We start from the raw sequence: 55,414 nt of genomic DNA on the forward strand, positions 1-55,414 counted from the left end.
CAGTGGTTGGTGACAAAGTCGGTGACGAGGCGGTTGAACTCGTCGGCGTGCTCCAACTGGGGCCCAGTGGCCGCAGCGGTTGATCAGATGCGCCCGCGAGTCCGGGATGTTCGATGCGAGGAAGAGGGTCGACTCGAAGGAGATCACTCGGTCGTCGCGGCCGTGGATCAGAGGCGACGGTGCGGTGATGGTGGGCGTAGAGCGCCGCCCCATCGGCGAGCCGTGAGTTGCCCGGGCTGTTGCACACTGCGCCAGCCACCCGGAAGCTCTGGGGCCGCCGTTTACGTTGCCGCCCTCCGTGACCATGCGGACATGTGCGAAGCCGTGACGGAGGTAGTAGCGCTGGAGCAGTTTGTTCGTCGTCCATACGTCGAGCGGAGCCATGCGGCGCCGGAGCGGTAGGCCCGCTTATCCGCGCAGTCGAGGAGCTGTCCGCCGAGATCCTGGCCGACGTGGGTCCGTACGACGGTGAGCTGGTCAGACGGCTGTTGGGGGCATGCGCGGTTGGCCCCAGTCGGCATGGTTGGTACTCCGCTGCTGTACCGCTCAGGCGCCGGGGGACCTATGGCCCCTACGAGTTCTGCCTGTCTACCTTTCTGATCCGGAGAAGGTGCACGGCCCCGGCAATCCAGCTTGCGAACAGCAGCCCAGAGCCGGACTCAAGCATGGCGACGTAGCGGTCCCCATCCGTGATCAACTCGGCGAGGTAAATCCCCGCGTCGAAGCTTCCCAGCACGAAGAGAACGACCGAGGCACTACCAAGCGATCCCCGTGCCTTGCCGGTTTTTGCTCCCACCTGAACACTCTGCATGCCGCTCATGATGAGTGCGATCAGGCCGCATGGCTATATCCCTACACCGTCGCCCGTTTTCGTGACGACCGGATCGGCGTGCGTGGGTACACGCCTGTCCGGCGTTGTTGATGTCAGGGTTCGGCACGACGGCTATCAGTGCTGTCTCCCAATATTCGTGAGAAATCGGTAGGGGCCCGGGGGTAACCTCCCGCGGTGACCTCACCTGACCAGTCCCTCGTGGCTCCGGATTTCGCCGTACCGCACCCGCCTGCCACCGACCGCTTCCGCCTGGAGCCCCTCGGCCCTCAGCACAATGCGGCCGATCACGCCGCCTGGACCTCCAGCATTGCCCACATTCGAGCAAACCCCGACTTCGCCGACCGCTCCTGGCCGCCTCCGGGGGGCATGTCCCTGGAGGCCAACCTCGACGACCTGCGCCGGCACGCGGAGGACTTCGACCGGCGCGTCGGCTTCACCTACACCGTCCTGTCGGTCCCTGGGGGTGACGTCATCGGCTGTGTCTACATATACGGCTCACGGCAGGACCCTGGTGTCACTGACGTCCGCTCCTGGGTCCGGGCGGACCATGCTTCCCTCGATACCGAGCTCTACCGCGTCGTCAGCTACTGGCTGGCCCGCGAGTGGCCCTTCGAGCATGTGGCGTACGCGCCTCGCTGAGCCAGGCGATCCGTGCCACCACGTCCGGAAGGGAGCAAGCAGAAGGCCCGCGTGTAGCGCACGGTGCACATCTGGAGAGCGAACCCGAGCCGGCTGTGGTTTCCGCGCCGCTTCGCGATCAGCTTGCGGACCTCGTCGTCCAAGAAGAAGAACCGCTCCAGCTCAGGCCGGGTCGGCTCCTCGTTGAACTTGCCATACGAAGCCGCTTGTTCGTCGGTCAGGAACTCCACTGGCATGAGCACGAAGCTATCGGCGTCCGATGCTGATCACGGATCTTCCGCCGAACCTCGCCGCTGCGCCTATCGCCTGTGTTAGAGGTTGTCCCGTATGGGGTTGGGGTTATCCCCTGAGGGCCATGTTGTGGAGGCGTGCAACGCCGAGCATGGCCTGACAAGGCTCAGCCACTGGACGGCAGGCAGGTCATCGCGCGTCCGAGGCCCCGATGAAGCTGGGATCGCTGCGCACCGACCGCGTTCGGATGAGTGAGCGCCGGGACAGCAGCCATCCCATCAGCGCGGCGGCGAGGCCGGCCAGGCCGGCCGCCGCGAAGCCGCCTGCCGGCCCGGACGTGTCGATCGCCCCGCCGACGATCGGGACGCCGAGGGCGAAGCCCGCGCCCAGCGCCGAGGACTGCAAGCCTGTCGCCTCACCGCGCACGCTCGCGGGTGCGAGCCGGCTCACGGCGTCGGACAACGCGGAAAGAGTCGGTGCGGCAAGCAGCCCCGCGCCGCAGCCTGCCACACACAACCAGCGCCAGTCGTGGGCCAGTCCGGCGGGAATGGTTACCAGCCCGAGCAGGCCGAGCAGCAGCCAGGTGGGCAGCGGTCGCGGGAGCGCGCCGTACAGAAGCCCGCCGGCGATGGAGGCCGCGCCGTACACGGCCACCACGACGGCGGCCCAGGAGACCTGGCCGGCTTCCTTGAGAGTGGCCACGATGGCCAGGTCGGTACCGTTGAGCACGATCGTGGCGCCGAACGCCATCACCAGCACCGCGATCATTCTCGGGCCCAGCCACTCCCGGCGCCGGGGGCGGTTGGCTGGGGCGGCCGGCGCCTCGTCCTCGGCCCGCAGCGGGGGGTTGAGCAGGGCGATCCCCGCTCCGCCCGCCACGATCGCAGCGCCGACGCCCCAGGCCACCACGCCGGAGGGCAGTTGTGCCGCGCAGAGGATCACGATCGGCGGGCCCACCATGTAGGACAGCTCGCCCTGTACCGCTTCCAGCGCGAAGGCGGCCCGGCGCTGTCCCGCCTTCGTCATCGCGGCGATCGCCTGCCTGGTCACCATCGGGGCCGGCACCATCAGCAGACCTGCTACGAAGGCGGCGGCCAGCAGGGTCGTGTACGGCAGTACCGCGACGCTCAGCCAACACGCGACCTGAACCACGACGGTGATCAGCAGGACGATACGCGCGCCCCGCCGGTCGATCATGCGGCCCAGCAGCGGACCGCCCAGCGCCAGACCGGTGGTCATGGCTGCCGCGGCTCCTCCCGCTGCCGCGTAGCTCATGTCCAGGCCCAGAACGACGTACATCGTCAGCGCCATCCCGGAGGCCGTGATCGCGGTGCGGGCGAGCAGCGAGACGCCCAGCAGCGATGCCATCCCGGGCACGGCGAGCACCTGTCGGTATCGAGTCACCCACGTGACGCTAGGTCCTCCATCTGGCCATAGGAAGTAGCCAGTTGATTGGAGCCGATATAATGAAGTCTTATGGCCAGGGATCTGGAGATCGTGCTGCTGCGGTCGTTCGTCACTGCTGTGCGGGCGGGCAGCATCAGCCGCGCCGCAAGCGCGCTGGGACAGAGCCAGCCCGCGCTCAGCCAGCAGTTGCGCAAGCTTGAGAACACCGTCGGTAGCCCCCTGCTCCTCCGGTCCACGACCGGCGTCTCGCCGACCCGCGCGGGTGACGAACTCCTGCCATACGCGGAGCGCATCCTCTCGCTCTCCGCGCAGGCACTCACCGAAGCCGGCCGCGCACTGACCGGCCACTGCGGCGTCGGGTTGCTCGAAGACCTCGCCGCGTCCCAGCTTCCGCAGGCCCTCGCCGACCTCGCCCGGCTGCATCCAGGCGCGACGCTTGAGGTGCTCAGCCTCTCCGGCGACGCGAGGCGCGAGGCGTACGACGCGGGACGCGTCCAACTCGTGCTCGACGAGGCGGCGGACGTTCCCGGCCGGCCACGCTGGACGGTGCGCCGACCGCTGGTCTGGGCGGTCGGCCAAGGTGTGGACTTGGCTGCCGATCCGCTACCCGTGGTGCTGTTCTCGGGCCCGTGCACATGGCGTGCGTCGGTGCTGGAAGGGCTGGAAGGTGCCGACCGCCGCTGGCGGGTGGCGTTCGAGAGCAACAGTCTCGTCGGTGTGCTCGCCGCGGTGCGGGCCGGGCTCGGCGTTACGGCGGTGCTGCCCGGGAATCTCGAACCGGCCATGGCGTGCCACGACGCGGACGCCCTGCCCAGCCTGCCGGACATCGAACTCGGCCTGGCCAGGCACCCGCGGACCGAAGGCGATCCGCTGGTCGATGCCGTGGAGACCGCGCTACGACGCATGGTCTGAGCGGCGCCGCTCTCTGCCCGTCGAGTGCCGCTCGAATCTGACCGAACCACTCGGTGTCCAACCGCCGCCCGTCGGCGTTGTCCGGTCATGGATGGGGTGATGTCAGCAGGTGATCCGAAGTGGCTCGAGTCGCTCGTCAGGTTGAGCCCGGTGCAGTTCGACCGTCTCGTCGCGTTGGTGCGGCGGCGGGGTGGTGACATCCAGCGAGGCCGGCCGTGGCGATCGCCGCTGGAGGACTGGCCGATAACGGGACTCAATTCGTGTCAGGACCCCTGAGAGCCCGGCGGACTCGTTGCAACTGGTGCGGGCAGGTGCTCGCTTCAAGCGAGGACACCTCGTCGAACGCACCGAGCGGGCAGTGGCATAGCCTCAGACCCGATCGGGCTGGAGTCCTCACCATGAACAACGTTCCGCTGCGCTTGGAGCGCACCACCGAGCACGATGTCCACGACGACCTGCTTCTGCGATTGGGTGTCTACCAACACACGTGCGATTCCTACTACTTCGCCATCGATGAGTCCGCACTGGCAGGCCAAGACATCGCGGATGGCCTCCGGCGACTCCTCGATCAGTGGGGCGACCACCTGCGGCGGCTGCGGCCCACCGGCGGCACCGTCTTCCTGCCCTTCGACTTCTCGGACCAGTGCACAGCCTGGTTGCGTGTCTCCTCGCCGGATGGAATCCACGCCACCATTCAGGTGGGCTGGAGCAGCATCGAGGGGTGGAGTATCTACCCTTCGGACTTCGCCGCGAGAGCAGCGAGCGTCGATGACTTCGAGCCCGTCGTCAATGCCTCCGTGGAATGCGGTCTTGTCGATCTCATCACGACAGTCGCGGGGAACCGGGACTCACTTTCATCCACGTGAATTCGCTGATCCACAAATCGTGACGATTGCTCCCGCCCATTCACGCTGCGACGGTGCCAGGCTGAGTGCCGTACGGGCCATGAGCGCTGGCACCACGGTCATCAGCACCTGCAGCTGACGGCAGGCCAGGGCAGCCTTCACAAGGTGAGTCGAGACGAAGGGGAAGCAGCGCGCTGGCCATGCCGAGCTCCAGCAGTCAGCGTCTGACCAGGCAGAAGGGATGCCCAGCCGGATCGGTGAGGACCCGCGCCTTGGCCTCATTATGAGGTTGGTGATCCGGCTTGCCCGCGCCCAGCTCCAGTAGTTGGGTCTCGGCCTCGTCCAGGTCGTCCTCGATCTCAATGTTGAAGCAGATGTGAAGCTGCTGGGGAACGGTTTGGTCGGGCCAGCTCGGAGCCCGGTAGTCGTCGACCCGCTGAAAGCCGATGAAAAGTCCGTCCTCGCGGTTGAGCCCGGCGAAGTCGGCGTTCGACTTCGGGTGCAGTTCGAGGCCGGTGGCCTGCTGATAGAACGCCGCCAGAGCCAGCGGATCAGGACAATCGAGTGTTATCGCACCCAATTTCATCTGCAGAGGCATGGCATCTCCGGGCCGATCGGTAGATCTTCTCGCTGCACACCCTAGAGGTGCTCAAGGAGGATGTGCCTGGCGGAACCCCTAGACTCGGGCCATGAGTAGGACCGACCGCGCCAGCCGGGTTATCGCGGCGCCACCGGCGACTGTCTACGGCGCTCTCCTCGACAGGGAGTCCCTCGAGGCATGGCTGCCGCCGGAAGGCATGCGCGGGCGGGTCGAGCGATGGGATCCCCGGCTTGGTGGCGGATTCCGGATGGTCCTCACCTACCTCGACCCCGTCGATAGCCCCGGCAAGACTTCAGATGCGACGGATGTCGTCGACGTCGGGTTTGCAGAGCTGGTGCCGCCGGAGCGCGTGGTACAGAGGGCGGTGTTCGAGGCCGACGACCCCTCGTACGCGGGCACCATGACGATGACCTGGTACCTCGCTGCCGTCGGTGACGGAACCGAGGTGACCGTCATCGCCACGGAAGTGCCACCTGGCATCGAGCAAGCCGTCCACGAGGCCGGGATCGCCTCCTCGCTGGCGAATCTGGCGTCGTACGTCGAAGCGGTCGACTGACTCAGGTGGGGCTGCGACCCGGGCCCGGCCAGGTCGCCGCGAGAGCTGTCGAACACTCACACCCGTCATCGCGAGCATCCTGTCAGAGGGCGGGGGCGCCGAGTAATTACCAAGATCGGTGGATCTGGGAGGTTATTCAGGCGGCGTGAGCCTCGGGTCGCTCGACGAGCTGGCCGCGTTCGAAGCGGGCTCCGGCGCGGACGAGGGCGACGAGGTGGGGCGCGTTCACGGCCCGCCACCGCTGCTGGGCGGACTCTACGAGCTTGAAGACCATGGCCAGGGCGGCGGTGCGGGAGCCGGCGCCGCGGGTGACCTTGGTCCGCAGCCGGACGGTGGAGAAGGTCGACTCGATGGGGTTCGTGGTCCGTAGGTGGATCCAGTGCTCGGCCGAAAAGTCATAGAACGCCAGCAGCTGGTCCTGGTCATCGGTGACCTTCTTGACGGCCTTGGGGAACTTTGCGCCGTAGAGCTTGGCAAACGTCTTGACCGCCGCCTCGGCGTGGTCGCGGTCCTCAGCGTTGTAGATGTCCTGGATGGCCTTCTTCGCGCCGGGCTGCGCGGACTTCGGCATGGAGTCGAGGACGTTGACCGTTTTGTGCATGACCGACTACTTGCCCGTCGTTTTGGCGATGCTCGGCCCGGCCCAGAACCGCTTTGCGGACCCTGCTGCTTGGGACCGTCTCCACGCGGATCTCGGCATACAACTGCCGCCCGACTACCGGGTCCTGGTTGACGCCTACGCCCCGATCCAGCTCAATGGCCACCTGTACCTCCATCATCCGGCGACCGAGCGGTGGAACCTGGGCCAGGAGATCCGAGGAAGCATCCAAGCATGGTCCGAGGTGCCGTGGGACGAGCTCGATCTCGACGCGGACGAAGACCCGCGCCAGCTCTTCGGACTCGACGAGTTGAGCTTCGGCACCCGCAACGGGTTGTGGCCGATCGCGAGCACCGACAGAGGAGAGACCATCTTCCTCATCGCTGCCACCAGTGTCCCCGGGCTCCTGGTGAGCTACGACGAAACCTGGGCAGAGCACCGCATGACCTTCGCCGAATGGCTCTACCGCTATCTCATCGGTGAAGACATGACCGGTCCCAACAGCGCAGCCTTCTATCCAGGCCCTGTGTAAATGCGATACCTGCCGATGCCTGTCGACGAACACCCCGAGCCTTGGTACGGGCCAGACCGCGGCATGTGAGAAGCCAACCGCGCTGGCAGGAGTAGCGGCCCAGACGAGATGACCTAATAGAAGTCGTCTCACTTGGTGCAGACCTCATATGCCGCGCTCTGGGCCGTACGTCTCGCGGGTACGTTCTCCCGGTCGCGTGGGCAGGTACTCCAGCAGGACGGGTCCGGGGTAAGAGGCCGCGCTGTCCCAGCCGGCCATGTTCTCGCCAATCAGATACTGGTAAAGCCACTCGGCGAAGCTCATAGGGTGGCCGGCCGGCTCTCAGTCCAGACTTCCGACGTCGACCGGATCTCCTCCCCCAGCTCTCGCCATGCGCAAGCCGGATCAGATGAGAGGTAAAGGTGGCCGTTGAGTTGGACCGGTGCGTAGTACACCAGCCGTAGATCGTGATCTTCATGCTTGAGCGGCTTGTCGCCGGTAGTGGCTGGTCTGGGATCGGGCCTGGTGGCGGCGTCGCCAGACGGACCAGCCAAGCCGGTGGACAGGGTCAAAGACGCGTTGGATGACGAGCGTGATGAACAGTCGTTGGATCTCGTTGCAGGTAAGCGGGATCAGCTCGTCGGGTGAGGGATGACGGTCGTGTTCGTTCGCGCGGACGACGGCGAGGAAGGCGTGCGCGAGCATGGCCAGGGTGACCCAGCGGGACCAGGACGGGTAGCGGCGGACCTGGTGCTCGTCCAAGGCCGCCAAGCCCTTGCCGGACCGGAAGAACTCCTCGACCCGCCATCTTGATCCAGCGACGCGCACCAGGGTGGCCAGCGGCACTGTGGTCGGCGAGTAGCAGCGGTAGTACGCGAGTTCGCCGGTGCTGCGGTTGCGGCGGATCAGCAACTGCCGGCTCCCGGGCCGGGGGCCGGTGAGGTCGATGACAGCCCAGTCGTAGAAGCGGTGGCCCTTGGCTCCGACGCCTGCGGACAGCTTCTGCCAGGCCCTCCTGGGTACCTTCCTGGCCAGTGTGTCCGCGCGGAACTTCTCGGCTCCTGTGGTGACTTCGTGTGAGCAGGCCACCGCGAGGACGTAGCCGGTGCCGCGTTCCTCCAGCGCGGTGCGCAGCCTCGGGTTGCCGCCATAGACTTCGTCTCCCGCGACCCATGCGGCCCGGTGGCCGGCGTCCAGGAATCGGGTGACCATGCGAGCGGCCAGCTCCGGCTTGGTCGCGAACTCCGTCTTGTCACCAAGGCCGACGGCCCGGCAGCGGTCGGGGTCGGAGGTCCAGGAACGCGGAACGTACAGTTCCCGGTCTACCGCGGCGTGCCCGCGGTGGCCTGCGTAGACCAGGTAGACAGCGACCTGGGCGTTCTCGATCCTGCCCGCGGTGCCGGTGTACTGGCGCTGGACACCGACAGTGTCGGTGCCCTTCTTCACGTCGCCGGTCTCGTCAACCACCAGCACCGCCTCGTCGTCGTGCAAATGCTCCACCACGTAGTCACCCACGTCGTCGCGGACCTGGTCGGCGTCCCACTTGGCCCGCCCGAGCAGGTGCTGCATGCCGTCCGGGGTCCTGTCCCCGGCCCACTCCGCGATGGTCCAGCAGTTCTTGCGCGGCAGATCCGACAGCAGGCCGAGTACCAACTTCCGGGCCCGGCGCCGCGATTCGACCCGCGTGAACCGTCCCGCTATCTGGCTCATCAGGCCCTCGAACTCCTCCTGCCAGCGGGCAGGTCTACGCTGTGACCTGCGGCCACCGCATGATCTTCAGTCTTCACACACCGATGATCAACGGTGGCCGCACCCGTCTCAACAGCGCGTCAGGGTCGCCCAGCGTCTGCCTGCCGTCCTGTGTCTGGAGGACTTGTGCAACGCGGCGAAGTCTGGTGGGTCCAGTTCGACGAGCGGAGATTGGTCGTCCTCCTGTCGGGAGACGACACGTCCGGGATCCGGGTGATGCAGGTCGTCGCTCCGGCGGGCGTCGACATCAGCGGTCTGGGCATCGAAGTGATGGTGGGCGCCGGTGAAGGACTGCCGTTCGAAGGCGTGCTGCGGCTCGCGTTCCCGCGCCCAGGCTTCACCCCGTGCACATGGCTGACCACTGTGTCCCGGGACGACCTGATAGAGCGGGCGGCCATCCTGTCCTCCGCGAAGCTCAGCGAGATTGACGACGCCCTCCGACTCGCTGAACAAGCGCAGGAGCGGACCCCAGCGACAACCGCGAAGCTCAGCGAGATAAGGGACGCCCTCCGTCTCGGTGAACTCGGGTAGACGAGAAGGAGCCGACGCCCGCGACGGCGTGGCGATATCGGCCAGATGATCAACGCTGGCCACCTGCCGCCTCAGCGCCCCTCACCATCGAGATCACGATCTACGGCTGGAGCAGTAGGCGTCGACGATCGCCCTGTAGTCCATGGGGAGCTCTCTGCCGAGCTCCTGCTCCAGGCGAAGCCAGGGACTGTAAAACGTTCGGTGTAACTCCCAATCATGGAAGATGCATCGATGACCAGCGACAACATGACCGAGGCCGAACCCGCCGAGCCGTCTGAGGCAGCGCCAGCGAAGTCTGTGGACGATTGGCTGATTGACGAACTGGTGGGCCGGGCTCAGGCCGAGGGCCTTCAGCTGACCGGCGAGGGCGGGCTGCTCCAGCAGCTGACCAAGCGGCTCCTGGAGTCCGCTCTCGAGGGTGAGATCACCGACGACCTCGGCTATGACAAGCACGATCCGCTGGGAAGAACGGCGGCAACTCACGGAACGGCACGCGCCAAGACCGTGCTTACCGACGTCGGCCCGGTCGAGATAGCCGTGCCCCGCGACCGGGAAGGAAGCTTCGAACCGAGGATCGTCAAGAAGCGGCAGAAGCGTCTGTCCGGCGTGGACGAGATGGTCATCTCGCTCGCGGCGAAGGGCCTGACGACCGGTGAGGTCCAGGCGCACCTTGCCGAGGTCTATGGAGCCGAGGTGTCCCGGCAGACCATCTCCACCTTCACCGACAAGGCCCTCGACGGCATGGCTGAATGGCAGAACCGGCCCCTCGGCGCCGTTTATCCCATGATCTTCATTGACGCTATTCACGTGAGATCCGGGTTCTGTCGACGATCTTATGATGCGAGTGCTCCGGACTCATCGTGCGAGCAAGACTCGTTTGCGAAGGAGATCGAGGCCGGCCCGACCGAACATCTGGCGCGTCAGCATCTTCAGCCGGTTGACGTTGCCCTCGACGGCACCGGAACTGTAGGGCAGGGACAGGCCGTTGCGGACGGCATCGAGGTCGGGTGGAGGTTGCGGGCGAAGGACGCGAGCGGGGCCAGGGTGTCCTGCTCGGCGCCGGCGATCCAGTCCTCGAGACGGTCGCCGTGGCGTGCGGTCATCATGACGGCGAACTTCCTGACGTGGAGAGTGAGCCGGTCCAGCTCGGGATCGCGCTCTCGCAGCCGGTGCAGGTTGTTTGCGTGCTCGTCCCGCAGGTGTTCGGGGTGGGTCATGATCCAGGAGGTGACCTCACGGACCGACGGAGGCTTGGGCCCCACGGCGGGCGCGTGTCCACGCCCGGTCCGATAGCGTCGCAGGTGACGCTGGACCGCCAACTCGCCTCCGGGGTAACCGAGGTCTTGGATTTCTCGGTAGAGCTGGGCGGCGTTTCTGCCCCCTTCGTTCCAGCGTCGGTGCAGGTAGTCGACGTACGGGTCAACGATGTGTGCCCGCTGCAGGCTCTTGGCGACGACGTCATCGGCGGATCGGGCGTTGACCAGCTTGCGGACGGTGGCCTGGTGCAGCCCGAGTTTCCGCCCGATCGCCGCCTTCGACATCCCCTGTTCCCACAGTGCGTGGGTGGCGGCGTGCTGTTCACGCAGCCGCGTCACGATCCTTCAGTTCCGCCGACCGCTGACCACCTCCGACTGCTCCGCCAGCGCGTCGCGTGTGCCGGCAGGTTCGGAAGGCAGTTCGGCCAGACGGGAGCGTTGGGTGTTCACGCTCTTCTCGACCGCCTGGCCGAGGTTGGCCCACAAGCGGTCACGGCAGATGAACTTCACCTCGGGATGGCTGCGGAGCCAGGCCGCCAGGTCCTCGCCATCGCGGCCTTCATAGAGTTGAAGCGGCCGGTGCGTGGCCATGTCGATCAGCAAGGTGCCGTAGTGGCGGCCCTTGCGAAAGGCGAAATCGTCGACGCCCAGCACCTCCACGTCGCCGACATGCGGTTCGGGCAGGGCCCTGACCAGGCGCAGGAGGGTGTCCTTGCCCACGTGATGCCGATCACTGTCGTCAGACGGGCTCCCGCCCGGCCCGCCAGGGCCAGGCCGACTTGCATCAACACCCCTCGCAGCAACGGGGTGTAACGGCTATGTGGAGTCGTCAGTCCCGTGATCTGCTCGGCGAACGTCACGGCCGGGCATGCGGCGTTCTCGCAGCGGAAGCGGCGTATGGATAACTCGATCACGACACCGAGATCACCCACCGCGACGTCACGCAATCTTCGGATGTACCGGCCATGCACCCGCGTCGAACTCTGGCCGCACCGGCAGGCCGCGGTCGTCGCCCGCACCCGCGTCCTGAGCATGACCTTGTCCGGCTGCCTCTCGACCTCCTCGATCAACAATGCGGACAGGTACGGGAACAGCTCCAAGAGCACATCACGAGAGCACGCGTTGCATGATCGCGAACGACTGACGCGCCCCGCTGAAGCGTCCGCATCACAAGATCGTCGACAGAACCAAGATCCGTGACGGGGCGGTAGCCAACAGGCCAATTCACGTGGCCCTGGCGGTCACTGTCGAGGGCCGGCGGGACATCCTGGGGCTGTGGGCCGGCGACGGCGGCGAGGGCGCCAAGCACTGGCTGCACATCCTCACCGAGATCAAGAACCGCGGCGTGACCGACGTCCTCATGCTCGTATGCGACGGACTCAAGGGACTTCCTGACGCGGTCGAGTCAGTGAACGCCAGGATCCGTCGGGCAGTCAAGGCCCGCGGACACTTCCCCAACGAGCAAGTCGCCTTGAAGCGCGCCTACATGACGATCATGTCCCTCGACCCCACCGGCAAGGGCCAGGCCCGCTGGACCATGCGCTGGAGGACCGCACTCAACGCCTTCGACATCACCTTCGACGGCCGCCACTCCGCAGCCCGTCAGCAAACCCAACCACCCTGGTTGAACCGCTCGCTTGACAGACCGTGACACGCCGCGCCCGGCGTGCCTACCTATTGGCGTTTCCGCAGCTCAGCCCAAATTTTCTAGCACTGGACCCGACCTGCAACTGCGGAACCCGGATCAGACGGGCACCGATGGTCTAGATTGACGTTTCTTCACATGCAGGACATCAGGCGACAACTGATGATTTATAGGTCCGGCGCTACGGGCAGCCAACAGCTGCGTCTCCGGCGCCAGAACATGTCGGTGAACAATTCTTGGAGCCCGAGAGGGGGCCGTGGGTGCGGAGTTCTGTGCGGCAGGGGCGATTGGTCGACCCTTTTCCGTCGGCGCGCGAGCGTCTGGAGAACGGGGCAATCAGCCAGCCCGCGAACGACTGGGAGCAGCGGTACCGCCGTACCGTGATCACCAGCGATACCGTGGCCACCGCCTTGGTGGTGGCGGCGATCGGCAACTTCTTCGGGGTCCGGGACGCGGCCAACTGGCACGAGAAGTGGGGAATTCTCGCATTCGGCACCGAGCTGCTGGTGCTGGGAGCGCTTGCGGTGAGCCGGTCGTGGGCTCCGGCCGTGCTCGGCCAGGGCGCCGAGGAATTCCGCCGGCTCGGACGGTCACTGTTGACGGCGACCGTCGTACTGGCGCTCGGCGGGATCGCTCTCACCTCGCGCAACATCAAGCTCTGGATCTTCGTCGCGATCCCCGCGATCGCGCTCATCACCATGACCGCGCGGTATCTGCTCCGCCTCTGGCTGCACAAGCAGCGGAAGGAAGGGCGGTGCCTGAGACCGGTGCTCGCTGCCGGGAGCCCGGCCACCGTGCGCGACCTGATCACCCGTACCCGCAAGTTCCCGCACCTGGGCTGGCGGGTGGATGCGGTGTGCACGACGGACGGTCTCGGGCTCGACAGTGACCAATTGGACGGAGTGCCGGTCGTCGGCCCACTGGCGGACGTAGCCGACCACGTTCACCGCGACGGCTACCGTGTCGTCGCGGTCACCCCGGACCCGCACTGGTCACCGGACCGGCTGCAGCGGCTGGCTTGGAACCTCGAAGGCAGCGATGCCGAGATGGTCGTGGCCCCCGTGCTGATGGAGGTGGCCGGCCCGCGGCTGCACGTCGACGCGGTGCTCGGGATCCCGCTGCTGCGGGTCAGCATGCCGACCTTCACCGGGGGCCGCCGAGCGATCAAAGGGGTCGTCGATCGGATGGGCGCGGCGATCCTGCTGATGCTGTTCGCGCCGCTGATGGTGCTCGTCGGGCTGATCGTGCTGGTGGACAGTCGGGGCGGGGCGTTCTACCGCCAGCGCAGGGTCGGCAAGGACGGCCGCGAGTTCACCATTCTCAAGTTCCGCACCATGGTCGCCGGGGCTCACGCGGCACGTGCCGAGCTCGCCGACCGCAACGAGGGCGCAGGCCTGCTGTTCAAGCTCCGCCGGGATCCGCGGGTGACCCGGGTGGGATCCGTGCTGCGCCGCTACTCGATCGACGAGCTCCCGCAGCTTTTCAACGTGCTCACCGGATCGATGTCGCTCGTCGGCCCGCGGCCTCCGGTACCGGAGGAGTCCGCTGCGTACGACCCGGACATCCGTCGGCGGCTGCTGGTCAAGCCCGGGCTCACCGGCCTGTGGCAGATCAGCGGACGCAGCGACCTGCCGTGGGAGGAGGCGGTCCGCCTCGACCTGCGGTACGTGGAGGACTGGTCGCTCGCCCTGGACACAGTGATCTTGTGGAAGACGCTGCGTGCGGTGCTCCATGGGCAAGGGGCCTACTGATGCGCGGGGGCCGTCGTCCGGCCGGCGCGCGAACCGCAGGCCACAAAGGCCTGCCTAGCAGGAGGGACGCGTCATGAGAGTCAGCATTTTCGGGCTCGGTTACGTGGGCTGCGTGTCGGCCGCGTGCCTGGCCAGCATGGGCCACGAGGTCATCGGGGTCGACGTGAACCAGGTGAAGGTCGACCTGGTCAACGACGGCAAGGCCCCGGTGGTCGAGGAGCGGATCGGCGAGCTCATCGCCGAGGTCGTACGGACCGGAGCATTACGCGCTACTGGCGACGTCCGCGAGGCGATCATGGGCAGTGAGGTGTCGCTGGTCTGCGTGGGCACGCCGTCGGAGCCCAACGGCAGCCTGTGCACCACGTATCTGGAGCGGGTCACCGAGCAGATCGGCGCCGCGCTGGCCGAGCGGGGTGGGCGGCAGACTGTCGTGTTCCGCAGCACCATGCTCCCGGGCACCTGCCTGAACCTGCTGGTACCGATCCTGGAGAAGTACGCCGGCGGCACGGCCGGGGTGGACCTGGGGGTCGCGGTCAACCCGGAATTCCTGCGCGAGGGCACGAGCGTGCGGGACTTCTTCGACCCGCCCAAGACCGTCATCGGCGAGCTCGACTCGGCAAGCGGCGACGCGGTGATGGCGCTGTACGACGGGTTGCCCGGTGAGGTGTTCCGGGTGCCGGTCCCGACGGCCGAGGCGATCAAGTATGCGGACAACGCGTTCCACGGCCTCAAGATCGGCTTCGCGAACGAGCTGGGCGCTGTGTGCCAGGCGTTCGGGGTGGACTCGCACCAGGTGATGGACGTGTTCCTGGCCGACCGCAAGCTGAACGTCAGCCCCGCCTACCTGCGGCCCGGCTTCGCCTTCGGTGGCTCCTGCCTGCCCAAGGACCTGCGCAGCCTGGTCTACGCGGCGCAGCGGGCCGACATCTCGGTACCCATCCTTTCCCACGTGCTGCCCTCCAACTCCGAACACTTGCAGCGCGCGGTGGAGCTGGTCGAGCGCACCGGCAAGCGCCGGGTGGGTCTGTTCGGGCTGTCTTTCAAACCCGGTACCGACGACCTGCGCGAGAGCCCGCTCGTCGAGCTGGCGGAGAGGCTCTTCGGCAAGGGTTACGACCTGCGGATCTACGACGCCAACGTGAGCCTCTCCCGGCTGATCGGCGCGAACCGCGAATACATCGAGACCCGGCTGCCGCACCTCGCGCAGCTGCTCGCAAACTCCGTCGACGAGGTGCTCGAGCACGCCGAGGTGTGCCTGGTCGGGACCAGAGATCCGGCCGTGCTGGCGGCGCTGCCCCATGGCGACGGCCCGGTGATTGTCGACCTCATCCGCCTTCCCGATGCCGAGACGCGTCGGGCCGAACCGGGGTACATGGGCCTTGCTTGGTAACACGACCAGCGGCGACCGGCCAGACCGGCGCGCGCTGATCCTGGTGGAGAACCTGTCGGTGCCGTTCGACCGGCGGGTGTGGCAGGAGTGCACGACGCTGCGCGACGCGGGCTGGAAGGTGCACGTCATCTGTCCCCGGGGGGAGAAGCGGGACACGGAGCCGGAGGCGGAGATCGACGGGGTGCGGATCCACCGCTACCCGTTGCGCGCGGCCACCGGAGGACCGGCCGGCTACCTGCGGGAGTACGGATCGGCGTTGTGGCACACGGTCCGGCTGGCCCGCAAGGTCGGCCCGGTCGACGTGGTCCACGCCTGCAACCCGCCCGACCTGCTGTTCCTGCCGGCACTGTGGCTGAAGCGGCGCGGCGCGCGGTTCGTTTTCGACCAGCACGACCTGGTACCCGAGCTGTACCTCTCCCGGTTCGACCGCGGCAAAGACCTGCTCTACCGCGCCGTGTGCGCGCTGGAACGGCGGACCTACCGGGCCGCGGACGTCGTGCTCGCCACGAACGAGAGCTACCGGGACGTCGCGATGCGCCGTGGCGGTCGGCGGCCGGAGGACGTCTTCGTGGTGCGCAGCGCGCCCCAGATCGACCGGTTCCAACCGGTGCCGCCCGAGCCGGAGTTGAAGCACGGCAAGCCTCATCTGCTGTGCTACCTCGGCGTCATGGGCCCTCAGGACGGCGTCGACTACGCCTTGCGGGCTCTTGCGAAGCTGCGCGACGAGCTCGGGCGGACCGACTGGCATGCGGTGTTCGTCGGCTCCGGCGACGCCTTCGACGCGATGGTGGAGCTGTCCCGGCGGCTCGGGCTCTCCGAGCAGGTGCAGTTCACCGGGCGCATTCCGGACGCCGATCTGGTGCGCTACCTGTCCACTGCGGACGTGTGCCTTTCCCCCGACCCGCGCAATCCGCTCAACGACGTGTCGACCATGAACAAGGTCCTGGAGTACATGGCGATGGGCCGACCGATCGTCTCGTTCGACCTCCGGGAGGCGCGCGTCTCCGCCGGTGACGCCGCCGTCTACGCGCCCGCCAACGACGAGGCCGCATTCGCCAAGCTCATCGCGCTGCTCCTGGACGATCCGGAGGAGCGGGCCCTGATGGGCAAGATCGGTCAGGAGCGGATCAGCGGGCCGCTTTCCTGGCGGAACTCGCAAGCGTCGCTGCTCGCCGCCTACGCCGCCGCCTGCCATGACCGCACTCCGGTGTCGGCGGGCGACCCGGCCCGCACAGGGAAGAGGCCGCGCCGTTGAGCGAGGACACGATCCGCCTGGTCACGATCGGGCGGATTCTCCGTCGGCGGTGGCGGCTTCTCGCCATCCTCACCCTCGTGGGCGCGCTCGTCGGCTACGGCGCCTCTTTGCTGATCCCGCCGAGATACACGACGTCGGCATCGGTACTGCTGCCGGGGCAGTGGGAGGAGCGCCAGCTGCTGACTCAGGTGGACATCGCGACCAGTTCGGCGGTGGTCGACCGCGCGGCCGCCACACTCGGCTGGACCGGCGTCAGCGGCGGCGAGCTGCGGGATCGAGTGAGCGCCAAGGCCGCCGACGGGAACATCATCAAGATCTCGGGTACGGCCGACACCCCGGAGCGCGCGCAGCGACTCTCCGACCAAGTGGCCCAGGAATTCATCAGATTCGCCGCGCGGATCGCAGGCGGGAGCACCGACCCCGGAGCGGCGACGGGGCCCGAGGCGCTGCGGAAGCAGGTGGTGGAGACCGACCGCCGCATCACCGACCTGGCCAATACGGCCGATCCGGGGCAGACCGTGGAGAGCGTGCAGACCCGCACCGAGCTCGAGAAGCTGCGCACCGCGCTGCAGGACGCCATGAAGAAGCTGAACGAGGCCGACCCGGCCACCAACAAGGCCGGCATGGTCGTCATGGGGCCGGCGGCCCGGCCGACGGGCGAGGCACCGCCGACGAGGATGCAGCTCATCGTCGCCGGGGCGCTGCTGTTCTTCCTGCTCGCAGTCATCGGCCATCTCGCCGCCGCACGGACGAATCGGCGACTGCGCACCGAACCGGAGATCGCCGCGGCGCTGGGCTCGGCGCTCCTCGGCACCGTCGACGTACCTGGTGAACGGCCCGCGCACCGGCCAAAAGGCCGTGGCTCGCGGGCCTGGATCCGCCCGCTCCTTGGCGTCGACACGCGGTGGGACGTACCGACCCCGCGGATGTCCGGCGACGAGGCCGACAGGCGGATCCGCTACCGGCGCCTGTGCGCTCGCCTCCGGGACCAACTACCGGCCCCCCGACGGCTGCTGGTTGTCGTACCGGACGGCGACGACATCGCCCGCCAGGCCGCCGGGCAGCTCGTCGCCGAGGCCAAGAGCGATCCGCTGCTGCGGGTGGTGGAGGTCTCGGTGGACCGGCCGGTGGTGCCGGACCGCGACACCGAGTCCGGTGCCCTGGTCGTCCTCAGCGCGGGCAGCTGGACCGCGGAGGAGCTCGTCGGCATCGCCGAGGCATGTGCGGACAGCAGGCATGAGGTCGTCGGCATCGTCGTCGCCGACACGGTCCGGGCCCGTCCCACGCGGACTGCCGGCCGTTCTCCGGATGAGGCCACTCCGGCGCTCGCGGTTCGCGGCCACGCGACGGGAGGTTCAGTGTGACGACGCGCAAGACATCGGAGTCGTCGGCCGCCGCTCCGCTCCTCGACCTGCAGGCGCTGGTGGTGGCAGTGCGCAGGCGCCGCCGCCTCTGGTGCTCCCTGGCGCTGCTTGGACTGCTGATCGGCGCGACGGTGGCGGTCCTGCTGCCGCCGCCGCCGAGCGCGGTGACCAAGGTGCTGGTCGCGCATCAGGAGGACCAGCCGAACGACACCGGAACGCTGATTCGCACCGACGTCGAGCTGCTGGGGACCACGCGGATCGCCGACCAGGCCCTGCGGTCCCTCAAGTCCCCGGAAAAACCGGAAGACTTCATGCGGGACTACCGGGGTACCGGCTTGACCAACAACCTGCTGCAGATCGATGTGACAGGTGACACCGACGCAAAAGCAGTGGCCCGGGCCAAGGCACTGGCCGATGCGTTCGTCGCGGACCATGTGAAGCGGATGCGGGAGACCGCGGACGCCGAGGCCAAGGCCCTGCTCGACCAGCGTGATCGCATGCAGGACGAGCTCGCCGAGGTCAACAAGGCGATCGGCGGCCGATCGCCTGGGAGCGACCCGAAAGCGTCGGCGAGCATCGAGTCGCTCTTCGCCCGCCGGGCCGAGCTCACTTCGCGGATCGCCGATTTCGGCCAGCGCGCCGAGGAGGCGCGCATCGGCACGCCCCAGCCCATCGTCGGCACGCAGATCGTGGACGCCCCGCGCGCGGTGCGGCACTCCCTGCCCAGGGCCGCGGTCACCAACGCCGTGATGGGGCTCGTCCTCGGACTCGTCCTCGGACTCGCGCTGGCCGCGGTCGGCGCTGTCGTGGCGGACCGCCCCGTGCTGCGCCGGGAGATCGCGGCGAACCTCGGCGCCTCGATCATCGCGGAGCTGCCCCACCGGCCGGCCAGGCTGTGGCAGCGCCGACGGACCCGGGCGGCACGCGAACGGCTCACCGCGACGCTGGCCCGCACCGTACGCGGCTCCGCGGAACCGCTGTCGCTGCTGGAACTGGGCTGTGCGCGCAACACGAGCGTGATCGCCCTGAACCTCGCCGGGGCGCTGGCGGCGGAGGGCCCAGTGGCCATCGTCGATGGTCTGCCCCGGCCGCAGCTCGCAGGCCGCCGCCCGAAGCCAGGAGACCCGACCGTGGTCAGCGGCGAGCGTGCCGCGGACGTGCCGCATCAGGAGCGTCGACTCGGCGTCGGCTCGGTTTCGCCCGGCACGGCGTGGACCGACCTCCAGTACCTCGGCACCCAGACCGTGCTCGTCGTGCGTGCCGGGCACGGCAGTGCCGCATGGCTGCGCACCGTGGCGCGGCAGCTCGCGGACCAGCGCATTCCGGTGATCGGTGTGGTGCTGATCGACCCCGATCCGCGTGACCGGACCGACGGCACGTTGTGGAACGGGCTGCACACCGCGCTGCGCGGCCGGAACGAGCGGCCGGCCCCGCAGAGCGGGACGGGCCGGCGACGGAGGGAGCGGCTGCCGATGTGGGCTGCACGGGTCCCGGACAGCAACCAGGAGGCACGGTAGGACATGTGTGGCATCGCAGGAACTTACCGATGGCCGGACGGGAAGGTCGTGACCGACCGGCTCACCGATACCCTCGCCCACCGCGGTCCGGACGGGGCGGGCCGCTACAGCCACCCCCTCGGTGACGGCGAAGTGCACCTCGGGCACCGCCGGCTGGCCATCATCGACCTGTCCGAGACCGGCGCCCAGCCGATGGTCTCGGGCGGCCTCGCCCTGACGTACAACGGCGAGCTGTACAACGCGCCCGAGCTGCGTGCCGAACTGGCAGCCGCCGGGGTGCGCTTCCGCGGTACCTCCGACACCGAGGTGGTGCTGGAGGCCTGGCGGCGCTGGGGCACGGACTGCCTGCCCCGGCTGCGCGGCATGTTCGCGTTCGGGATCTTCGACGAGCGAACCGGTGAACTGGTGCTCGCCCGCGACCAGCTCGGCATCAAGCCGCTGTTCCTGCTCCGGCGCGGTGCGGGCCTGGTGTTCGCCTCCGAGCTCAAGGCGCTCGCCGCCGCGACCGGCGGGTCGCTGGAGGTGGACCATGCGGCGCTGGTGGCCTCGCTGCTGTACTACTGGGTGCCGGACTCACGGTGCGCGTTCCGCGAAGCGGAGAAGGTGCCGCCGGGGAGCTGGCTGCGGTGCCGGCCCGACGGCCGAGTGGAGCGCGGCCGGTTCTGGAACCTCCGGGACGTCGCCGCCGAGGGCCGGGAGCGGGCCCGGGCCGGCGAGCGGCCGGATGTCGCTGCCGTCGTCGAGGAGTCGACTCGGCGTCACCTGCTCTCCGACGTACCCGTGGCGACCTTCCTCTCCGGCGGCCTCGACTCCAGCTACCTGACCGCGCTGGCGGCCCGCGACCGACCCGGGATCTCCGCTTACACGATCGGGTTCCGCGCCGAGGACGCCAGGTTCGAGGCGATGCCGGACGACCTGCGCTATGCCCGGCGGGTGGCCGAGCGGTTCGGCGTCGACCTGCATGAGATCGAGATCGCTCCGAATGTGCTCGACCTGCTGCCGCAGATGACGTACCACCTGGACGAGCCGATCGGCGACCCCGCCGCGATCAACACGTTCCTGATCTGCTCGGCCGCCCGGGAGGCCGGGGTCAAGGTGATGCTCTCGGGGATGGGCGCCGACGAGCTGTTCGCCGGGTACCGCAAGCACCTGGCCAACCTGCTCGCGCTGCGCTACCAGCGCGTCCCGCGACCCCTGCGGCGCGGCCTGTACAGGGCCGTGGATCGGCTGCCGGTCGCCACGTCCCGCCGGGGGTACCGGTCGGTGCGCTTCGCGAAGCGGTTCCTCTCCTTCGCCGATCTGCCGGAGGAGACCGCGTTCCGGCGCAGCTACACCATGTACGACCAGGACGAGCTGCTCGCCTTGGTCAATCCGGACTTGGCCGGGACGGTCGAGGACGTGCTGACCGAGCATGCGGACATCTACGAGGACAACAACCTCGACGACTTCGTCAACCGCATGTGCCTGGGCGACGCCCGGATGTTCCTGCCGGGCCTGAACCTCACGTACACCGACCGGTCGAGCATGGCCGCGTCGACCGAGGTGCGAGTGCCGTACGTGGACGTCGAGGTGGTCAAGGCGGCGTTCGCCGTGCCCGGCGATCGCAAGATCGTCGGACGGCAGGGCAAGGCCGTCCTCAAGGAGGCGGCCACCTCGATCCTGCCCCGGGAGATCGTCTACCGGCCCAAGGGCCTGTTCAGCGCCCCGCTGCGCGCCTGGATGAGCCGGGATCTGGCACCGCTGGTGCGCGAGGTGGTCAACGACGGCGTGCTCGTCCGTTCCGGGTTCCTGCGCCGCGACGCACTGGCGCGCCTCGTCGCCGAGGACGCCGCCGGGCAGCGGGACTTCTCCAAACATCTGTGGCATGTCATGACCCTCGAGTACTGGTATCGCAGCGCGACCTCTGGCTCCGGCCAGAGCCAGGCAGCTTGACGGCGTAGAAACAAGAGGAGCTCGGGTGAAGCAGGTTGTGCAGAACTACAAGAGCGGCGAGCTGGCGGTGCTCGACGTGCCGGTGCCGGGGTGCAAGCCGGGCGGTGTGCTGGTCCGCAGCGCCTACTCGCTGATCTCCACCGGGACCGAGCTCATGAAGGTGTCCGAGGCCGGCATGTCGATGCTGGGCAAGGCCCGCTCCCGTCCGGACCAGGTGGCCAAGGTCATGCAGAGCGTGGCCACCAACGGGGTGCCCGCCACCTACCGCAAGGTGATGGGCAAGCTGGACTCCTACACGCCGCTGGGCTACTCGCTGTGCGGGGTGGTCGAGCAGGTCGGCGCCGGGATCGACGATGTGGCGGTCGGCGACCTCGTGGCCTGCGCCGGCAATGAGCACGCGTTGCATGCCGAGCTGAACTGGGTGCCGAAGAACCTCTACGCCCGCGTGCCGGACGGCCTCGCCCGGCGGCACGCGGCCTTCGGCACCGTCGGGTCGATCGCGTTGCAGGGCGTCCGCCGCGGCGAATCACAGCTCGGCGACGTGGCGCTGGTCATCGGCCTCGGGCTGATCGGGCAGCTGGTGGTGCAGCTCCTTGCCGCCTCGGGAGTCCGCGTCGTCGGGGTCGACCCCGACCCGGTGCGCTGCGAGCTCGCCGAGCGCCTGGGCGCTGCGGCCTGCGGCGATCCCGCGTCCGCGGCCGTGGAAGCCGCCGTCGCCGAGCTCACCGGCAGTCACGGCGTGGACCAGGTGTACCTGGCCGCCGGCGGCGGCAGCAGCAACCAGCCTGTCGAGCTGGCCGCCCGGCTCTGCCGGGACCGCGGCCGGGTCGTCGACATCGGCAAGTGCCGGCTGGACCTGCCGTGGAACGCGTACTACGAGAAGGAGCTCGACGTCCGGTTCTCCCGCAGTTACGGCCCCGGGCGCTACGACCCGGAGTACGAGCTCGAGGGGCGGGACTACCCGATCGGCTACGTGCGCTGGACCGAGCGTCGCAACCTGGCGTGCTTCCTCGATCTCGTCGCCCGCGGCCGCGTCGACGTGGAGCCCTTGGTCTCCCACATTGCCGACTTCGATGACGCGGTCGACACGTACCAGCGCCTGAAGGACGGCGACCTGAAGGCCGTGGCTGTGCTGTTCCGGTACCCCGAACACGCGGGGGAAGCGGTGGTCCCGGAGGTGGCAGTGCCCGCGGTGAAGAGACGCACCGGCGGAGTGTCCACCCCGGCCCGGGCCGCCAAGACGCCGGTACGGCTGGCGTTCGTCGGCGCGGGAAACTACGCGACGTCGATGCTGCTGCCGCACCTGGCACAGCGCGACGGCGTCGAGTTGTCGACAGTCGTCACCACGACGGCGCTGTCCGCGGCCAACGCGCAGCGGAAGTTCGGCTTCGCCGAGGCGACCACCGATCTCGACGCCGTGCTCGGAGACAAGTCCATCGACGCGGTGTTCGTGGTCACCCGGCACAGCTCGCACGCCGAACTGACCCGAAGGGCGCTGCTGGCCGGCAAGACGGTGTTCGTGGAGAAGCCCCTGGCCCTCACTGAGGACGAGCTGGCCGGCGTGCTCGCAGCGGTGGAGGAGTCCGGCAACGACCGGCTGCAGGTGGGCTTCAACCGCCGGTTCGCGCCGCTGCTGAATGAGGCCAGGAAGCGGTTCGGCGCCCGGACCGGTCCGGCGAGCCTCCGCTACCTGGTCAACGCGGGCCGGCTGCAGCACGGCAGCTGGTACCTCCAACAAGGCAACGAGGGCTCGCGGTTCGCCGGCGAGGGCGGGCACTTCATCGACACGGCGAGCTGGCTGCTCGCGGCCGACCCGGTCTCGGTGTACGCGGTCGCCACGTCCGGCAACGAGGATCTGCAGGTCGTGCTGCGCTACCCGGACGGGTCCACTGCCACCATCAGCTACGTCACCACCGGCGCGTCCAGCTTCCCCAAGGAGACGCTGGACCTTGTCGCGGACGGCAAGGTGCTGCGGCTCGACGACTTCGTCCGTGCCTCGGTGTACGGCCGCAAGCGGTGGGTCAGTTCGCGGCTGTCCAAGGCCCGGGACAAGGGCCAGTCCGCCGAACTGGCCGCGTTCATCAAGGCCGTGCGGACCGGCGGGCCGATGCCGGTGCCGCTGGAGTCGCTGGTCGCCACCACGGCGGCCACCCTCGCTGTGCCGCCCGGGCTGGCCGGCGGTGCGCCGGTGACGTTGGCGAGGGCGCGATGACCATGAGCGCGGGCTGGTACCTGCGGCGGCTGTCCCGGATGGGACCGCGGGAGGTCGGCGGCCGGGTGGGCGACGCCGTACGCAGGCGGCGATGGCGGTCGGCGCGGCCAAACTGCCCGAGCGTGACCGGCGCCCGGTTCACCGCGGTACTGCCCGCCGGGACGATCGCCGCACTGCCTCCGGACGCCACGAAACGCCTCATCGCCGAGGCGGACCGGCTGATGTACGGGTACGTCGAGTATTTCGGGGTGGTCCGCGACGACCTGGCCGACCCGGACTGGTGGTGCGACCCGAAGACCGGGCGCCGGGCTCCGTGGGGCTACGCCTTCGACGTGCCGTACCGGAACGAGGACGCGGTCGGGGACATCAAGCAGATCTGGGAGCTGTCCCGGCATCAGTACCTCACCGTGCTCGCCGCCGCCTACGCGATCACCGGGAACGAGCGGTACGCCGAGCGAGTGGCCGAGCACCTGCGGTCGTGGTGGGCGGCCAGCCCACCGCTGCGCGGCGTGCACTGGATCAGCGGCATCGAGTTGGGCATCCGGCTGCTGTCCTGGGTGTGGGTCCGCCGGCTGCTCGACGGCTGGCCGGGCGTGGCCGCGCTGTTCGAGGACAACCCGGTGGCGCTGAACCAGATCTGGCACCACCAGCGCTGGCTGGCCGCCTTCCCCAGCCGGGGGTCTTCGGCGAACAACCACGTCATCGCCGAGGCCGCCGGGCAGTTCGCCGCGGCCTGCGCGTTCGGCTGGTTCCCCTCCTCGGCACGTTGGCGGGCCGGCGCGCTGCGGTCGCTGGAGCGGCACCTGCGCAGCAACACCTTCGCCTCCGGCCTCAACCGCGAGCTGGCCACCGAATATCACGGACTCGTGCTGGAACTCGGCCTGGCCGCGGTGGCCGAGGCGGATGCCGCAGGCGTGCCGGTCCCCGCGTCCATCCGGCTGGTGCTGCTGCGGATGACCGACGCGCTCGCGGCCATCGTGGACAGCCGGCTACGGCCGCCGCGCCAGGGGGACGCGGACGACGGTCACGGTCTGGTCCTGGACGGCGCGGGCACCGACCGCTGGGCCTCGCTGCTGGCCACCGGGGACGCCGTGTTCGGCCGGCTCGCCTGGTGGCCGGCAGTGACCGGCACCGATGTGCGCACCCCGCTGCTGGCCGCGCTCATCCGGCCGTACTCGAACAAGGGAACCGCACCGACCGTGACCCGCCCGGCAAGCCGACCGGCCCACTTCGCCGATGCAGGCATGACCATCCTGCGCGGTCCGGAAGAGATCTGGTGCCGCTGCGACGGTGGTCCGCACGGCTTCCTGTCCATCGCCGCGCATGCCCACGCGGACGCGCTGTCCGTGGAGGTCCGGCACGACGGGGTCGACGTGCTCGCCGACCCGGGGACGTTCTGCTACCACGGGCAACCCGAGTGGCGGCAGCACTTCCGCTCGACCCTCGGCCACAACACCCTGCAGCTGGACGGCGGTGACCAGTCCGTCTCCGGCGGCCCGTTCCTGTGGACCCGGCATGCCCGCAGCCGCGTCCTGGCCGCGGACACATCCGACAAGGGGGCGGCCCGCTGGTGCGCCGAGCACGACGGCTACCAGGGCTCCGTGCACCGCCGCCGGGTGGAGCTGACGGCCACGAGCCAGGAGCTGAGGGTGGTCGACGACGTGCGCGGCCCACGCCGGGACGTGCAGCTGGCGTTCCACCTCGGCCCGGCGATCGCCGCGGACCTGGTGGGGAACCGGGCAGTGCTCACCTGGACCCGGGACGGCGAGGACCGCTCCGCGGTGCTCGACCTGCCCGCGCAGCTGCGCTGGCGGGGGCATCGTGGCGAGACCGACCCGCCGCTGGGCTGGTACTCCGCCGGATTCGGGCGCAAGGAACCCACCACCACGCTGGTCGGCACCGGCTTCGCCGACGGCACGCAGGGCTTCACCACCGTACTCAGGTTCAAAGGCTAGGGAGGAAGGACGCTTGGGGATCAAGAGGCGGCACTGGGCGTTGGCGGCGGCACCGCTGGCGCTGGCCCTGCTGGCGGCGACCGGCTGTGAGAGCACGTCGGGCGACAAAGCGGAGCCGAAGGCCGCACCATCCACGTCCGCGGCCCGGGTGTGTGCCGAACCCGCGGCCGGGCCGGAGAAGGCGCCGGCGGGCGCGGTGACGGTCGACCCCGCGGTGGTCGGTGACCTGGCAGCGAAGACCAAGAGCAGCCCCCCGAACACCACGTTCTGGCTCCGACCGGGCAAGCACAGGCTCGACCTGGACCGCTACGCCCAGGTCATCCCCAAGGAGGGGGACCGCTACCTCGGTGCGCCGGGCGCGGTGCTCGACGGCCAGAAGAAGAACCAGTACGCGTTCGGCGGCAGTGCCCGCAACGTCACCATCCGCTACCTGACCGTGCAGAGTTTCGTCGCGCCGCTCGACGAGGGCGTGGTCAACCATGACTCGGCCGACGGGTGGGTGATCGAGCACGCGACGGTCCAGTACAACTCCGGCGCCGGGCTGATGGCCGGTGCCCGCCAGCAGGTCCGCGCCAGCTGCCTGCGCGACAACGGCCAGTACGGCATGAACGCGTACAAGGCCGGCGGCCCCCTCCGCGACCTGGTGGTCGAGGACAACGAGATCGTGGGCAACAACACCGGCGACTGGGAGCGGCGGCGGGAGGGCTGCGGCTGCACCGGAGGCATCAAGTTCTGGGCCGTCAACGGCGCCGACGTACGCGGCAACTGGGTGCACGACAACCGCGGAACGGGGTTGTGGGCGGACACCAACAACAACGACTTCCGCATCGAGAACAACGTGCTCGAGGCCAACGACGGTGCCGCGCTGATCTACGAGACCAGCTACAACGCGGTCATCCGGAACAACACGATCCGGCGGAACAACTGGGTCGAGGGCCGCAGAGGAGCCAAAAACGGCGACACCTTCCCGTTCGCGACCCTCTACCTGTCCGAGTCCGGCGGCGAACCGCGGATCAAAGCCCGCACCGACAAGATCGAAATCTACCGGAACGTGCTGGAGAACAACTGGTCCGGGATCACCCTGTGGGAAAACGCCGACCGGTTCTGCAACAGCCCGGCCAACACCTCGTCCGGTGACTGCACCCTGCTGGTGCCGGACACCGACCGCTGCAAGCAGCCGGCGATCGCCAAGGCACCGCTCTACGCCGACTGCCGGTGGAAGACCCAGCGGGTGGACATCCACGGCAACCGCTTCGTCCTCGACAAGTCCGTCGTCAAGTGCACGGAGAAGTGCGACCGCATGGCGGTGCTGGCCAACTACGGCACCTATCCGGACTGGTCGCCGTACAAGGGTGAGGGAGTGGCTGAGGCGATCACCCACAAGCAGCACAACCGCTGGCACGACAACGTCTACCGCGGACCATGGAAGTTCGTCGCCCACGACCCGAGCCGGATCCTCGGCTTCGGGCAGTGGCAGGGCACGCCGTACCAGCAGGATGCGGGCAGCACCCTCGACCCACAGGCCGGTGGTTGAGATGGGCGGGGCACTGACGCGCGGTGGGCTGCCGGGCGGACCGGACACAGCGGGAACGCAGCCCGGCGCCGAACCGCGTCCTGCCGCCACACCGAGGATCGTCGGGATCGTCTGGGGGCTGCTGATCCTCAACACGCTCGGCTCCGCCGGGGCGGACACCATCATTCCGCTGCCCCGCTCCCTCATCCAGATGGTCACCATGGGCGCGCTGGTCGCCGCGTTCACGCTGGCGCTCGCGCTCAATCTCCGGCTGCACATCCGAGCCAGCGCCTTCGTGTTCCTGCTCACCCTGCTGCTCGTGCCGAGCGTGATCTCCAGCGCGTACCTGGAGTCCGGGTTCGGTGCGCTGTTCCGCTGCACCCGGCTGGCTCTCTTCATCGGCACGCTGTGGCTGCTCAGCCGCTGGTGGGACGGCAGCCTGACGTTCGTCCGGCACCACATCCGGATGTACTTCGCGGTGCTCGGGTCGGTGGCCGCCGGCTTGGTCGTCTCACCGGGCGCGGCCATGCCCGAGCTCTACGGCGGGCGCCTGGTCGGCGCGTTGTGGCCGCTCACCCCGCCGCAGATCGGACAGTACGCCGCGGTGATCACCGGGCTCACCGTGCTGCTCGTCCTGGGCCGCCGGACCGACAGGGCCAGCGCGGCGGTGGTCATCGTGCCGTCACTCGTCCTGCTCGCGTTGACCCATACCCGGACGGCCACGCTCGGCCTGTTCATCGGGCTGGCGTTGGCGATCGGCTCGCTCATCCCGACCAGCGCCGCCGCCCGCCGGTTCTTCACCTGGGCGGTGGTGTGCGCCACGGTGGCCGCGGTGGGGTTCGCCTCCGCGCTGCAGGCGTGGTTCCTGCGCGGACAGAGCAAGGAGAACTTCTCCAACCTCACCGGCCGGGCCAAGGTCTGGGACGCCCTGCTGGCTGCGCCCCGGTCGACCTCGGAGAAGTTGTTCGGCGTGGGCCTGGGCGACAAGTCGTTCGGCGGGCTGCCGATCGACAACAGCTGGCTGGCCGTTTACAACGAGCAGGGTCTGATCGGCGTCACCCTCGTCGCGGCGATCATCATCGTGCTGGGGAGCGTCGCGTTGCTGCGGCCACCGTCGCTGCAGAGGGCCTGCGCGATCTTCCTGATCAGCTACTGCGCGATTGCCTCGTACACCGAGGCCGGCCTTGGCGACGCCTCGCCGTATCTGCTGCATCTGGCCCTGGCCGCCTCGCTCCTTGCGGCACCTGCCGAGGTCGCTCCCCTCTCGACGCCCGAAGTCCCTCGACGACGCATCCCGCATGGGGCCCAGAGATCGGAGGTGACCTGAGCATGCACGTCCTCGTGGTGCACAACCGCTACGCCTCGGCGCAGCCGAGCGGCGAGAACAAGGTCGTCGACCAGGAGGTGGCGCTGCTGCGCGCGGCCGGCCACCGGGTCGAGGTGTTCGAGCGGCGCAGCGACGACATCGCCGACCGGTCCCTCCTCGCCAAGGCCGCGCTACCGCTGCTCGTGCCGTGGAACCCGGCGGTCCGCGCAGAGCTCGCCGCCCGGCTTCGCACCGAGCGGCCGGACGTGGTCCACGTCCACAACGTCTTCCCCCTCCTGTCACCCGCGGTGCTGGCCGCCTGCGCCGACGCCGGCGTACCCGTCGTCGCCACGCTGCACAACTACACCCAGGTCTGCCCGCCCGGCACACTGCAGCGGGACGGCCAACCGTGCACCAAGTGCGTCGGCTCTGCACCACTGCCCGCCGTCCGCCACGGCTGCTACCGGAACTCCCGGCTGGCGACGGTGCCGCTCGCGGTCAGCCTGTCGGTCAACCGGCGGCGGTGGTGGTCCGGCGTGGAGCGGTTCTTCTGCATCTCCGCGGCACAGCGCGACGTCCTGGTGCGGGCCGGCATGCCGGCCGAGCGGCTGGCGGTGAAGCACAACTTCGTGCCCGACCCGGGCACCTGCCGAGCCGGCGCCGGCGAGCATCTGCTCTATCTCGGCCGACTCGCGGAGGCCAAGGGCGTGCGACTGCTCATGGCCGCGTGGGACGAGATCGCCGCTGACGGCGGTGTGGGCGTGCCACTCGTGATCGCCGGCGCGGGGCCACTGGAGCCAGAGGTGACCGCCTGGGCGGCGGGCCGGGACGACGTGCGGTACGTCGGCCTGTACGACCCGGCCCAGTGCCGGGAGGCCGTCGCGCGGTCGGTCGCCGTGGTGGCTCCCTCGACATGGCTTGAGGCGTTCGGCCTCGTGGTCGTGGAGGCGATGGCGGCGGGGGTCCCGACCGTCGCCGCCGGTCACGGCGCCTTCGTCGAACTCGTCGAGGACGGGGTGACCGGGCTGCTGCACCAGCCGGGCGAGCCCACCTCGCTCGCGTCCTGCATACGCCGGATCACGACCGAGCCGGCCCTGGGCCGGGAGATGGGCCAGGCGGCCCGGCGCCGTTACGAGCAGGGGTTCAGCCCGGCCGTCGGCCTTGAACGCCTGGTGGAGGAATACCGCACCGCGATCGCGGGGCGGTCAGCACTGGCTCGCGGCGGGGACACCCGCGCGAGCAAGGATGGGGACAGTAGATGACACAATGCCGACTCTGCGGCTCAAAGGCGATGGCGAGCGTCGTCGATCTCGGGGCGACGCCACCATGTGAGAGCTTTCTCGCCGCGGACCAACTGGATCAACCGGAGCCGGCGTACCCGCTGCACCTGCGGGTCTGCACCGACTGCTGGCTGGCGCAGATCCCTCCGCTGATCACGCCGGAGGAGACGTTCACGCAGTACGCGTACTTCTCCTCCTACTCGACCTCCTGGGTGGAGCACGCGCGCACGTTCGTCGGCGACGCCGTACAGCGCCTTGCTCTCGGCCCCGACGCCTTCGTGGTCGAGGTCGCGAGCAACGACGGGTACCTGCTGAGGCACATGGTGGACCGGGGGATCCGCTGCCTCGGCATCGAGCCGTCGGTGAACGTCGGCGCCGCGGCGCGGGACGCGGGTGTGCCCACGCTCACGGAGTTCCTGGACCCGGCCACCGGCTCGGCCGTCCGCGCCGAGCACGGCCCGGCGGACCTGGTGGTAGCCAACAACGTGTACGCGCACATCCCCGACGTGGTCGGATTCACCCGGGGGCTGCGCGCCCTGGTCGCCGACGACGGCTGGGTCTCCATCGAGGTGCAGCACCTGTTGACCCTGATCGAGGAGAACCAGTACGACACGATCTACCACGAGCACTTCCAGTACTACACGGTCGCGTCCGCGACCCGGGCGCTGGCGAGCGGCGGACTCGCGCTCGTGGACGTCGAGTTGCTGCCCACGCACGGCGGCTCCATCCGGCTGTGGGCCCGGCCGGCCGAGGTGGCCGGCGAGCCGACCCGGCGGGTGGCCGACGTGTTGAACCGGGAGAAGGCCGCCGGGCTGCAGGAGCTGTCCGGGTACACCGAGTTCTCCGCTCGGGTGGCCAAGGTGCGTCGGGACCTCCTGCGGTTCCTCATCGAGGCGGCCGAGCGCGGCGAGACGGTCGTCGGCTACGGCGCCCCGGGCAAGGGCAACACCCTGCTCAACCACTGCGGCATCCGGCCCGACCTGCTCCCGTACACGGTCGACCGCAACCCCTACAAACACGGCAGGTTCACCCCGGGCACCCGCATCCCGATCCTGCCGCCCGAGCAGATCAGCACCGACAGACCGGACTACGTGCTGGTCCTCCCGTGGAACCTGCGGGACGAACTGGTCGAGCAACTGTCCTTCGTGCACGCCTGGGGCGGTCGGCTGGTCTTCCCCGTCCCGGAACTGAGCATTGTCGAGGTCAAGTCATGAAGGTCGTACTGTTCTGCGGCGGTTATGGGCTGCGTATGCGCAGCGGAGCCTCCGACGACATGCCCAAGCCGATGGCGATGGTCGGCCCGCGGCCGCTGATCTGGCATGTCATGCGCTACTACGCGTACTTCGGGCACACGGAGTTCATCCTGTGTCTCGGGTACGGGGCGCATCACATCAAGAACTTCTTCCTCAACTACGAGGAGACGACGTCCAACGACTTCGTGCTGCGGGGCGGGCAAACCGAGCTGCTGTCCACCGACATCGCCGACTGGACGATCACATTCGCACAGACCGGCATCGAGTCACCGATCGGGGAGCGGCTGCGCCGGGTGCGGCACCACTTGGACGGCGACGAGATGTTCCTCGCCAACTACGCCGACGTGCTCACCGACGCCCCGCTGCCGAAGATGATCGACCGGTTCGCCCGGCGCGACGCCGGTGCGTCGATGATGGTGGTGCCGCCGCAGTCCTCGTTCCACTGCGTGGACCTGGGCGAGGACGGCCTGGTGGGGGGCATCACCGCGGTGAGCGAACTACCGCTGTGGGAGAACGGCGGCTACTTCGTGCTCCGCCAGGAGGTCTTCGACCACATCCCGGAGAACGGGGACCTGGTCGCCGACGGATGCGCCGAACTGGCCAAGCGCGGCCGGTTGGTGGCGCACCAGCACCGCGGCTTCTGGAAGCCGACCGACACCGTGAAGGAGCGGGCCGCGCTCGACGACGCGTACGCCCGGGGCAACCGCCCGTGGGCCGTGTGGGAACGGGACGGCGCGGGGGCGAACGCCGAAGTGGGGATCGCATGATCCAGCTCAGCGCCGGGCGCCTGGACCGGATCGTCGCGGTGGGCGCGCACTGCGACGACATCGCCATCGGCGCCGGCGGCACGCTGCTGACGCTGTGCCGCGCGCGGCCGGGTATCCGCGTCGACGTGCTGGTGCTCTCCGGCGGTGGCAGCGAGCGGGAGCAGGAGGAGCAGGCCGCGCTCGTTGCCTTCTGCCCGGGCGCCGACCTGCGGCTGACCGTGCTCAAGCTGCCGGACGGCCGGCTGCCCGCGCACTGGGAGGAGGCCAAGGCCGCGGTCGAGGAGCTGCGTCTGCAGACCGAGCCGGATCTGGTCCTCGCGCCGCGTACCGATGACGCGCACCAGGATCACCGCGGCCTGGCGCAGTTGCTGCCCACCGCGTTCCGCGACCACCTGGTGCTCGGCTACGAGATCGTCAAGTGGGACGGCGATCTCGGCCGTCCGGCGGTGTACCAGCCGCTGTCGCCGGAGATCGCCGAACAGAAGGTGCGGCTGCTGCAGGAGCACTACCCCTCGCAGCGGGACCGGCCCTGGTACGACCGGGAAGCCTTCCTCGGTCTTGCACGAATCCGCGGCATCGAATGCCACGCGCGCTACGCCGAGGCGTTCGCCGTCACCAAACTCACTCTCAATCTGGGGGAATGAACCATGCGCGTACTGCTGACCGGACACCAGGGCTACCTGGGCACCGTGATGGCCCCGGTCCTCGCGGCCGCCGGACATGAGGTCGTCGGTCTGGACGCCGGCCTGTTCGCCGACTGCGTCCTTGGCCCGCCGCCCGCGGACCCGCCGGGTCACCGGGTGGACCTGCGCGACGTCACGGCCGACCACGTGGCCGGGGTGGACGCCGTGATCCACCTGGCCGCACTGTCCAACGACCCGCTGGGATCGCTGGCGCCGGAGCTCACCTACGACATCAACCACCACGCGTCCGTGCGGCTGGCCCGACTGGCCCGCGACGCCGGAGTGCGGCGCTTTTTGTACGCGTCGACCTGCTCGGTCTACGGCGCCGCCGGCGGCGACGACCTGGTGACCGAGGACGCCCCGCTGCGCCCGGTGACGCCGTACGCGGAGTCCAAGGTGCGGGTGGAGGACGACCTGCACGCGCTGGCCGACGGCGACTTCACCCCGGTGTTCATGCGCAACGCCACCGCCTTCGGCTACTCACCCCGGCTGCGCGCCGACATCGTGCTGAACAACCTGGTGGGCCACGCGCTCCTGTCCGGCGAGGTCCTTGTGCTCTCCGACGGCACCCCTTGGCGCCCGCTGGTGCACGCCGCCGACATCGCACGGGCTTTCACGGCCGCGCTGAGCGCGCCACGCGAGGCGGTGCACGACCGCGCGTTCAACATCGGCAGCGAGATCAACAACGTCACGGTCGCCGAGATTGCCGAGCAGGTCGCCGAGGCGGTGTCCAGCGCGAAGGTGGTGATCACCGGGGAGACCGGTGCCGATCCGCGGTCGTACCGGGTGGACTTCTCCCGGTTCCGCGCCGCGATTCCCGGCTTCGACTGCGAGTGGACGGTGAAGGAGGGCGCGCTCGAACTCGCCGACACCTACCGGAAACACGCGCTGACCCGGGAGGACTTCGAGCAACGCTTCACCCGGCTGGCCGTGCTGCGCGCGGCGTCCGACGCCGGCGCCGTCGACGACACGCTGCGGTGGCGCCGATGACCGCGGTCGGCGAGCAGATGCACGCGCTGGTGGAGCGTCTGTACCCGCTGTGCCGGAGCATCACCGGCGACGGGGTGCGCGCCACCCTGGACATCGTCGGCGAGTACGTTCCGCTGCAGGTGCACGAGGTGCCGACCGGGACTGAGGTGCTCGACTGGACGGTGCCGCAGGAGTGGAACATCCGGGACGCGTACATCGCCGACAGCGCCGGCAAGCGGGTCGTCGACTTCGCCGCGTCCAGCCTGCACGTGCTCGGCTACAGCGTGCCGGTGTCGGCGACCATGCCGCTGGCCGAGCTCCGCGCGCACCTGCACACCCTCCCGGAGCACCCGGCCTGGGTGCCGTACCGCACCAGCTACTACAAGCCGGAATGGGGGTTCTGCCTGGCCCAGGAGACCTTGGACGCGCTGCCGGACGGCGAGTACGAGGTGCGCATCGACTCCACGCTCGCGGACGGCCACCTCACCTACGCCGAACACGTGGTCCCCGGGCAGGTCCCCGACGAGGTGATCGTCTCCTGCCACGTCTGCCACCCGTCGCTGGCCAACGACAACCTGGCCGGCATCGCGGTGGCGACGTTCCTGGCCGGCGCGCTGGCGCATGAGACGCCGTACTACACCTACCGGTTCATCTACGCGCCCGGCACCGTCGGGGCGATCACCTGGCTGGCCCGCAACGCGGAGCGGGTGGATCGGGTCAAGCACGGGCTCGTACTGGCCTGCGCCGGCGACTCGGGGCAGCTGACGTACAAGCAGAGCAGACGCGGCGACGCGGAGATCGACCGGGTGATGCGATATGTGCTGGCCGCCTCCGAACGCCCGCACCGCGTCGACGAGTTCACCCCGTACGGGTACGACGAGCGGCAGTACTGTTCGCCCGGGTTCGATCTCGGCGTGGGATCGCTCAGCCGGACCCCGTACGCCGGGTACCCCGAGTACCACACCTCGGCTGACAACCCGGACTTCGTCTCCCCGGAGGCGATGGCGGACACCCTTGCGGTCTGCCGCGAGGCGTTCGCCGTGCTCGACCGCAACCGGCGGTACCTCAACCTCAGCCCCTACGGCGAACCACAGCTGGGCCGACGCGGGTTGTACGACACGCTCGGCGGCCGCAGCGACACCAAGCAGGCCCAGATGGCCATGCTCTGGGTGCTCAATCTCTCCGACGGCGAGCACAGTCTGCTGGACGTCGCCGAGCGGTCCGGGCTGCCGTTCGACACCGTCGCCGTCGCTGCCGGCGCCCTGCACGACGCCGGGCTGATCAAAGCATGACGCCGATGACCATCGAGGGGGAGAAGACGACGACACCGGCCGGATCCGCCCGGCGGGCCATCGTCGGCCGGTTGTCCTGGGGACTGGCCGATCAGGCGGCCTCCAGCATGAGCAACTTCGTGGTGGGGATCTACGTGGCCCGCTCGCTGGGGGTGACCGCGTTCGGCGTGTTCAGCCTGGCCTGGGTGACCTACGGCGTGGTGCTCAACGTCTCCCGCGGGCTGGCCACCGACCCGCTCGTGGTGCGCTTCAGCGGAGCGCCGGACGCGTCCTGGCGCGGGGCGGTGGCCCGGTCGTCGGGTACCGCGCTCGGCGTCGGTGCCGCCCTCGGCACGGCGTGTCTGGTGGTCGGGCTTGGTCTTGGCGGCAGCGTGGGGCCCGCGTTCGCCTGCCTCGGCGTCATGCTGCCTGGGCTGCTGCTGCAGGACGCCTGGCGGTTCTCGTTCTTCGCCGCCGGCGCAGGGCGGAAGGCGTTCGTCAACGACCTCGTGTGGGGCGTCGCACTCGTCCCGGCCCTGGTCGTGGCGGCCCGCGTGGGCAGCGTGTCCGCTTTCGTGCTCGCGTGGGGCGCGTCTGCCACGGTGGCGGCGGGGTACGGCTGCCTCCAGTCCGACATCCGGCCCCGGATGACCGGAGCGCGCGGGTGGCTTCGCGAGCAGCGCGATCTCGGCTACCGGTACCTCGTCGAGAACGTCAGCCTCAGCGGCGCGAGCCAGCTGCGGGCGTACGGGCTCGGCGCGATCGTCGGGGTCGGCGCGGTGGGTGCGGTCCGGGGCGCCGAGCTGCTGCTCGGCCCGTTCCTCGCCGTGCTGATGGGTCTTTCGCTGGTCACCGTCCCGGAGGCGGCACGGGTGCTGCAGCGGGCCCCGCACCGCCTTGGCACGTTCTGCCTCCTGCTGGGTGGCGGGCAGGCCGCCGGCGCGCTGCTCTGGGGCGGGGCGCTGCTGCTGATGCCGGACCGGCTCGGCGAGCTCGTGCTCGGCGGCGTCTGGCACTCCGCCGCGGAGCTCGTTGTGCCGGTCACCCTCGGCATCGCGGGCGTCGGCCTCGGCACCGGCGCGGCGGCCGGGCTGCGCGCGCTCGCTGCGGCCCAGCGCAGCCTGCGCTGCCAGCTGTTCGCCTCCGCCTGCTATGTCAGCGGCGGGCTCGGCGGGGCGGCCGCGGCCGGCACGGTCGGCTCGGCCTGGGGCGTCGCTGCCGCGACCGTCAGCGGCTCGGCCGTGTGGTGGCTGCAACTGCGGTCCGCCCTGCGCGAGCACCACCAGGACTCCATTCCCAAAGTCAGGACTCCATTCCCAAAGTAAGGACGCCATGACCGCCCGCCCCAGGCTGAGCATCGGCCTGCCCGTGTACAACGGCGAGGAGTACCTCGCCGAGTCGCTCGACGCCCTCCTCGGCCAGACCTACGAGGACTTCGAGCTGGTCATCTCCGACAACGCCTCGACCGACGGGACCGAGGAGATCTGCCGCAAGTACGTCGCGCAGGACTCGCGCATCCGCTACCTCCGGCTGCCACGGAACATCGGCGCCGCGCCGAACCACAACCACGTGTTCACCAAGTGCCGCAGCGAGCTGTTCAAGTGGGCCTCGCACGACGACCTGTACGCCCGGGACCTGCTGCGCCGCTGTGTGGAGGCGCTGGACGAGCGGCCGGACGTGGTCCTCGCGCACTCCGACCAGGCGGTCATCGACGGCGAAGGACAGGTGAAGGTCCCGTACGAGTACGGGCTCGCCACTGCCTCGCCGCACGCGCCGGAGCGCTTCCGCAGTTTCCTGTTCGAGCCCGGTGGCGACGACTTCTACGGGGTGATGCGTGCCGACATGCTGCGCCGGGTGAGGCCGCACGACAGCTACCACCACGCGGACCGCACATTCGTCGCCGAGATCGTCCTGCAGGGGCCCTTCCATCAGGTGCCGGAGCTGCTGTACTTCCGCCGCGACCACCCCACCCGCGCCGAGCGGGCGAACCCCGGCAAGCGCTCCCGCTCCATCAACCTGGACCCGCGCCGGGCGGGCCTGCTGCACCCGACGCCCCGGCTGCTCGCCGAGTACATGTGGGGCTTCGTCGCGGCGATCCGGCGGGCGCCGTTGTCCTCGGCCGACCGACGCGCGTGCTACCGCCACCTGGCCGCATGGATGACCAGCCGGGTCCGGCCCGGCGCCGGCGAGCGGGTCGAGGACCGCGCCCCGGTCGACCCAGACCGGCTCACCATCTCCGTCGACGCCCTCGTCGCCAGCCGTGAAGGGAGGCAGGCATGACGTCCGCGGACGAAACCCCGGTGCGCGTCGGGGTGTTCGGCCTGCTCGGCTCCGGCAACCTCGGCAACGACGGGTCGCTCGAGGCCGTGCTCGGGTACCTCCGCGCCGAGCACCCGGAGGCAGTCGTGGACGCGCTGTGCGGCGGACCCGAGGTCGTCGCGACCCGGTACGGGATCCCCGCGACGCGGCTGCACTGGAACCGCGGGGAGTACCGGACCGCGTCGCGTGCGGGCGCGATCGCGGCGAAGGGTCTGGGCAAACTCGTCGACGCCGTCCGCACCGCTGCCTGGGTGCGCCGGCACAACGTGGTGATCGTGCCGGGCATGGGCGTCCTGGAGGCCACGCTGCCGCTGCGGCCGTGGGGCTTCCCGTACGCACTGTTCCTGCTCTGCGCGAGCGGCCGGCTGCTTCGCACCCGGGTCGCGCTGGTCGGCGTCGGCGCCGCCGCGATCGGCAACCGGCCCACCCGAGCCCTGGTGCGCTGGTCGGCGCGGCTGGCCGCGTACCGCTCGTACCGGGATGCCCAGTCCCGCGACGCGATGCGGGCGATGGGCGTGGACACCGCGCGCGACGAGGTCCACCCGGATCTCGCGTTCGCTCTGCCGACGCCGCGGGCGAGCGCGCCGTCGGGCCCGCCAGGCCTGGTCTGCGTCGGCGTCATGGACTTCCACGGCGGCAACGACGACCGTGCCCGAGCCGAGGAGATCCACCGGCGCTACCTCGACGGGACGATCCGCTTCGTCCGCGCGCTGGTCGAGGACGGCAGGCCGGTCAGGCTGCTCACCGGCGACAAGTGCGATGCGCCGGTGGTCGCCGCGATCCTCGACATGGTGGACTCGCCGCTGGTCACCGCTGCCGAGGCGGCCTCACTTGCCGACCTGATGAAGGAGACGGCGGCTGCCGACACCGTGGTGGCGATCCGATACCACAACCTGATCTGCGCGCTGAAGGTCGGCACGCCGACGCTCGCACTCAGCTATGCGGCGAAGAGCGACGCGCTCATGGCCCAGATGGGCCTTGCCGCGTACTGCCACCCGGCTCGCGAGGTCGACGCCGACCGGCTGCTCGAGCAGTTCCGGGCGCTGGAGCAGCGATCGGCCGAGCTGCGACAGACCCTCACCGAGCGGAACCTGGCCGCCGCCCAGCGCCTTGAGCACCAGTTCACCGCCTTGACCGCGGCCCTGTTCCCGGCGGCCGACCACGCCCACGCCTTGCGGGAGGCTCCATGAAGGCAACCAAGATCCCGGCGATCGACGGCGCGTACCTGTTCGAGCCGACGCCGTACGCCGACGAGCGCGGCTTCTTCTGCCGCACCTTCGACGCCGACGTGGTCCGCTCGGTGGGCCTCGACTCGGACGCCTTCGTCCAGGACAGCGTGTCCCGCTCGGTCCGGGGCGTACTGCGCGGCCTGCACCTGCGCTCCGGCGCCGGCGAGTCCAAGCTGGTGCGGTGCTCGTACGGGAGGATCTTCGACGTCGTCGTGGACCTGCGGACGGACTCGCCGACCTACCGCAACCGGGCCTTCTTCGAGCTGTCCGGCGAGACCCAGGTGACCCTGTACATCCCGGCGGGGTGCGCGCACGGCTTCCAGGCGCTGACCGAAACCGCCGACACCTCGTACCGGATCGACCGCCCGCACGATCCGGCCGAGGACGTGACGATCGCCTTCGACGACCCGGAGCTCGCCATTCCCTGGCCGCTGCCGGCCACATCGATGTCCCAGCGGGACCGGGAGGCGCCGAGCCTCGCCGAGGTCCTGAAGCAAAGAGAGAAGTGAGGTCGGCGTGGACACCAAAGAGACCAAAGAGACCGATGAGTTCCTCCTGCCCCGGTCGCGGACGGCGAACGAGCGGCTGCACGCCATGATCCCCGGGGGCGCGCACACCTACGCCAAGGGCGACGACCAGTACCCCGAGAACCTGGCCCCGGTCATCAGCAACGGCCGCGGTGCCCACGTGTGGGACATCGACGGCAACCGCTACATCGAGTACGGCTCCGGCCTGCGGTCGGTCAGCCTCGGCCACGCCCACCCGCGCGTGATCGAGGCGGTACGGCGAGAACTCGACCGCGGCAGCAACTTCGTCCGGCCGTCCATCGTGGAGGTCGAGGCCGCGGAACGCTTCCTGGCCACGGTACCGACCGCCGAGATGGTGAAGTTCGCGAAGAACGGCTCCGACGTCACCACCGCCGCGGTGCGCCTCGCCCGCGCCGTCACCGGGCGCCCGCGGGTGGCCATCTGCGCCGACCATCCGTTCTTCTCCGTCGACGACTGGTTCATCGGCACCACGCCGATGTCCGCCGGCATTCCGGCGGCGACCACCGAGCTCACCGTGGCGTTCCCCTACGGGGACCTGACCGCCACGGAGGAGTTGCTCACCCGGTACCAGGACGAGGTCGCCTGCCTGATCCTCGAACCTGCAGGCCACACCGAGCCGCCGCCCGGGTACCTCGCCGGCCTGCGCGAACTGGCCGACCGGCACGGCTGCGTACTGATCTTCGATGAGATGATCACCGGCTTCCGCTGGTCCGAGGCGGGCGCCCAGGGCCTGTACGGCGTCGCCCCCGACCTCTCCACGTTCGGCAAGGCGCTGGGCAACGGGTTCGCCGTCTCCGCGCTGGCTGGGCGCCGCGATCTGATGGAACGGGGCGGGCTGCGTCACTCCCGCGACCGGGTGTTCCTGCTGTCCACCACGCACGGTGCGGAAACGCACTCCCTGGCAGCCGCGATGGCCGTGCAGACCACCTACGTCGAGGAGGGCATCACCGCGCGACTGCATGCCCTCGGCGAGCGGTTGGCCGCCGGTGTCCGCGACGCCGCGGCCGTCATGGGCGTCGGCGACCACGTCATCGTCCGGGGCCGGGCCAGCAACCTGGTCTTCGCCACCCTCGACGAGAACCGGCAGCCGTCGCAGCAGCACCGCACCCTGTTCCTGCGCCGACTCCTCGCGGGCGGAGTGCTGGCCCCGTCGTTCGTGGTGAGCAGTGCGCTTGACGACGCCGACATCGACCGCACCGTTGATGTGGTGGCCCAGGCATGTGCGGTGTACCGAAAGGCATTGGACGCCGCCGACCCCACCCCCTGGCTGGCCGGGCGACCCGTGAAGCCCGTATTCCGCCGCTTGGCATGACGAGACGTGACGCGACGTCAGCGGCGCTCCCGACGACCGACGTCGGCCATCCGGCCGGCGATCCGGTCGACCAGCCACGCGGTCGCCGGTACCACCGCCAGCGCGGTGCACCAGCCGCCGAGGACGTCGGTCGGGTAGTGCGCGCCCAGGGCGACCTGCGCCCATCCCATCGCGGCGCCGGCCACCAGCGCCGCGGCGAGCACGAGTGACGTCCCGGCCGTCCTGCCGAGCCCGAGCCGGCCGGTCGCGAGCAGCGCCACCACGAGGGCGAGTGCGGTGAAGAAGGCCGTGTGCCCGCTCGGATAGGCCAGGTTGCCGTCGCCGTGGATGGTGCGTCCCACCAGGTGCTTGAGCAGCGTCGCCGTCCCCACGCTCAGGCCGACGCCGACAACGATGAGCACCCCCGCGCGAGGACGCCGAAGCAGCAGGCAGCCCGTCACGGCGGCTACGACCAGCATCTCCGCTCCGGCGGGCTCCCCCCAGAAGTCCGTGGCCAGAGCGACCTTCCGCCACGGCGGCCGCACACCGTCCACCACGGGCTGGAACCACCCGTCCACCCTGCCGGGCTTGTCGTGGCCGGCGTACAAGACCCCGACCACGACGACCACCAGCGCGGCGAGGGCCGCGATCAGCCCGAGCCACGCGCGCAGCGACGGGGGCAGCACTCCGGGCGCCGGCCGGCCGGTCACACGCCCACCGCGTCCGGTCGACCTGCGGTAGTGACCTTCTTGTCCGCCGTGCGCAGCGTCGGGCGTTGCGGGATTACGTCGCCGCCCTGCTGGCGCCGCGGGACCGCAACAAGACGCTGACCTCGTTGGCGAAGCCGGTGACCGCGCCCCACGACGGCGGGGCATTGTTTCCGGACGACTCCGGTGCCCGGAAGTCCGGGCACGCCACGGCCAGTGTGTCCCATCAGTACCTCGGCTCCCGCGGGCAGGTCGGAAAAGGCATCGTCGCGGCCGCCACCGCCCGGATCGTCAGCCTGTACGGGCGGCTGCGCGGCTGGACCGAGCAAGATCATGAACCCGTCAAGCACGAACTGGGCCGGGCCGACTTCCAGGTCCTCTCCTGCCAGGCGATCCAACGCGAGCCCCCCGTCGTGTCCGACCACCCTCCAGCGACCATAACCGCCCCGCGGACACCCGCTCCTGACCTGTACGACTCCGCGCGAGTCGTCAGCCTGTGCAGCCACGAACTCACCAGCCTGGCCATCGTCCTGGCCAAGGGCATCGGGATCAGCCTCTACTTGTCACCCTAACCAACAACCCGGTCGCGGAGTGTAAGCCGCGCCCCGTTTCGTGGCGTCCCTGAAGCCAGATCTATCACCTTGGCGTACGGAGACACACGAGCAGCGCCAAAACAACTCCGCGATCGACCGGGTTCGGCCCGGTCAGCGATCCCCCTCTTTGGCGCGAACGGAGGCCGCGTCGACGATCGCCGAGGTCCAGTCCACCTCGCCCCGGGCCCCGAGTTCGTCCAGCACCGCCCGGTGCAGCCGACGCCACAGGCCGGCCTCGGTCCATACCGTGAAGCGGCGATGCGATAGATCAGCACCCACGACCGGCATCATGCCGCACGAACATCAAGTCGCGTGAGACAGCCTCTAAGTCTTGATTGGTGCGGCCGTCCTGGCGGCCTGCTCGATCTTCGCGCAGTAGGCTGCACGGGCTTCCTCGTCGATCTGCTTCTCGTGTTCGGCGCGCAACCCGGTCCGGCCGTCGAGGCCCTCGCGCAGGATATCGGCGTGCCCGGCATGCCGGATGGACTCGCCCAGGACATGGACCATGATGCCGAACAGGTTCGTGTCGGTATAAGGCTCCGGCCACCACGGCACGTGGCCGGGGGCGTCGAGGGGAAGCTCGTTGATCGTCGCGTCCGAGTGTTCCCACGTGCGCCGGTAGAACCCGATGATCTGATCGCGGGTCTCGTCCTCGGTCGCCCACAGATCGCTGCCGTCGGAGTCCTGCCACCGGCACAGCGGTTCCGGGGAAGGGCGGTCGAAGACCTCGCCGAAGTACCTGGCCTCGACGGTGGCCACGTGTTTGACCAGGCCGAGGAGGTTGGTCCCGGTCGCTGTCAAAGGTCGGCGGGCGTCGTATTCGGACAAGCCGTCGAGCTTCCAGAGCAGCGCCTTGCGGTCCCGCCGCAGTCTCCCGTGCAGGTTGTCTTTCGCGAATTCATCGATCATGCGGCATGAGCCTGCCATGGGCTGCTCGTGGTCTCAAGATCCCGTACGTGGTCCGCAACGGCTGGCAGAGCCGAGGCCTGGCCATGGCCGCCGCTCTGACCTGCTACAAGAAGCTCGCGAAACTTGCCACGTGAGACAACCTCTTAGTTGACTGAGCGCCGGGCCGCCTCGAGTACAAGCCGCCACCCATGACAGGCTCGCTAATTTCAGCCGAACTGCACAGCGGAGCGGGCCAACGGTTTCCGCCGCAGCATGAACAAGGAGTAGTCATTCCAGGTGTGACCTGATTCACATAAATTAATGTGTGGGTGAACCGTAGGCCGCCTGGCAGTGGACGGAAGAGCCGCGAGTGGCGATTACTGAGCTCGCCCTTGTCCAGGCGGAATACCAGCCTCCTCAAACGCCAACGGGTGCTGGACACCATCCAGCCATGTGGCAGCAGCTCGAACATCAGCTCGACCAGATCAGCAACAGGAAACTGACCGAGCGGATCACCGAACTCACAGAGGCCAACAGGAAACTCGAACACGACCTGGCGCAGCTCCGGCCACTCGCCGACTACGTCAAAGAACTGGAACGGGACCTGGCCGCGGCCCGCACCGGCCTGCGGCAGATGATCCGGGACGAGAACCGGTAGTAGCTGGTTCAGAAGGACCGGTAGATGCGGTCGGGATCGGTGAAGGCTGCCTCGGCGAACTCCGCGAAGTCCATGTTGGCGATCGCCAAATTGCCGTGCACGTCGTGGACGCCGGCCGGGATGGTCCGGAACTCTCAAGGCGGTTGGGAGTCGCTGAGCTCCTGGTAGTCCATCGGGTCGAGGTCTTCGTCCTCGGTGATGTCGAGGGCGAGCAGCGCGCGATGGGCAGACTGCATCGTGACCCGATCGGCGACGAACACAACGCTCAGGTTCTCGTCTCGTCTCGTCTCGCCTCGTTGAGAACCTCATCGGGCGTGGGACGAAAGGTCGTCGCGGTTGTCGCCGTGGTCACAGTGGTAGCCATCAGCCCCAGCAGGAGCCGGTGTCATACCCAGCTGGCAGAGCTCCCAGCCATGGACACCTTTGAGTTCTGGACCATCATCGAGGCCGCTCGCTCGGCCAGCACGGCAGACAAGCCCTTCGTCGATGCCCTGGTTGATGAGCTGGCCACCCGTTCCAAAGGGGACCTCCTCCGCTACGAGGAACGCTTCGACAAGGTGCATGGAGCTGTCTACCGATGGGACGTGTGGGCAGCCGCCTACCTCATAGGTGGCGGCTGCTCGGACGACAGCTTCATGGACTTCCGCGCCGGCCTGATCGCGCTGGGTCGCGACTGGTACGAGAGGGCTGCAGCCTGCCCGGACAGTCTCGCTGAGCATCCTGCGGTGATCGCCGCCGCAGAGACGTACGACGATGAAGCCGTGTTCTACGAGGACGTCAACTACGCGGCCAGCGGCGCGTTCAAGCGCGTCACCGGCGGTGAAGAGGACTTCTACGATGCCTGGGACGAGTACGCAGCCTCACGTGACCGTTCCGGACAAGACTCCGTAGAGATGGGCGAAGACTTCGACTTCGACGACCCCGATGAGATGCGACGCCGACTCCCGGGACTCGCCGCCCTCTACCTCCTCGACACACCACGCTGAGCAGCGACGGACAGCGAGACGCGCTCTCGATAGGTCGGCTGGCAACGGGCCGAGCTCGGCACTCGATTCGCAGCGAATCCTCCCCGCTAATGGAGCCTCATGACAGACCTCGCCAAGCAGCGACTCCGTATTGCGATGTCCGCCCTCAGCGAAGCCATTCCTCACGACCTCCGCCGCCCTCCCCTTGGTTGGCCTGCTGTTCGGGCATGGGAAGCCGAACATGTCCTTGAACTGCCCGAGCCGTACCGCACGTTCGTCGCCGAGATCTCCAACGGCACCTGGGAAGGCCCGCCCTTGGCCCATGGGCTGCTACCACTGGGACAACTCCCCGAGAGCTGGCAGTGCTGGGAAGCCGAATGCTGGCTGAGCCCTGAACCACTCGACTGAGTACACCCGCGGTGGGCCAATACCGTGAGAATCCGGGGATTTCGACGCGCCTGTGAGCGTCCGGCTCCGGGGCATGTGCGCTGTCAGATACCAGGTTCGTCCTGGCTGGCGGAGATCGCTTGACGGTGCGAGAGCGTGATGCGTCGCTGGACTGGGTCGATTTCCAGGATCTTGACTGAGAGTGCGTCTCCGACTTGGACGACCAGCTGTCGATGGTCCGGGTGCCTCTCGCCCAGTTCGGAGTTGTGCACCAGCCCCTCCGCCTTCCAGTCGGTGCAAGCCGTACTGGCCATGGCCGCCGTCATCGCCCTCCTCGCCGCCTGGTCCCGCCCCGCCCCCTGGCTCCTGGCACTCGTGCTGCTCGTCCTCTTCGCGACCTGGGCTTTCGCGTTCGTCCGATGGCTGCGCCAAGGCTCCTTGATCAACGAGAGGCAGGCCGAGTGACATCGTCATCTCCTTCATCTCCTTGCGGTGGCGAGGTCGTTGATGTCGGGGTTGCGCAGGACGGCGGGAGCGTTGCTGCCCGGCCGGGAAGCGACGAGCATGGCGCGGCCGACGGCGTCCGTGGTGCTGATGTGCTGGGGGAAGAGGCGCTTGAGCAGCGGGTGGACGACCGCGGTGGCGCGGTAGAGCCGGCGGTAGAGCGAGGTCCGGGAGACAGCGCCGTCGACCGGCTGGATGAAGCCGGGACGGAACATGTACGCGGTCATGGGCAGCGCCCGGAGGTCGTTCTCCGTACGGCCCTTGACGCGGGCCCACATCTGTCGGCTCCTGCCGGTGGGGTCGGTGCCCTCGCCGGAGACGTACACGAAGGTCAGGTTCGGGCTCGCGGCGATCAGGGCGCGTGCGGCGGCCAGTGCGTAGTCGTAGGTGACGCGGGTGTACTCGGCTTCGGTGCGGCCCACGGCGGAGACACCGAGGCAGTAGAAGCAGGCGTCCAGGCCGGTGAGCTGGTCCTGGATCGCCGTGTAGTCGGTGAAGTCGGCGTGGACGATCTGCCTCAGCTTGGGATGGGCCACGTCCAGGGGCGTTCGGACGACCGCGAGGACTTCGGTGACCGCGTCGTCCCGCAGACAGGCACGCAGGGCGCCGTGCCCGATCATTCCGGACGCTCCGAAGACGATGACGCGCACGAGTTCTCCTGGTGGTGAGGGTGTGCCCGGGGAGGGTTTCAGTGAAAAGGGTGATGGTGGGGCGCGGTGCAGGCGTCGCCCCGGTCCAGGCCGTCCGCGGCCCGCCGCCCGCGGCGCGGGGCCGCTTAGGGCGGACCGTCTCGGGGGGTCAGCGGGGAAGGCCCATGGACCGGGAGACCAGGGTGTCGAAGGCGCGGTCGGGCAGGAAGCGCCGCAGGCCGATGAGCGGGCGGGCGCTGAATCCGGTGGCGTAGCGGGTCTTGGGCCGGCGTGCTGTGACGGCCTTGCCTATGGCGTCGGCGATGACGGTGGGCGGGGACATGCGCTTGACCATGGCCTCGGAGCGCATGGAGGCGGCGACGGCCTCGGCCTGGCCGGCGTAGGCGCCCGAGGCGGAGGACTTCTCCAAATGGTCGGCAGCGATGCCGCTCCACTCGGTGCGGATGCCGCCGGGTTCGATGACGACGACGTCGATACCGAAGGGCTTGACCTCGATCCGCAGGCAGTCGCTGAGGGCTTCGAGGGCGAACTTGGTGCCGTGGTACCAGCCGCCCAGCGGGGTGTAGACCTTCCCGCCCATCGAGGTGATGTTGATGACTGTCCCGCTGCGGCGGGCACGCATGTGCGGCAGGGCGATCTGTGTCAGGCGGACGGCGCCGAAGACGTTGACGTCGAACTGGCGGCGGGCCTCGTCCTGCGAGACGTCCTCCAGGGCACCGTACGAGCCGTATCCGGCGTTGTTGACCAGGACGTCGATGCGCCCGGTCTCGGAGATGACGCGGTCGACTCCGTTGCGCATGGAGTCGTCGTCGGTGACGTCCATCGCCAGCGGACGCAGGCCGTGTTCGGCGAGCTTGTGCAGGCGGTCGGTGCGGCGGGCCGCTCCGTAGACGGTGTAGCCGAGGCCGATCAGCTTGAGGGCGGTCGCTTCGCCGATGCCGGAGGAGGCGCCGGTCACGAGGGCGGTCTTGGTGGTGGTCATGGGAGTCCTCATCGTCAGACAGGGTGCGGGGCTCGTCGGTGCCTGCTGATCAGATACCGAACTGGGTCTTGATGCCGCCGATGAAAGTGGCGTCGGCGGCGGCGGCACGGGTGGCGATCAGCTCGGTGGCGTACGGGCCGGCCGGGTAGCGCAGCTGGTCGGTGCCGTCGGTTGCGGCCCGGTAGACGGTCTCGGCGACGACGTCGGGTTCGTCGCCGGCGACGGTCAGCTGCTCCTGCGCTGTGAGGAACGCATGGACGAACTTCTGGTACTCGGCGAGGGACTCGTCGTTGGTGAAGTCGAAGGAGCGGCCGGCGAAGTCGGTGTTGACGATGCCTGGCTCGACGATCTTGACGTCGACGCCGATCGCGGCAAGTTCGTAGTGCAGGGCCTCACTCAGTCCTTCGACGGCGAATTTGGTGCCGTGGTACAGGGTGCCGAGCGGGAAGGTGACCTTGCCGCCGATGGAGGAGATGTTGATGACGGTGCCGCTGCCGTTCGCGCGCAAGTGCGGCAGGACGGCCTTGGTCGTCTCCAGCAGGCCCATGACGTTCACGTCGAACTGCCGGCGGGCCTTGTCCATCGGGATCGCCTCCAGCAGACCGTAGGCGCCGTACCCCGCATTGTTGAGCAGCACGTCGATCCGCCCGAAGCGCTCCAGGCCGGCGTCGACGGCCGAAGTGATAGAGGCGGAGTCCTGCACGTCGAGCCGGGTGACGAGTACGTTGTCCAGCGCAGTGAGCTCGGTCTCCCGCTCGGGGCTGCGCATCGTGGCGATCACGTTCCAGCCCTGCTCGTGGAAGAGCTTCGCGGTCGCCCGGCCGATGCCGCTCGAGCTGCCGGTGATGAGGACGGTCCTGGTCATGGTCGTCTCCGATCCTTCGTCGTGTCCACCGCTGCGGTGGCTCGTGGCCTCCACGCTAGGCGGAGAATCACGACAAAGAACTAGCGAAAGACGCCTTCCCTCTTGCCATTCGCGCCAACGCCGAATGGCGCCTTCTGCGTGTCGAATGGCGCACACGGCATCCCCGCCGCCGCATGCGGGCAACTACCCTCGATTCATGGCATCAGACCGGTTCACCCTGGACCCGGGGGCCCGTGCGCTCCTGCACGACCTCGGAATCTCCGTCGCCAGCGTGCTGCGGCGGGCGCAGCTCCCGGCCGGCGTCTTCGCGCACGGCCAGGTCTCGATGACGGTCGAGGAGTACTACCGGTTCTGGGACGCGCTCGACGCCGAGGCCGCGGATCCCGACCTGGCGGCGAGGATCGGGCGGGCTCTGTCCGTCGAGGCATTCAATCCGCCGATCTTCGCGGCGCTGTGCAGCGCGAACCTGCGCACCGCGGCCGAGCGCATCGCCGCGTTCAAGCCGCTCATCGGCCCATTGAACCTCCGCGTCACCTTCGACCACACCGGCCTGACGATCGCAGTCAACTGGCCCGAGGGGCAGCCCCCGCCCCCACTGCTTGTCTCCGCCGAGCTCGCGTTCTGGGTAGCACTGGCACGCATCGGCACGCGGCGCGAGGTGCACCCGACCCGCGTCGCCATGCGCCGCGCCCCGCAACCCTCAGCTGAGACGACCTCCTACTTCGGCACGCAGATCCGCGAAGGCAAGACCGACGCCGTCACCTTCTCCGCCGAGGACGCCTCGCTGCCGTTCCTCACCGAGGACGAGTCCATGTGGGACTTCTTCGCACCGGAACTGCGCCGCCGCCTGTCCGATCTCGAAGCGTCCGCCACCACGGCCGACCGAGTGCGGGCCGCGCTCCACGAGCGCCTGCCCGCCGGCGAGAGCTCCATCAACGCCATCGCCGCGCAGCTCATGCTCAGCCCCCGCACGCTCCAGCGACAACTGCGAGCAGAGGACACCAGCTACCAGGCCGTCCTCAGCGACACCCGAGAGAAACTCGCCCGCCGCTACCTCGCGGACCGGTCCCTCCCCACCTCCCAGGTCGCCTACCTCCTCGCCTACGACGACACCAACTCCTTCTACCGCGCCTTCCGCCGCTGGACCGGACTCACCCCGGAAGCCGCACGCAACGGCGGCCACCTCGCCCCCGCCTGACCGGTGAAGTCGGATCCGACGTGGCGCTGAGACATGCAGGTCGCGCCTGTACCTCGTTCGCGTTGAACGCCGATGTCTGGAAGGCCGAGCGGACGCGCCGGGAACAGCCGGTCCGGCCGGCACGGTTGCATCGACCGAGGGGCCGGAGCCGCACGGGCGGGGAATAGGGAGACCATAGGGTCGTCCGCCCCACCAGGATCCGGGCCCCCGGATCGCGGCACGCCCGCCGCGCACTCGGACCAAGACGTATTTCTGCAGGAGGAACTGTTTCATGACTGACCGGCCCTTGACGCTCATGGCAGTACACGCCCACCCCGACGACGAGGCCACCGGAACCGGAGGGGTCCTCGCGCGGTACGCGGCGGAAGGCATCCGCACGGTTCTCGTGACGTGTACCGACGGCGGTTGCGGTGACGGACCGGGAGGTGTCAAGCCGGGCGATCCCGGGCACGATCCGGCGGCGGTCGCCTTGATGCGCCGTCAAGAACTCGAAGCGAGCTGTGACGTCCTGAAGGTCAGCGATCTGGAGACGCTGGACTATGCCGACTCCGGGATGGCGGGCTGGCAGAGCAACGACGCCCCCGGATCCTTCTGGCAGACCCCCGTGCAGGAAGGCGCGGCCCGACTCGCGGAACTCATGCGGCACTACCGACCTGATGTGGTCGTCACCTACGACGAGAACGGCTTCTACGGCCACCCCGACCACATCCAGGCCCACCGCATCACGATGGCGGCGCTGGAGATGACCGCGCTGACACCGAAGGTGTACTGGACCACGATGCCCCGCTCGATGATGCAGCGGTTCGGCGAGATCATGCGCAAGTTTCATGAGGACATGCCGGAGCCGGATCCTGCAGAGGCCGCCGCGATGGCCGAGATCGGCCTCCCCGACGATGAGATCACCACGTGGGTGGACACGACAGGGTTCAGCGGTCAGAAGTTCGACGCGTTGGCCGCGCACGCCAGTCAGGGTGAGAACATCTTCTTCCTCAAGATGGGCAAGGAGAGGTTCGGCGAGTTGATGGGCATGGAGACCTTCGTACGTGTCCAGGACGCCACCGGCGCGGCCATACCCGAGAACGATCTCTTCGCCGGACTGCGCTGATCCGCCCGCCCGGCCGGCCGGCCGGGAAAGCGCATCGACCGCACGGCGCGATCGAGCGGGTCACACACCCGGAGGCTGTCCACGTGAGTTCCGCTCCGGCAGCCCGCGTCCAGGCCCTCGCCGGCGGCGTCGACGCGTGCCCGCACTTCCGACCCGACACCGCGCTCGTCCCCAAACCACCCAACCGCACAGGTGGGAGACCTGCGGGCTGCTGACTCGGAAGGTACGCGACAGCCCAGGTCACAAGCCGGCGGTCTGCTCCGATCAGGCAGACCGCCGGACGGCCGACGAGTCCACGGGCCTGACCCATGTCGGCGCCCGCGAGTACGACCCGGGCATCGGCCAGTTCCTCAGCGTCGACCCCGTTCTGAGCCTCAACCAGCCGCAGTCCCCACCCTCTCAGGAGGCAGAGTCCCATGAGCCGAGGCGGAGAAGTAGTCACCGGAACGGTCACGACGAAGGTTCCCGCGAGACTGGACCGCCTGCCGTGGTCGCGATGGCACCGGATGATCGTGATCGGCCTGGGCACCGTCTGGATCCTCGACGGCCTGGAAGTTACCGTCGTCGGGAACATCGCCGGCCGGCTCTCGGAAGCCGGCAGCGGCCTGCCGATCACTAGCGCCCAGGTCACGGGCGTCGCGGCAGCGCTCTATGTGGCGGGCGCCTGCTCCGGCGCTCTCTTCTTCGGCTGGCTCACGGACCGTTACGGCCGTAAGAAGCTCTTCCTGATCACTCTCACCGTCTACCTCACGGCGACGGCGCTCACCGCCGTCTCCTTCTCCGTCTGGTGGTTCTTCCTCTTCCGCTTCCTGACCGGGTTCGGTATCGGCGGCGAGTACGCGGCCATCAACTCCGCCATCGACGAGCTGATCCCCAGCAGGTTCCGGGGCCGCGTCGACCTGATCATCAATGGCAGTTACTGGCTGGGTGCGATGGGTGGTGCTCTCCTGTCGGTCCTCGCACTCGATACCGACATCTTCCCCAAGGATGTCGGCTGGCGGCTGACGTTCGCCCTCGGCGTCGTTCTGGGACTGGCCGTCCTTCTCGTACGCCGTCATGTGCCGGAAAGCCCGCGGTGGATGTTCATCCACGGACAGTCCGAGGAAGCGGAGAAGGTCGTCGATGAAGCGGAAAAGGCGATCGAGGAGGAGACGGGCCGCCCGCTCCCCGAGGCGGAGAACGAGATCACTGTCGAACAGCGACGCAGCGTCGGCTTCATTGAGATCGGGAAGACCGTCTTCCGTGACTATCCCCGGCGCGCGACGCTTGGCTTCGCGCTCTTCGTCGGACAGGCGTTCCTCTACAACGCGATCACATTCGGCTTCGGCTCGATCCTGGTCACGTTCTTCGACGTCTCCACCGGAACAACCGGCTACTTCTTCGCCGCCATCGCGTTCTGCAACTTCCTGGGCCCACTGTTCCTGGGCCGTCTCTTCGACACCTGGGGCCGCCGGCCGATGATCGCGGGGACCTACATCCTCTCCGGAGTGCTGCTGTTCCTTACTGCCTGGCTGTTCGATGCCGGACGGCTCGACGCCATCACGATGACGCTGTGCTGGTGCGTCGTCCTCTTCTTCGCGTCGGCGGGTGCGAGTTCGGCCTACCTCACGGTCAGTGAAATCTTCCCGATGGAGACACGGGCCATGGCGATCGCCTTCTTCTACGCGATCGGCACGGCGGCCGGCGGTATCTCCGGCCCCCTGCTCTTCGCGGGCCTGACGCAGAGCGGAGTTGTCGGGGACGCCGCTCTCGCATTCTGTGTGGGGGCGGCCCTGATGGTGATCGCCGGCCTGGTGGCCGCCTTCTTCGCGGTGGTCGCAGAACAGAAGTCGCTGGAACAGATCGCTGCGCCGCTTTCGACGGTCACGTCACAGGACAGCGCTCTGCGCCGCGGGGCCGACGCGAAGAAGCCGGGGTCCCCGCCTGGCACGCCGGCGGGGTGACGCCCTGGCGTTGTCACGTTCGACTCGGGCCGTGGGATGATCTTGGTGTAGATCGTCGCGAGGAGAGGCTTGACGATCAATAGGAGCATCAGGCGAATACCGACACGCGCCAAGGTGGCGTTAGGCGGGCTGCGGGGCGGGCGTTGTTGGAGCAGTCGCGATCTTGCGGGTCTCGTGCATTATCAGCAGGCCGTTGACCATCATCAGTGTCGCGGTCAGGCCGTGGATGCCGAGCGCGGTGGCCACGGAGCCGTGGTGGGCCAGCACGGTGGTCATGTCGCCGTAGGCGGCGAGGGCCTCCACCAGCAGCGCCCAGCCCAGCGCCCGGCGGTGGCCCGTCACCAGCAGGATGCCCAGGACCAGGGCCAGGACGACGTCACGGATTCCCTTGATGATCAGGAAGCCGTCGCCGTCGCCGGACGGCCAGCTCGGCAGGCCGAAGCCCGGCGCCGTCGTCTCCGGGCTCAGGATGAAGTCCGTCCCGAACCAGAGGATGAAGAGGATGAAGGCGGCGGCCAGGACGGTGTTGATCTTCTTCAGCAACATTGTTCTTCTCCTTGCGAGTCTTCGTCGGCTTGGTGAGCTTCGTGGAGCTTGTTGAGTCGTGTGGGGCCTGATCAGGCCGCGCGGACGCGGCTGATCGAGGGGCGTAGCTTGTCGGGATCGCAGTGGTGGGGTCTGAGCGGCAGCTGCATTCCCGAATGTCGGGATCTCGGTGGCACCTGCCGCCCGGGGGTGGGGGTTGTGCGCCACCGGTGCGGCGTCGGCCCGCGGGGTCAGAAATCCGAAGCCCTGTCGGGCTCACCCCGACGGGGCGAAAGCTGTCGACATACAGGAGCGAACCAGTGCATGTCGGGGCGGCTTTGGTATCAGGTGAGGGCGGCGACGAGCAGGGTGAAGGCGGCGATGATGATGGCGACGCGGACGTAGTGGTAGCGGTCCCAGCGGTTCATCTGCTCCTTCCAGTCGGCGGGCCGGTTGTCGGGGGTCCACGTCTTGCCCCGGTTGTTGATCGGGACGAGCAGCAGGATCGACATGATCACGCTGACGATCAGCAGTGCGGCGGCGGTGATGACGAGGCCGGTGCCGTGGTGGTGCCATCCCGCGACAGCCCAGACCGCGGCGAGGACCAGTGAGCCGATGTACCAGAACGGCATCACGGCGCCGAGCATCCGGCCCCCGTGGGAGTGGGCCTGCTGGTTGCTGTCCTCCGGGAGGGCGTTGAAGATCGGGTTCATGACGAAGGCGACGGAGAACTCCACTCCCACCATCAGGCCGACGATCACGGTGGTGATGACCTCGAGTGCGCTGAGCATGTGCCCCTCCCGGGATCTAGCGTTGCTAGCTGATGTGAGCAACGCTAGTACTACTGCCGCTTGCTTGTCTAGCGGTGCTAGGATTCGAGTTATGTCAGTACAGGAACGCAAGGCACGCGAACGGGCGGTCCGCGAGCGCCTCATCGTGGCGACGGCCCGTGAACTCGCCGAGCAGCAGGGCTGGGACGCGGTCACCACGCGCCGGCTCGCCGAGCGCATCGAATACAGCCAGCCCGTCCTCTACAGCCACTTCCGGGGCAAGCGCGAGATCATCGGCGCCGTCGCCCTCGAGGGCGCCGCCGAGATGGCCGTGGCGGTGCGGGCCGCGGCGTCCGCCGCGAACAGCCCGCGCGAGCGGGTCGCCGCCCTCGCCCGTGCCTACCTCGACTTCGCCGAGCGCAACCCGGCGGTCTACGACGCCCTGTTCCAGCTCGACGGCGGCCTGGCGTACGCGCAGGAGGACACCCCGGAGCCGCTGAAGGACGCCTTCGCCGCGCTGATGGAGAGCCTGGGCGAGGTCGCCGGGGACGGCGTCGACCCGGGGCTGTTCACCGAGGTGTTCTGGGCGTCCCTGCACGGACTCGCGACCCTGACCCGGGCGGGACGGCTGCTGCCGAAGGACGCCGAGCAGAGGGTGGAACTGCTGGTGGACCGGCTCGCCGTGCTCTGACACACCATCCCGGCGGGCACACGGCCGGGGCCCTCGCACCCCACCGCGTGCCCGCCCACGGCAACGCTTCGGGTCACCCGCGTCCGCACGGCACAGCCACAGATCGCCGGGCCCCACACCCCAGACGGGCACCCGCCCCGCAAACTGAGATGCTCATTGATCACAACCCGATACGCGCCCCAGGACCCACAGTCGGATGACAACGTGAGGTAGGGCTTCATGGCCAGCGGTCCGACAGCTGCACTTGTCGCGGCTTCCGGGGGCGTGGGGCTGCTCCACAAGATGATGGCGTAGCGGTCGGTGATGGGCCCAACCAGTCGATCGACGGATCTGGCTTCGTTCACTTTCAGCAGCAGCGTTTGTCCGGCACTTTGGGCAGCATCTGACGGTCGATGGGGGCTCTGGCACAACTTCTGTGACGCCATCACTGCCCGTCACGACAACAGGGCTCGCTTCCGGAGGAGTTGGAAGCCAGCGCGGCCGAACATCTGTGCCGGGGCACGGCCAGCGCCGGTGGTTCGGCACCTGCCCATGGACTCGGCCCTGACCTGGACCGCTTCCAACTCCTCCGCTGTCCGGCTGAGTACGCGTACTCAGGTGCCGTCTGCCGGACTCCCCCATGCTGGGGCGCGAACGCCGGACCGTCTCAGGGGGAGATACACATGGACCACACCCTGCAGCTGCGCACTGCCACGCCTCGGGATCACGACTGGATCCACGAACTGCGCCACCGCGTGTACGCGGAGGAGCTCGGCCAGCATCCGGTGGATCCGTCGGGAAGGCTGAGTGACGGACTCGACGGCGACAACGTCTATCTCGTGGCCGCGCGCGGCGAGACGCGGATCGGCTTCGTCAGTCTCACCCCGCCATGGGTCGGCCGCTACTCCCTCGACAAGTACCTGACGCGCGAGGAGCTGCCGGTCCTGACCGAGGAGGCGCCGTTCGAGATCCGCGTCCTGACCGTCGAGGAGCACTGGCGGTCCACCGCGGCGGCGCCACTGCTCATGTACGCGGCGCTGCGCTGGGTCGCGGCGCGGGGCGGCCGCCGGGTGGTGGCGATGGGACGCACGGAGCTGCTCGACATGTACCTCGCCGCCGGGCTGCGGCCTGTGGGGCGCACGGTCCGCTCGGGCGCGGTCTCGTTCGAGGTCCTCAGCGGTTCCGTGGCCGAGCTGACGAGGACGGTCGCGGAGCGCCACGGCCGGATCCTGGAACGGCTGCGGACGGGCCTCGACTGGCGGCTCGACGTGCCCTTCGCGCCGCGTGCGGACGGCTGTGAGCACGGCGGGGCGTTCTTCTCGGCGATCGGCACCGGCTTCCGGACCCTGACTCGCCGTCACGAGGTGGTCGCGGCGGATGTGCTGGACGCCTGGTTCCCGCCGTCCCCAGGGGTCCGCGCGGTCCTCTCGGAGGATCCGGGGTGGGCGGCCCGGACCTCGCCGCCGACGGGCGCGGAGGGACTGCTCGCGGAGATCGCCGGGGTCCGCAGGCTGCCGGTGGAGTCGCTGGTCGTCGGGGCGGGCTCGTCCGATCTGATCTTCCGCGCGTTCGGCCGGTGGCTGACGCCGGGGAGCCGGGTGCTCCTGCTCGATCCGGGCTACGGCGAGTACGCCCACGTCACCGAGCGGGTGATCGGCTGCCGGGTCGACCGGCTCCAGCTGCGCCGGGAGGACGGCTGGCTGCTCGACCCGGCCCGGCTCGCCACCGCGACCGGCGACGGACGGTACGACCTCGTGGTCGTGGTCAACCCGAACAACCCGACCGGCCGCCACGCCCCGGCCGACGCGCTGCGCGCGGTGATCGAGGCCTCGCCCGTGCGGACCCGGTGGTGGATCGACGAGGCGTACCTGGGGTATGCCGATCCG

At 69.1% G+C, this 55,414-nt stretch carries 52 protein-coding genes and 8 pseudogenes (1 of these 60 running past the window's edge); 41 read left to right on the forward strand and 19 right to left on the reverse strand.

Annotation, left to right across the window (positions count from 1 at the left end; all coding sequences use genetic code 11):
* Window positions 1–571: 571 nt before the first annotated feature.
* Window positions 572–820: a hypothetical protein gene (locus ACFU8W_RS23775; RefSeq protein WP_384040552.1), complete on the reverse strand. Its 249-nt coding sequence runs from the start codon at window positions 818–820 to the stop codon at window positions 572–574.
* Window positions 821–1,006: 186 nt separating this feature from the next.
* On the opposite strand from ACFU8W_RS23775, the gene ACFU8W_RS23780 reads away from it, so the two are divergent.
* A complete protein-coding gene (locus ACFU8W_RS23780) occupies window positions 1,007–1,471 on the forward strand; it encodes a GNAT family N-acetyltransferase (protein WP_384040555.1) in 465 nt (154 codons plus the stop codon).
* 41 nt (window positions 1,472–1,512) lie between these two features.
* On the opposite strand, the pseudogene ACFU8W_RS23785 reads toward ACFU8W_RS23780, so the two are convergent.
* Together ACFU8W_RS23785 and ACFU8W_RS23790 are read right to left on the reverse strand one after the other, a co-directional pair.
* Window positions 1,513–1,707, reverse strand: a pseudogene (locus ACFU8W_RS23785) (DUF4158 domain-containing protein); the annotation flags it as partial.
* Window positions 1,708–1,891: 184 nt separating this feature from the next.
* Window positions 1,892–3,106 carry an MFS transporter gene (locus tag ACFU8W_RS23790; protein ID WP_384040558.1) on the reverse strand — a complete coding sequence of 405 codons (1,215 nt, stop codon included), beginning with the start codon at window positions 3,104–3,106 and terminating at the stop codon, window positions 1,892–1,894.
* Between the two features lie 72 nt (window positions 3,107–3,178).
* Here ACFU8W_RS23790 and ACFU8W_RS23795 point away from each other — a divergent pair, with 72 nt between their 5' ends.
* From ACFU8W_RS23795 to ACFU8W_RS23805, 3 genes and pseudogenes are all read left to right on the forward strand, one after another.
* On the forward strand, window positions 3,179–4,021 hold the full coding sequence (locus tag ACFU8W_RS23795; protein WP_331743359.1) for a LysR family transcriptional regulator: 843 nt from the start codon (window positions 3,179–3,181) through the stop codon (window positions 4,019–4,021).
* A gap of 87 nt (window positions 4,022–4,108) precedes the next feature.
* A pseudogene (locus ACFU8W_RS23800) lies at window positions 4,109–4,258 on the forward strand (IS5/IS1182 family transposase); the annotation flags it as partial.
* A 161-nt stretch (window positions 4,259–4,419) separates the two neighbouring features.
* Window positions 4,420–4,887, forward strand: a complete 468-nt coding sequence (locus ACFU8W_RS23805; protein ID WP_384040561.1) for a hypothetical protein — start codon at window positions 4,420–4,422, stop codon at window positions 4,885–4,887.
* 196 nt (window positions 4,888–5,083) lie between these two features.
* Here the strand turns inward: ACFU8W_RS23805 and ACFU8W_RS23810 are convergent, their stop codons facing one another.
* Window positions 5,084–5,464 (reverse strand): VOC family protein, encoded by a 381-nt coding sequence (locus ACFU8W_RS23810; RefSeq protein WP_384040564.1) that lies wholly within the window; start codon window positions 5,462–5,464, stop codon window positions 5,084–5,086.
* Between the two features lie 91 nt (window positions 5,465–5,555).
* Here ACFU8W_RS23810 and ACFU8W_RS23815 point away from each other — a divergent pair, with 91 nt between their 5' ends.
* Window positions 5,556–6,023: an SRPBCC family protein gene (locus ACFU8W_RS23815; RefSeq protein ID WP_384040567.1), complete on the forward strand. Its 468-nt coding sequence runs from the start codon at window positions 5,556–5,558 to the stop codon at window positions 6,021–6,023.
* A 136-nt stretch (window positions 6,024–6,159) separates the two neighbouring features.
* Here the strand turns inward: ACFU8W_RS23815 and ACFU8W_RS23820 are convergent.
* A pseudogene (locus ACFU8W_RS23820) lies at window positions 6,160–6,621 on the reverse strand (transposase); the annotation flags it as partial.
* A gap of 1 nt (window position 6,622) precedes the next feature.
* On the opposite strand from ACFU8W_RS23820, the gene ACFU8W_RS23825 reads away from it, so the two are divergent.
* Window positions 6,623–7,153, forward strand: a complete 531-nt coding sequence (locus ACFU8W_RS23825) for an SMI1/KNR4 family protein (RefSeq protein ID WP_384040570.1) — start codon at window positions 6,623–6,625, stop codon at window positions 7,151–7,153.
* Between the two features lie 453 nt (window positions 7,154–7,606).
* Here ACFU8W_RS23825 and ACFU8W_RS23830 read toward each other — a convergent pair whose 3' ends face one another.
* Window positions 7,607–8,842 carry an IS701 family transposase gene (locus ACFU8W_RS23830; RefSeq protein ID WP_384040572.1) on the reverse strand — a complete coding sequence of 412 codons (1,236 nt, stop codon included), beginning with the start codon at window positions 8,840–8,842 and terminating at the stop codon, window positions 7,607–7,609.
* Window positions 8,843–9,007: 165 nt separating this feature from the next.
* On the opposite strand from ACFU8W_RS23830, the gene ACFU8W_RS23835 reads away from it, so the two are divergent.
* Together ACFU8W_RS23835 and ACFU8W_RS23840 are read left to right on the forward strand one after the other, a co-directional pair.
* Entirely contained in the window at window positions 9,008–9,412 is a 405-nt protein-coding gene (locus tag ACFU8W_RS23835; protein ID WP_384040575.1) for a type II toxin-antitoxin system PemK/MazF family toxin, read from the forward strand.
* Between the two features lie 216 nt (window positions 9,413–9,628).
* A pseudogene (locus ACFU8W_RS23840) lies at window positions 9,629–10,225 on the forward strand (transposase); the annotation flags it as partial.
* A gap of 116 nt (window positions 10,226–10,341) precedes the next feature.
* Here ACFU8W_RS23840 and ACFU8W_RS23845 read toward each other — a convergent pair.
* The 3 genes and pseudogenes from ACFU8W_RS23845 to ACFU8W_RS23855 form a co-directional block, all read right to left on the reverse strand.
* Entirely contained in the window at window positions 10,342–11,007 is a 666-nt protein-coding gene (locus ACFU8W_RS23845) for a hypothetical protein (protein WP_384040771.1), read from the reverse strand.
* Between the two features lie 6 nt (window positions 11,008–11,013).
* Window positions 11,014–11,388, reverse strand: coding sequence for a transposase (locus ACFU8W_RS23850; protein WP_384040578.1), 375 nt, complete (start codon window positions 11,386–11,388; stop codon window positions 11,014–11,016).
* Window positions 11,389–11,555: 167 nt separating this feature from the next.
* Window positions 11,556–11,702: pseudogene (locus ACFU8W_RS23855) on the reverse strand (transposase family protein); the annotation flags it as partial.
* Between the two features lie 155 nt (window positions 11,703–11,857).
* Between ACFU8W_RS23855 and ACFU8W_RS23860 the strand changes: the two are divergent.
* The 22 genes and pseudogenes from ACFU8W_RS23860 to ACFU8W_RS23965 all read left to right on the forward strand — a co-directional run.
* Window positions 11,858–12,319 (forward strand): annotated as a pseudogene (locus tag ACFU8W_RS23860) (transposase); the annotation flags it as partial.
* Window positions 12,320–12,585: 266 nt separating this feature from the next.
* Window positions 12,586–14,064 carry a sugar transferase gene (locus ACFU8W_RS23865; RefSeq protein ID WP_384040756.1) on the forward strand — a complete coding sequence of 493 codons (1,479 nt, stop codon included), beginning with the start codon at window positions 12,586–12,588 and terminating at the stop codon, window positions 14,062–14,064.
* A 73-nt stretch (window positions 14,065–14,137) separates the two neighbouring features.
* Entirely contained in the window at window positions 14,138–15,454 is a 1,317-nt protein-coding gene (locus tag ACFU8W_RS23870) for a nucleotide sugar dehydrogenase (protein WP_384040581.1), read from the forward strand.
* On the forward strand, window positions 15,405–16,709 hold the full coding sequence (locus ACFU8W_RS23875; protein WP_384040584.1) for a glycosyltransferase family 4 protein: 1,305 nt from the start codon (window positions 15,405–15,407) through the stop codon (window positions 16,707–16,709). The genes ACFU8W_RS23870 and ACFU8W_RS23875 overlap by 50 nt, the downstream gene beginning before the upstream one ends.
* On the forward strand, window positions 16,706–18,073 hold the full coding sequence (locus ACFU8W_RS23880; RefSeq protein WP_384040587.1) for a Wzz/FepE/Etk N-terminal domain-containing protein: 1,368 nt from the start codon (window positions 16,706–16,708) through the stop codon (window positions 18,071–18,073). Before ACFU8W_RS23875 ends, ACFU8W_RS23880 begins: the two co-directional genes overlap by 4 nt.
* On the forward strand, window positions 18,070–19,590 hold the full coding sequence (locus tag ACFU8W_RS23885; protein ID WP_384040590.1) for a Wzz/FepE/Etk N-terminal domain-containing protein: 1,521 nt from the start codon (window positions 18,070–18,072) through the stop codon (window positions 19,588–19,590). Before ACFU8W_RS23880 ends, ACFU8W_RS23885 begins: the two co-directional genes overlap by 4 nt.
* A gap of 3 nt (window positions 19,591–19,593) precedes the next feature.
* Window positions 19,594–21,522 carry an asparagine synthase (glutamine-hydrolyzing) gene (gene asnB, locus ACFU8W_RS23890; RefSeq protein ID WP_384040593.1) on the forward strand — a complete coding sequence of 643 codons (1,929 nt, stop codon included), beginning with the start codon at window positions 19,594–19,596 and terminating at the stop codon, window positions 21,520–21,522.
* Between the two features lie 25 nt (window positions 21,523–21,547).
* Window positions 21,548–23,734, forward strand: coding sequence for a bi-domain-containing oxidoreductase (locus ACFU8W_RS23895; RefSeq protein ID WP_384040596.1), 2,187 nt, complete (start codon window positions 21,548–21,550; stop codon window positions 23,732–23,734).
* Window positions 23,731–25,689 carry an alginate lyase family protein gene (locus ACFU8W_RS23900; protein ID WP_384040599.1) on the forward strand — a complete coding sequence of 653 codons (1,959 nt, stop codon included), beginning with the start codon at window positions 23,731–23,733 and terminating at the stop codon, window positions 25,687–25,689. Before ACFU8W_RS23895 ends, ACFU8W_RS23900 begins: the two co-directional genes overlap by 4 nt.
* A gap of 13 nt (window positions 25,690–25,702) precedes the next feature.
* The gene (locus tag ACFU8W_RS23905) at window positions 25,703–27,223 is read left to right on the forward strand and encodes a right-handed parallel beta-helix repeat-containing protein (RefSeq protein WP_384040602.1); all 1,521 of its coding nucleotides are present in this window, start codon (window positions 25,703–25,705) and stop codon (window positions 27,221–27,223) included.
* A gap of 1 nt (window position 27,224) precedes the next feature.
* The gene (locus ACFU8W_RS23910) at window positions 27,225–28,529 is read left to right on the forward strand and encodes an O-antigen ligase domain-containing protein (protein ID WP_384040605.1); all 1,305 of its coding nucleotides are present in this window, start codon (window positions 27,225–27,227) and stop codon (window positions 28,527–28,529) included.
* Between the two features lie 2 nt (window positions 28,530–28,531).
* Window positions 28,532–29,770 (forward strand): glycosyltransferase, encoded by a 1,239-nt coding sequence (locus ACFU8W_RS23915; protein WP_384040608.1) that lies wholly within the window; start codon window positions 28,532–28,534, stop codon window positions 29,768–29,770.
* A complete protein-coding gene (locus tag ACFU8W_RS23920) occupies window positions 29,767–31,002 on the forward strand; it encodes a class I SAM-dependent methyltransferase (RefSeq protein WP_384040611.1) in 1,236 nt (411 codons plus the stop codon). The genes ACFU8W_RS23915 and ACFU8W_RS23920 overlap by 4 nt, the downstream gene beginning before the upstream one ends.
* Window positions 30,999–31,808, forward strand: a complete 810-nt coding sequence (locus ACFU8W_RS23925) for a glucose-1-phosphate cytidylyltransferase (RefSeq protein WP_384040614.1) — start codon at window positions 30,999–31,001, stop codon at window positions 31,806–31,808. The genes ACFU8W_RS23920 and ACFU8W_RS23925 overlap by 4 nt, the downstream gene beginning before the upstream one ends.
* Window positions 31,805–32,452, forward strand: a complete 648-nt coding sequence (locus ACFU8W_RS23930) for a PIG-L deacetylase family protein (RefSeq protein WP_384040617.1) — start codon at window positions 31,805–31,807, stop codon at window positions 32,450–32,452. The genes ACFU8W_RS23925 and ACFU8W_RS23930 overlap by 4 nt, the downstream gene beginning before the upstream one ends.
* Before the next feature lie 3 nt (window positions 32,453–32,455).
* Window positions 32,456–33,481 carry an NAD-dependent epimerase/dehydratase family protein gene (locus ACFU8W_RS23935; protein WP_384040620.1) on the forward strand — a complete coding sequence of 342 codons (1,026 nt, stop codon included), beginning with the start codon at window positions 32,456–32,458 and terminating at the stop codon, window positions 33,479–33,481.
* A complete protein-coding gene (locus ACFU8W_RS23940) occupies window positions 33,478–34,752 on the forward strand; it encodes a DUF4910 domain-containing protein (RefSeq protein WP_384040623.1) in 1,275 nt (424 codons plus the stop codon). The genes ACFU8W_RS23935 and ACFU8W_RS23940 overlap by 4 nt, the downstream gene beginning before the upstream one ends.
* A 5-nt stretch (window positions 34,753–34,757) precedes the next feature.
* Window positions 34,758–36,056: a hypothetical protein gene (locus tag ACFU8W_RS23945; protein ID WP_384040626.1), complete on the forward strand. Its 1,299-nt coding sequence runs from the start codon at window positions 34,758–34,760 to the stop codon at window positions 36,054–36,056.
* Between the two features lie 7 nt (window positions 36,057–36,063).
* The gene (locus ACFU8W_RS23950; protein WP_384040629.1) at window positions 36,064–37,011 is read left to right on the forward strand and encodes a glycosyltransferase family 2 protein; all 948 of its coding nucleotides are present in this window, start codon (window positions 36,064–36,066) and stop codon (window positions 37,009–37,011) included.
* Entirely contained in the window at window positions 37,008–38,240 is a 1,233-nt protein-coding gene (locus ACFU8W_RS23955) for a polysaccharide pyruvyl transferase family protein (RefSeq protein ID WP_384040632.1), read from the forward strand. The genes ACFU8W_RS23950 and ACFU8W_RS23955 overlap by 4 nt, the downstream gene beginning before the upstream one ends.
* Window positions 38,237–38,788 (forward strand): dTDP-4-dehydrorhamnose 3,5-epimerase, encoded by a 552-nt coding sequence (rfbC, locus tag ACFU8W_RS23960; protein WP_384040635.1) that lies wholly within the window; start codon window positions 38,237–38,239, stop codon window positions 38,786–38,788. Before ACFU8W_RS23955 ends, rfbC begins: the two co-directional genes overlap by 4 nt.
* Before the next feature lie 7 nt (window positions 38,789–38,795).
* A complete protein-coding gene (locus tag ACFU8W_RS23965) occupies window positions 38,796–40,139 on the forward strand; it encodes a glutamate-1-semialdehyde 2,1-aminomutase (protein WP_384040638.1) in 1,344 nt (447 codons plus the stop codon).
* A 17-nt stretch (window positions 40,140–40,156) separates the two neighbouring features.
* On the opposite strand, the gene ACFU8W_RS23970 is transcribed toward ACFU8W_RS23965, so the two are convergent.
* Complete coding sequence (locus tag ACFU8W_RS23970) at window positions 40,157–40,828, reverse strand: phosphatase PAP2 family protein (RefSeq protein WP_384040641.1); 672 nt, start codon at window positions 40,826–40,828, stop codon at window positions 40,157–40,159.
* Between the two features lie 65 nt (window positions 40,829–40,893).
* Here ACFU8W_RS23970 and ACFU8W_RS23975 point away from each other — a divergent pair, with 65 nt between their 5' ends.
* Window positions 40,894–41,397, forward strand: a complete 504-nt coding sequence (locus tag ACFU8W_RS23975) for a hypothetical protein (RefSeq protein WP_384040644.1) — start codon at window positions 40,894–40,896, stop codon at window positions 41,395–41,397.
* 106 nt (window positions 41,398–41,503) lie between these two features.
* Here ACFU8W_RS23975 and ACFU8W_RS23980 read toward each other — a convergent pair.
* Together ACFU8W_RS23980 and ACFU8W_RS23985 are read right to left on the reverse strand one after the other, a co-directional pair.
* Window positions 41,504–41,676, reverse strand: a pseudogene (locus ACFU8W_RS23980) (IS5/IS1182 family transposase); the annotation flags it as partial.
* 66 nt (window positions 41,677–41,742) lie between these two features.
* Window positions 41,743–42,327 carry a DinB family protein gene (locus tag ACFU8W_RS23985; protein WP_384040647.1) on the reverse strand — a complete coding sequence of 195 codons (585 nt, stop codon included), beginning with the start codon at window positions 42,325–42,327 and terminating at the stop codon, window positions 41,743–41,745.
* 5 nt (window positions 42,328–42,332) lie between these two features.
* Here ACFU8W_RS23985 and ACFU8W_RS23990 point away from each other — a divergent pair, with 5 nt between their 5' ends.
* On the forward strand, window positions 42,333–42,461 hold the full coding sequence (locus ACFU8W_RS23990) for a hypothetical protein (protein ID WP_384040650.1): 129 nt from the start codon (window positions 42,333–42,335) through the stop codon (window positions 42,459–42,461).
* A gap of 296 nt (window positions 42,462–42,757) precedes the next feature.
* Window positions 42,758–42,964 (forward strand): hypothetical protein, encoded by a 207-nt coding sequence (locus ACFU8W_RS23995; protein ID WP_384040653.1) that lies wholly within the window; start codon window positions 42,758–42,760, stop codon window positions 42,962–42,964.
* Window positions 42,965–42,972: 8 nt separating this feature from the next.
* On the opposite strand, the pseudogene ACFU8W_RS24000 reads toward ACFU8W_RS23995, so the two are convergent.
* Window positions 42,973–43,200: pseudogene (locus ACFU8W_RS24000) on the reverse strand (DUF6924 domain-containing protein).
* 177 nt (window positions 43,201–43,377) lie between these two features.
* On the opposite strand from ACFU8W_RS24000, the gene ACFU8W_RS24005 reads away from it, so the two are divergent.
* Window positions 43,378–43,950, forward strand: a complete 573-nt coding sequence (locus ACFU8W_RS24005; RefSeq protein ID WP_384040759.1) for a DUF4240 domain-containing protein — start codon at window positions 43,378–43,380, stop codon at window positions 43,948–43,950.
* Window positions 43,951–44,049: 99 nt separating this feature from the next.
* A complete protein-coding gene (locus ACFU8W_RS24010; RefSeq protein WP_384040656.1) occupies window positions 44,050–44,337 on the forward strand; it encodes a hypothetical protein in 288 nt (95 codons plus the stop codon).
* An 83-nt stretch (window positions 44,338–44,420) separates the two neighbouring features.
* Here ACFU8W_RS24010 and ACFU8W_RS24015 read toward each other — a convergent pair whose 3' ends face one another.
* Window positions 44,421–44,642, reverse strand: a complete 222-nt coding sequence (locus tag ACFU8W_RS24015; RefSeq protein ID WP_384040659.1) for a S1 RNA-binding domain-containing protein — start codon at window positions 44,640–44,642, stop codon at window positions 44,421–44,423.
* Here ACFU8W_RS24015 and ACFU8W_RS24020 point away from each other — a divergent pair.
* On the forward strand, window positions 44,581–44,781 hold the full coding sequence (locus ACFU8W_RS24020; protein WP_384040774.1) for a hypothetical protein: 201 nt from the start codon (window positions 44,581–44,583) through the stop codon (window positions 44,779–44,781). The two genes, ACFU8W_RS24015 and ACFU8W_RS24020, sit on opposite strands and share 62 nt — an antisense overlap.
* Before the next feature lie 14 nt (window positions 44,782–44,795).
* On the opposite strand, the gene ACFU8W_RS24025 is transcribed toward ACFU8W_RS24020, so the two are convergent.
* From ACFU8W_RS24025 to ACFU8W_RS24035, 3 genes are all read right to left on the reverse strand, one after another.
* Entirely contained in the window at window positions 44,796–45,470 is a 675-nt protein-coding gene (locus ACFU8W_RS24025) for an NAD(P)H-binding protein (protein WP_384040662.1), read from the reverse strand.
* A gap of 148 nt (window positions 45,471–45,618) precedes the next feature.
* Entirely contained in the window at window positions 45,619–46,452 is an 834-nt protein-coding gene (locus ACFU8W_RS24030) for an oxidoreductase (protein ID WP_384040665.1), read from the reverse strand.
* A 49-nt stretch (window positions 46,453–46,501) separates the two neighbouring features.
* Entirely contained in the window at window positions 46,502–47,317 is an 816-nt protein-coding gene (locus tag ACFU8W_RS24035; protein WP_384040668.1) for an SDR family oxidoreductase, read from the reverse strand.
* Window positions 47,318–47,513: 196 nt separating this feature from the next.
* Between ACFU8W_RS24035 and ACFU8W_RS24040 the strand changes: the two genes are divergently transcribed.
* From ACFU8W_RS24040 to ACFU8W_RS24050, 3 genes are all read left to right on the forward strand, one after another.
* Window positions 47,514–48,515, forward strand: a complete 1,002-nt coding sequence (locus ACFU8W_RS24040) for an AraC family transcriptional regulator ligand-binding domain-containing protein (RefSeq protein ID WP_384040671.1) — start codon at window positions 47,514–47,516, stop codon at window positions 48,513–48,515.
* A 271-nt stretch (window positions 48,516–48,786) separates the two neighbouring features.
* The gene (locus ACFU8W_RS24045; RefSeq protein ID WP_384040674.1) at window positions 48,787–49,620 is read left to right on the forward strand and encodes a PIG-L family deacetylase; all 834 of its coding nucleotides are present in this window, start codon (window positions 48,787–48,789) and stop codon (window positions 49,618–49,620) included.
* 416 nt (window positions 49,621–50,036) lie between these two features.
* The gene (locus ACFU8W_RS24050) at window positions 50,037–51,563 is read left to right on the forward strand and encodes an MFS transporter (protein ID WP_384040677.1); all 1,527 of its coding nucleotides are present in this window, start codon (window positions 50,037–50,039) and stop codon (window positions 51,561–51,563) included.
* Between the two features lie 120 nt (window positions 51,564–51,683).
* Here the strand turns inward: ACFU8W_RS24050 and ACFU8W_RS24055 are convergent, their stop codons facing one another.
* Window positions 51,684–52,109, reverse strand: a complete 426-nt coding sequence (locus tag ACFU8W_RS24055; RefSeq protein ID WP_384040680.1) for a DUF4267 domain-containing protein — start codon at window positions 52,107–52,109, stop codon at window positions 51,684–51,686.
* Window positions 52,110–52,432: 323 nt separating this feature from the next.
* The gene (locus ACFU8W_RS24060) at window positions 52,433–52,879 is read right to left on the reverse strand and encodes an anthrone oxygenase family protein (RefSeq protein ID WP_384040683.1); all 447 of its coding nucleotides are present in this window, start codon (window positions 52,877–52,879) and stop codon (window positions 52,433–52,435) included.
* A 91-nt stretch (window positions 52,880–52,970) separates the two neighbouring features.
* On the opposite strand from ACFU8W_RS24060, the gene ACFU8W_RS24065 reads away from it, so the two are divergent.
* A complete protein-coding gene (locus ACFU8W_RS24065) occupies window positions 52,971–53,549 on the forward strand; it encodes a TetR/AcrR family transcriptional regulator (protein WP_384040686.1) in 579 nt (192 codons plus the stop codon).
* A gap of 662 nt (window positions 53,550–54,211) precedes the next feature.
* Window positions 54,212–55,414 carry the 5' portion of an aminotransferase class I/II-fold pyridoxal phosphate-dependent enzyme gene (locus ACFU8W_RS24070; RefSeq protein WP_384040689.1) on the forward strand. 561 nt of this gene lie beyond the right edge of the window, so only the first 1,203 of its 1,764 coding nucleotides appear in the window; it begins with the start codon at window positions 54,212–54,214; its stop codon lies beyond the right edge, outside the window.

The sequence above is a fragment of the Streptomyces sp. NPDC057565 genome, from assembly GCF_042801455.1.
GTDB classification, from domain to species: Bacteria; Actinomycetota; Actinomycetes; order Streptomycetales; family Streptomycetaceae; genus Streptomyces; species Streptomyces yanii.

What these genes read in the sequence shown, in the direction of transcription:
- ACFU8W_RS23775 (WP_384040552.1), bottom strand. Translation starts at nt 820, where the DNA reads ATGAGCGGCATGCAGAGTGTTCAGGTGGGAGCAAAAACCGGCAAGGCA.
- ACFU8W_RS23795 (WP_331743359.1), top strand. Translation starts at nt 3,179, where the DNA reads ATGGCCAGGGATCTGGAGATCGTGCTGCTGCGGTCGTTCGTCACTGCT.
- ACFU8W_RS23805 (WP_384040561.1), top strand. Translation starts at nt 4,420, where the DNA reads ATGAACAACGTTCCGCTGCGCTTGGAGCGCACCACCGAGCACGATGTC.
- ACFU8W_RS23810 (WP_384040564.1), bottom strand. Translation starts at nt 5,464, where the DNA reads ATGCCTCTGCAGATGAAATTGGGTGCGATAACACTCGATTGTCCTGAT.
- ACFU8W_RS23815 (WP_384040567.1), top strand. Translation starts at nt 5,556, where the DNA reads ATGAGTAGGACCGACCGCGCCAGCCGGGTTATCGCGGCGCCACCGGCG.
- ACFU8W_RS23825 (WP_384040570.1), top strand. Translation starts at nt 6,623, where the DNA reads ATGACCGACTACTTGCCCGTCGTTTTGGCGATGCTCGGCCCGGCCCAG.
- ACFU8W_RS23830 (WP_384040572.1), bottom strand. Translation starts at nt 8,842, where the DNA reads ATGAGCCAGATAGCGGGACGGTTCACGCGGGTCGAATCGCGGCGCCGG.
- ACFU8W_RS23870 (WP_384040581.1), top strand. Translation starts at nt 14,138, where the DNA reads ATGAGAGTCAGCATTTTCGGGCTCGGTTACGTGGGCTGCGTGTCGGCC.
- ACFU8W_RS23875 (WP_384040584.1), top strand. Translation starts at nt 15,405, where the DNA reads ATGCCGAGACGCGTCGGGCCGAACCGGGGTACATGGGCCTTGCTTGGT.
- asnB (WP_384040593.1), top strand. Translation starts at nt 19,594, where the DNA reads ATGTGTGGCATCGCAGGAACTTACCGATGGCCGGACGGGAAGGTCGTG.
- ACFU8W_RS23900 (WP_384040599.1), top strand. Translation starts at nt 23,731, where the DNA reads ATGACCATGAGCGCGGGCTGGTACCTGCGGCGGCTGTCCCGGATGGGA.
- ACFU8W_RS23910 (WP_384040605.1), top strand. Translation starts at nt 27,225, where the DNA reads ATGGGCGGGGCACTGACGCGCGGTGGGCTGCCGGGCGGACCGGACACA.
- ACFU8W_RS23915 (WP_384040608.1), top strand. Translation starts at nt 28,532, where the DNA reads ATGCACGTCCTCGTGGTGCACAACCGCTACGCCTCGGCGCAGCCGAGC.
- ACFU8W_RS23920 (WP_384040611.1), top strand. Translation starts at nt 29,767, where the DNA reads ATGACACAATGCCGACTCTGCGGCTCAAAGGCGATGGCGAGCGTCGTC.
- ACFU8W_RS23925 (WP_384040614.1), top strand. Translation starts at nt 30,999, where the DNA reads ATGAAGGTCGTACTGTTCTGCGGCGGTTATGGGCTGCGTATGCGCAGC.
- ACFU8W_RS23930 (WP_384040617.1), top strand. Translation starts at nt 31,805, where the DNA reads ATGATCCAGCTCAGCGCCGGGCGCCTGGACCGGATCGTCGCGGTGGGC.
- ACFU8W_RS23935 (WP_384040620.1), top strand. Translation starts at nt 32,456, where the DNA reads ATGCGCGTACTGCTGACCGGACACCAGGGCTACCTGGGCACCGTGATG.
- ACFU8W_RS23940 (WP_384040623.1), top strand. Translation starts at nt 33,478, where the DNA reads ATGACCGCGGTCGGCGAGCAGATGCACGCGCTGGTGGAGCGTCTGTAC.
- ACFU8W_RS23945 (WP_384040626.1), top strand. Translation starts at nt 34,758, where the DNA reads ATGACCATCGAGGGGGAGAAGACGACGACACCGGCCGGATCCGCCCGG.
- ACFU8W_RS23950 (WP_384040629.1), top strand. Translation starts at nt 36,064, where the DNA reads ATGACCGCCCGCCCCAGGCTGAGCATCGGCCTGCCCGTGTACAACGGC.
- ACFU8W_RS23955 (WP_384040632.1), top strand. Translation starts at nt 37,008, where the DNA reads ATGACGTCCGCGGACGAAACCCCGGTGCGCGTCGGGGTGTTCGGCCTG.
- rfbC (WP_384040635.1), top strand. Translation starts at nt 38,237, where the DNA reads ATGAAGGCAACCAAGATCCCGGCGATCGACGGCGCGTACCTGTTCGAG.
- ACFU8W_RS23985 (WP_384040647.1), bottom strand. Translation starts at nt 42,327, where the DNA reads ATGATCGATGAATTCGCGAAAGACAACCTGCACGGGAGACTGCGGCGG.
- ACFU8W_RS23990 (WP_384040650.1), top strand. Translation starts at nt 42,333, where the DNA reads ATGAGCCTGCCATGGGCTGCTCGTGGTCTCAAGATCCCGTACGTGGTC.
- ACFU8W_RS23995 (WP_384040653.1), top strand. Translation starts at nt 42,758, where the DNA reads ATGTGGCAGCAGCTCGAACATCAGCTCGACCAGATCAGCAACAGGAAA.
- ACFU8W_RS24005 (WP_384040759.1), top strand. Translation starts at nt 43,378, where the DNA reads ATGGACACCTTTGAGTTCTGGACCATCATCGAGGCCGCTCGCTCGGCC.
- ACFU8W_RS24010 (WP_384040656.1), top strand. Translation starts at nt 44,050, where the DNA reads ATGACAGACCTCGCCAAGCAGCGACTCCGTATTGCGATGTCCGCCCTC.
- ACFU8W_RS24015 (WP_384040659.1), bottom strand. Translation starts at nt 44,642, where the DNA reads ATGACGGCGGCCATGGCCAGTACGGCTTGCACCGACTGGAAGGCGGAG.
- ACFU8W_RS24030 (WP_384040665.1), bottom strand. Translation starts at nt 46,452, where the DNA reads ATGACCACCACCAAGACCGCCCTCGTGACCGGCGCCTCCTCCGGCATC.
- ACFU8W_RS24035 (WP_384040668.1), bottom strand. Translation starts at nt 47,317, where the DNA reads ATGACCAGGACCGTCCTCATCACCGGCAGCTCGAGCGGCATCGGCCGG.
- ACFU8W_RS24040 (WP_384040671.1), top strand. Translation starts at nt 47,514, where the DNA reads ATGGCATCAGACCGGTTCACCCTGGACCCGGGGGCCCGTGCGCTCCTG.
- ACFU8W_RS24045 (WP_384040674.1), top strand. Translation starts at nt 48,787, where the DNA reads ATGACTGACCGGCCCTTGACGCTCATGGCAGTACACGCCCACCCCGAC.
- ACFU8W_RS24050 (WP_384040677.1), top strand. Translation starts at nt 50,037, where the DNA reads ATGAGCCGAGGCGGAGAAGTAGTCACCGGAACGGTCACGACGAAGGTT.
- ACFU8W_RS24055 (WP_384040680.1), bottom strand. Translation starts at nt 52,109, where the DNA reads ATGTTGCTGAAGAAGATCAACACCGTCCTGGCCGCCGCCTTCATCCTC.
- ACFU8W_RS24060 (WP_384040683.1), bottom strand. Translation starts at nt 52,879, where the DNA reads ATGCTCAGCGCACTCGAGGTCATCACCACCGTGATCGTCGGCCTGATG.
- ACFU8W_RS24065 (WP_384040686.1), top strand. Translation starts at nt 52,971, where the DNA reads ATGTCAGTACAGGAACGCAAGGCACGCGAACGGGCGGTCCGCGAGCGC.